Here is a 56,331-nt window from a genome sequence, read left to right as displayed (position 1 = left end):
CCGATCCCTAACACTGCCGTCTACGCCATCCTTGCAACATATCAAGATGTCGCCGACGCGAAAGCCGCCCAAGACGCACCCATCTTTCAACGCTACCGCGCGCAGGCGTCTGAAAGCTGGACCGTTTTCATGGCGGCCGATACAGCCCGCGGCGCATGGTCAGGCCAAACGCCATTCACACCATCAGCACAACTTACTACCGGCCCACTTGCCGCCCTGACCCGCGCCACGATCAAACCCAGCACATTGGCCAAGTTCTGGCGCCGCGTGCCCAACATATCCGCCGTGATTGGTCGCAACCCCAACGTCATGTTCAAAATCGGCATGGGAGAGATCCCTTGGCTCCACCAAGTTACCTTCTCGATCTGGCCAGACGCCGTGACAATGGCAAATTTCGCCCGCACTGGCCCACATGCCGAAGCCATCAAAGCCGTCCGCAACGATGGCTGGTTTAACGAAGAACTTTACGCCCGTTTCACGCTTTTGTCGGACACAGGCACATGGGGCGGCACCTCGCCCCTCCAACAATTGGACACCGCATGAAGCATCCATTCCCCTTCTCCGCCATCGTCGGTCAAGACGAGATGAAGCAAGCCATGATCCTCACCGCGATTGACCCATCAATCGGCGGTGTTCTGGTGTTTGGCGAACGTGGCACGGGCAAATCCACAGCCGTGCGTGCGCTTGCAGGTCTGCTACCACCTATCAGCGTGGTCAAAGATTGCCCCGTCAACTGCGCACAGCCCGAGGATTGCCCCGATTGGGCCGTCATCAACGAAATTTCCACCCACGATGTGCCCACCCCTGTCATCGACCTGCCTCTTGGCGCGTCAGAGGATCGCGTGACAGGCGCTTTGGACATCGAAAAAGCTCTAACAAAGGGCGAAAAGGCATTTCAGCCCGGATTATTGGCCCAAGCGAACCGCGGATATTTGTACATTGACGAGGTCAACTTGCTCGAAGATCACATCGTTGATTTGCTGCTTGATGTCGCCCAATCCGGCGAAAACGTGGTAGAGCGCGAAGGCCTGTCCATCCGCCACCCCGCCCGCTTTGTACTGGTCGGCTCAGGCAATCCTGAAGAGGGCGAGTTGCGCCCACAACTCCTTGATCGTTTTGGCCTGTCGGTCGATGTCGTCTCACCGACTCATATCGAAGACCGCGTCGACGTGATCAAACGCCGCGACTCTTATGATAACGACCACAGCGCCTTTATGCTGCGCTGGCAGGCCGAAGACGCCGCCTTGCGCGACCGCATTGTTACAGCTCGTCAAACTCTCAAAGATCTCAAAACACCCGACTCAGCGCTGCGCACCGTTGCAGAGCTTTGCATCAATCTCGGCTCTGACGGATTGCGCGGAGAGCTGACTTTGCTCAAAGCCGCGCGCGCCTTTGCCGCCTTCCGCAATGACACCGTGTTAACAACGGCCCACATCCGCGCCACAGCAGCGCTTGCCCTGCGCCACCGCTTGCGCCGCGACCCACTGGACGAAGCCGGATCCGGCGCACGCGTGGACCGCATCGTTGCCGAGACTTTGGACGCTTGACATGACCCCGTGGCAACGCGCGACTATGGCCCTCACGTTGCTTGCAATTGACCCGCAATCGCTGGGCGGTGTGGTCGTGCGTGCGCGCAGCGGCCCTGCACGCGACGCCCTCCTTGCAGGGGCCGCAAAACTGCCAATGCCTTCGGTACGCTTGCACCCACATATGACTGCCCAAGTGCTAGACGGCGACATCGACCTTTCCGCAACACTCAGCGGGGGCACACTTGTAAAGCAACGTGGCCTGCTAGATCGCTTACCATCCCTATTCATCTTGCCAATGGCCGAACGCATAGACCCCTACATGTCCGCACGCCTTGGTCAGGCATTGGATGCAGGCCACAGCCACGCCCTTCTCGCCCTCGACGAAGGATCAGAAGACGCGCAAACGGTCCCCCCTGCCCTCTCAGACCGCACCGCGTTCCACGTCACGCTTGATCACGTCGCGATGGCCGATCTTAGCGCCATTCCGCTGCCCGAAAATCTCTCGGTATTGCGCCGCTCTGCCCGCAAAGTGATTGTACCACCTGCAGTTCTGTCCGATCTTGTGACATTGGCTGTTAGCCTTGGCATTTCCAGCCTGCGCGCGCCGACATTCGCGCTCAACGCCGCACAGACCCATGCGGCTTGGCAGGACCGAGACACCCTAACTGCGGACGACGTGGCCATCGCTGTCGCTTTGGTCTACGCGCATCGCGCCACGCAAATGCCACACGACGATGCGACCGAAAATACCCCACAAGACGCAAACCAAGATAGCCAACCACAAGATCAGCCGTTTTCAATCCCCAAAGATATCCTTTTGGACGCGATCAAAGCTGTCCTGCCCCCCAATCTGCTGGCAAATCTCGACGCACAGACCTCAAAAAGGGCTGCTGGGGTGGGTTCCGGTGCAAAACGCATCAGCAACCGCCGTGGCAGACCCCTGCCCGCACGCACAGGCTCCAAAGCCAGCGCAGCCCGCGTTGATCTGATCGCCACCTTGCGCGCCGCGATCCCGTGGCAAACTTTGCGCAAAAACGCAGAGCCCGCGCGCATAGGCCCAATCTTTCGGCAATCCGACTTACGCCACAAATGCTATCAAACCCTTTCCGACCGGTTGCTGATCTTCACTGTTGACGCCTCTGGGTCCGCTGCAATGGCCCGCTTGGCCGAAGCCAAAGGCGCAGTAGAGCTGTTGTTATCCGAAGCCTACGCCCGCCGCGACCATGTCGCCTTGATTGCCTTTCGCGGCACAGACGCAGACCTGATCCTGCCGCCTACGCGCTCGTTAGTGCAAACCAAAAAGCGCCTCGCAGCCCTACCCGGTGGCGGCGGCACGCCACTTGCCGCTGGACTGACGGCAGCGCTGGCCCTTGCACAAACCACCACGCAAAAGGGCCTTACTCCGACAATCGTGCTGCTGACAGACGGTCGCGCAAACGTTGCCCTTGACGGCACCGGCAACCGCAAGCTTGCGGCAACCGACGCCCAGTTGATCGCCAAAAAAATCAACGCAGCCCGGGTCGAAGCGATCGTCATCGATACGACAATGCGCCCCGAACGCGCGCTACAAGAACTCGCGCAAACTATGGACGCCACCTACATCCCCCTGCCCCGCGCTGACGCCAAAGGGGTCTCTGCAGCTATCAGCACATCTTTGGGTAGCTAACGCGATGGAATGGGCCAAAGAAAACGCCACTTGGCCCCTTGCCCAGCACTCGCGTTTTGTTGTCTGCAAACCCCATCGTTGGCACATCCAAGACATCGGCTCCGGCCCGACCCTCCTGCTGCTCCACGGCGCAGGTGGTTCGACACATAGCTGGCGACACTTGATCCCGTACCTTAACCATTACCGCGCTGTAGCCATCGACTTGCCCGGCCAAGGTTTCACCCGCCTAGGCGCACAACGCCGTTGCAAACTTGATGCCATGGCTGAAGACATTATCGCCCTACTCAATGCCGAAAACCTGCGGCCGGCAGCCATCATTGGCCATTCCGCAGGCGCAGCAATCGCCTTGCGCGTGGCAGAACGAATGCCGGTCCCGCAGATCATCGGCATCAACGCAGCTCTCGATACCTTTCACGGGGTCGCGGGGGTCTTATTTCCGCTGTTGGCCAAAGCCATTGCAACCCTGCCGTTTGCTGCATCCGTCTTTAGCGCTACCGCATCCCAAGGCCAGACGGTTGACCGCATTATCAAGGGCACCGGCTCCACTCTCTCCACAGCAGACCGCGCCTACTACCGCCGACTGGTCGCTAGCTCTGACCACGTTCACGGCACCTTGCAGATGATGGCGCAGTGGCAGCTGGAACCACTTTTGTCCCGTTTGCCGGAACATGGCACGCAAACCATTCTGATTGCTGCTGAAAATGACAAAGCAGTGCCGCCCCAAACCACACAACATATAGCAGCACACATGCCAAATGCGCAGGCCATTATGATACCACACCTGGGCCATCTCGCCCACGAAGAAGACGCAGGCGCGATTGCCCCACATATTTTAAACGCGCTGACACCCCAGACGCAGACAAAGGCCTCGACAATATGACCGAACCTTTCGCTTCCGAAAAAGCCCAAGCCGCTGCTTGGTTCGAAACCTTGCGCGACGAAATCGTCACAGCGTTCGAAAGACTTGAAGACACCCAAACCGATGGACCCACGGCACACCTACCCGCAGGCAGGTTTGAACAAACTGCAACGACGCGCAGCAGCGATAATGGCGCCGATGCTGGCGGAGGCTTGATGTCAGTCATGCGCGGTGGCCGTGTGTTTGAAAAAGTTGGCGTAAATACCTCGACCGTTTACGGCCAACTGGGCGAGTCTGCACAAAAAGCAATGGCTGCACGCGGCGTTCCCGGTATGGCTGTCGATCCGCGCTTCTGGGCCTCTGGCATCTCACTTGTGGCCCACGTCCAAAACCCGCATGTGCCCGCAGTTCACATGAACACACGTATGTTCTGGACGCCGCACGCATGGTGGTTCGGTGGCGGGTCTGACCTGAACCCTTGTATTGAATATGACGACGACACGGCACATTTCCACGCCGTGCAAAAAAGGCACCTCGATCGCCACGACACAGCCCATTACCCCAAACTAAAGGCATGGGCAGACGAATACTTCTACATCCCCCACCGCAACCGTGCGCGCGGCGTCGGCGGTATATTCATGGATGACTATTGCACAGGCGATTGGGCCACTGACTTTGCCCTAACCCAAGACATTGGTTGCGCATTTCTACCCGCCTACGTGCCCTTGGTCGAAAACCGCCGCACACTTGGCTGGAGCGACGCCGACAAAGACACACAATTGATCCACCGTGGGCTGTATGCCGAATACAACCTCGTCTACGACCGCGGCACAAAATTCGGCCTCACCACAGGCCACGATGCCAACGCAGTCTTAATGAGCCTGCCACCCATGGCAAAGTGGACGTAGAAAGGCAAAATCCAAAAGTAAGCGATCGTATTTTCATAAGCCGTTGTGAAATAGCATTTCTATTGATGGCTTCTTTCCAATCTAAGGTATGCGAGCCCAAACCACACTCAGGAACACGTTTTCAATGTGCCTCCATTGATAAATCACCGGCTCCGCTATGTTTTGGCAAACGAACGTCACGCACCCCCATTCCCGTCGATCGCAGGAGCAAGTCAGGCGGCTTATCTCGCTATGAAACCCGCAGATTGCGCGACAAAGAAGCAGAGCTTACACAAAAATTGCAGTTGCGTGTCCAAAAAAACCGCTGAAGAGTTATCCATCGTCGTGGTCACCTATTGCGCCGCAAATATCATGTTGTATTTGATCGGTCCGCTTGGAATTGCTTTCAGCAGCACGCCGTCTCTGTCCCCACTGGTGCCATGATGATTTTCAACGATCTGCTCGCGTAAGCCAGGAACGTGGTGTTATCCAACGCACTAGACAAGCAAGACATCTGCAGCAGGGCCAGAACCGCTGTCGAAAATCACGAGAGGTGACCGAAGCAGTAACAGTCTCATTCCGTTCAGAGCTTAATGGATGCAACGAAAAGGGTAGCTGCGGTCATGGGCTTGAAATCCCAAGACCTGCTTCTGCTCGATAACTTCGGGGCAGTGACACGGTTCATGATCTGCGTAAAATGACCCAACGTTTCGCGTGAGCCTGCAAGCCTGCGTCGCTAGGTAGAGAGAAACACCCAGCGGCAAGATAGGATCAGACATGACAGATATCGCAATTTTGGGCGGAGCACGGACAGCGATTGGCGGCTTTGGCGGCAGTTTGGCTGGGACCACACCGATCGAGTTAGGCGCAACCGTCAGCCGCGTGGCAATCGAGCGTGCAGGTATCTCGCCAGAACAGATCGGACATGTCACATTTGGCCACGTGATCAATACGGAACCCCGCGATATGTATCTGTCTCGCGTCGCGGCGATGGAGGCTGGCGTGCCTGAAACCGTACCCGCGATGAACGTGAACCGGTTGTGCGGATCGGGTGTCCAAGCGATCGTATCTGGTATTCAATCGCTGATGCTAGGTGATGCCGAATATGCCTTGGCTGGCGGAGTCGAGGTCATGAGCCGGTCACCTTATATTTTGCCTGCCGCACGGTGGGGCCAAAAGATGGGTGATGCAGGTGCCCAAGACATGATGCTGGGTGCCCTGAGCTGTCCGTTTGGAACAGGCCACATGGGCGTCACGGCGGAAAACGTAGCCGCAGAACATGACGTCAGCCGTGCGGATCAGGACGCTTTTGCACTGAGCAGCCAAGAAAGAGCAGCCGCGGCAATCCAAGCAGGATATTTTGACGATCAGATCACGCCAGTATCAGTGCGCGTCAAACGCGACACAGTTGATTTCGTCAAAGACGAACACCCCAAGTCGACGACGCTTGATGCCTTGGGTGGGTTGCGCCCTGTCTTTCAAAAGGACGGGTCCGTCACTGCTGGCAATGCGTCGGGGATCAATGATGGTGCCGCTGCAATCGTCATGTCGACCATGTCTGCCGCCGAAGCCAATGGGCAAACACCAGCCTTTCGGGTGCTGGGCTATGCCCATGCTGGCGTCCGTCCCGAGGTGATGGGCATCGGACCGATCCCTGCTGTCAAGAATCTGTTCGTCAAGACGGGCCTTGGTGCCGATGATTTTGACGTGATCGAATCCAACGAAGCCTTTGCCAGCCAAGCCTTGGCGGTGACCCGTGGTCTGGGGTTAGATCCCGCCCGAGTAAATCCAAATGGCGGCGCGATTGCATTGGGGCATCCGGTTGGGGCAACAGGTGTGATCATCACGATCAAGGCGATGTATGAATTGCAGCGGACCGGCGGCAAGCGTGCCTTGATCACAATGTGCATTGGCGGTGGCCAAGGCATCGCATTGGCGATCGAGCGGCTTTAAGTCGCCGTTTACCATGGCCGGTCCATCAGGGTGCGAACCACCTAGGGCAAATTGGCCGATGGGCATTGCAGAACGCTTTACCGAAGAGCGGCGGGCACGTCTCGCCGCGCAACGGCTGCTTGAACAAAAGCAGGCCGAACTGTTTGCTGCGAACAAAAAGCTCGCCGAGTATGCCAAAGAGCTGAACGAAGAAATTCGCGAAACCCGTGAAGAGGTCGGCAGCCTGCGGGATGAAAACATGCGGGTCAAAGCGGATTTACAAACAGCGACCCGCCGGACCGAAATCGCCGAACGACGGTTGTGGGATTCGGTGGAGACCATCCGCGACGGCTTTGCCGTTTTGAATCCGGTGGCCGGATGATCGCGGCGAACACTGCGTATTTGCCAGTGTTTGATGGGCATGACGAGATCAAGTCTGGCGTCACCTATATTCGCGTCCTTCAGATTTGTACCGAAGAAGGGGTCATTGACACCGGTGATTTGTCACCGACAGCGTGGATGCTGGAACGCTGGCAATCCGACGCGCCAAAACCCTATAATTTTGAGCTGTGGAACGGACAATATATCAAGCTGATAGATCGACGTTCGCGGGACGGCGATATGGTGACCTTGGCGCTGAACATGACCGAAACAATGTCCGTTCAAACCGAGCTCGACACCGCACGGGAAAAGGCCAAGGCCGCGACACGCGGCCAAATCATCGTTCCTCGCCAATATAAGCCATGAAATTCGAACGCCAATGAACGGTGTGATGGGTATGGCCGCGCTATTGGTCAACACAACCTTGGATGATGAGCAAAAGCTGTTTGTCGACACAATCCACAGCTCTGCCGCAGGGCTGTTGGAAATCATCAATGATGTCTTGGATTACTCCAAGATTGAGGCCGAAAAACTGACGCTAAACATCGAGCCATTCGATGCGCGGACCTGCCTAACCGAGGTTGTGACGTTGTTGCGGCCTGCGGCACAAGACAGAGGAATCACCTTGAACTTTGAGTATTCCGATGCTGTGCCGGGTTATTTGCTGGGTGATCGTGGGCGCATGCGGCAGATTATGTTCAACCTATTGGGCAATGCCGTAAAGTTCACAACAGAAGGTCGCGTCAGTCTGACAGTGACCCCCGTCCCCACGGGTGGCCCAAATCGCCGCCGCATCGTCGTGACCGACAGCGGGATTGGAATTCCACCCGAGAGCCTGACAGCGATTTTTGGAGAGTTTTCACAGGTTGAGTCGGATCACACCCGCAGCTTTGAAGGCACAGGTTTAGGGCTGTCGATCACGTACAAGTTGGTGACACTGATGGGGGGCGACATTTGGGCGGAAAGCACGTTGGGCGAAGGGTCGCAGTTCTATATCGACGTTGATCTGGCCGCCCCAAAGGAAGAGCGGGAACGGCTGGTTGTTTTGTGCGCCGAGGACAACAAGACCAACCAGCTGGTGTTTCGCAAAACAGTTCAGACTGCTGACATCGACCTGAGGTTTGCGAACAACGGGCAAGAGGCGTTTGAATTATGCCAATCGCTTGAACCTGACCTCGTGTTCATGAACTTCTCAATGCCGTTTATGGACGGGCTAGAGGCAACTGCAGCCATTCGTGATTTCGAGGGCGCGGAGCGTACGCCAATTTGTGCAATCACTGCGCATGCCCTCAAAGACGATCATGACGCGTTGTTGGCCCAAGGTATGGATGCCGTTTTGAGCAAACCATTAAGGAAGGCCTTGCTCTTTGAGCAAATCCGCGCGGTCCAAGTTGCATTGGGATTTGCCCCTTTGCCCGGTGGTTACTTGGCTGTTGGCATGAAAAGAGGATTTAAGCCAAGAGGTTTGGGCGAGATCGCGCTGCGCTGTGCTGACATGGTCGGGATGGTCGCATTCTACCGCGATGTCATCGGCCTAGAGGTGTTGCAGGGTACAGCCGAAGAGCCGATCGTGTTTTTCAAAATCGGCGAAGGTGTCGCTGGCCACACGACGGTCTTGGCGTTGTTTCACCACGGCCTAGGTGCGCGTGGTCATCACTGCATCACATCGCAGTATCGCTGCCGTGGCAGGAACAAGAGGCCGTTGTCGCCCGCTATGAAGCGTTGGGGCAACCCTACCGGATCGAGACATTCGAATGGGCAAAATGGCGGGGTATTTTCACGGAAGATCCCGAAGGGAACAGCGTCGAATTGGTCGCCTATGACCCTGCGGTTGGATAGGGTCGCGAGAACACCATCCGGTCGCCTTCGGACTGATCGGGCTGAAACGCATAACCACCCAAATCAAAGTCACGCAAACCATGTTCGGATGTCACACGATTGGTCACCATAAAGCGTGCCATGGCGCCGCGCGCTCGTTTCGCGAAAAAGCTGACAGTCTTGGCCGTCCCATTTTTCTCTTCGAGAAAGACCGGCGTGATCACGCGTAGCTTCAACGATTTCGCAGCGACGGCGCCAAAATATTCTTGGGATGCACAATTGACCAACGTGTCTGCGCCCAGCGTCTCGGCATGTGTATTCAGCGCCTTGGACAGAGTGTCACCCCAATAGTCATAGAGCGACTTGCCGCGACGCGTTTTCAGACGGCTGCCCATTTCAAGGCGGTAGGGCTGGATCGCATCCTGAGGGCGCAACAGACCGTAAAGCCCCGAAATAATTCGCAGGTGGTTCTGAGCATAGGCCATTTCATCGGCGTCAAACTCACCAGCCATGAGGCCTTGATACGTGTCGCCGTTGAACGCGAGTGCGGCAGGGCGAACATGCTGGGGATCGGGCTCGGCTGCGAACGCCTTGAACCGATCACGATTGAGCCGAGCGAGGTCATCGCTGATCGACATCAGTTTTTTGAGTTCGGTCAGGGTCAGATTGCGAGAGGTTTTCGCGAGACGCACAGCGTCATCCTGATAGTCCGGCTGTGTAACATCAGCGCCAGCACTGGTTTCCCAATCAAGCGATTTGGCTGGTGAAATAACGACGAGCATAGCGTTCCCCTTGTTCTACGTTTGGACATAGTCGACTGGTGTGAAACCTCAAGCCTCGCGTAGGACTTGGAGAAAGGCATCACCAAAACGTGCGGCGCGTTTGTCACCCAAAAGGCGCGTCATTCCGCCCGTATCATTCGGTTTCACTTGGGCAACCTTTGCAATCAGAGATGCAGAGCAGCTCATCGGTTTGTCGGCCCCCATAGTGCCACGGCTGAGGGCGGTTTGAACCTCGAGCAAGCGGTCATATAGCGCGCCCTCGTCCCGACCGGCCAATTTGCGGCGCATCGGGTGAACCTCTTCGGACGCGCCATTGATCACTTCGAGAAAGGCGTCGCCATAACTGTCGAGTTTTTTGGCACCGACACCACCGATCCGCGCCATACCGTCCAGATCAGCGGGGCGTTTTTCAGCCATCTCAATCAAAGTGCGGTCGTTGAAAATGATATAGGCTGGGACACGTTGTTCTTCGGCCAAGGCGCGGCGTTTAGCCTTGAGCGCAGAGAGTAGGGGCGCATCTTCTTCGCTGACCAGCATTTTGACGGCTGGTGCGCGTCCTCGGGCGGCTTTGATCGTGTCACGCCGCAGGGTGATCGTTGCTTCGTCGCGTAGGATCGGGCGCGCGGCTTGGGTCATGGCCAAGGCGCCGTGGCGATCAGGGTTCGGACGCACCAGATCGTGCCCCATCATTTGCCGAAATATCGCCTGCCATTGCCGTTTGTCGTATTCTTTGCCCACGCCGTAGGTCGGCAACGCATCGTGACCGCGCTCGTTGATTTTATCAGTGTTGGCCCCGAGCAGGATGTCGATGAGATGACCCGCGCCAAACCATTCCTCGGTCCGCAGAATCGCGCTAAGCGCCTTGCGTACAGCTGTTGTCCCATCAAAGGTTTCCGGTGGGGTGTCGCACAAATCGCATTGGCCGCAGGTGATGTCAGTTTCACCAAAATACCCAAGCAGGTTCTGACGACGACATTCCAGCGCTTCGGCCAAACCTAAGAGCGCGTTCAGTCGACCATGATCGGCCGCACGGCGTTCTGGCGGGGCGAGGCCCTCGTCAATCTGGCTGCGGCGCAGACGAATATCATCCGGACCAAACAGCGTCAGCGTTTCGGCAGGTGCGCCGTCGCGACCTGCGCGACCGATTTCTTGGTAGTAGGCTTCGATACTCTTGGGCAGATCAGCATGGGCAACCCAACGAATGTCGGGTTTGTCGACACCCATGCCAAAGGCGACAGTCGCGACAACGATCAAACCATCCTCGCGTGCGAAACGGGTCTCGACGATGCGGCGATCTTCGGCCTCCATACCGCCGTGATAATGGCAGGCCGTATGGCCCGCATCGTTCAATGCCTTAGACAGGCCTTCGGTTTTGGCGCGGGTGCCGCAATAGACGATGCCGGATTGACCTTTGCGCGCGGCGGCAAAGTTCAAAATTTGGGCGCGCGGGCCATCTTTGGCCTCGAACCGCAGGTGGATGTTCGGCCGATCGAAGCCGCGCAGAAACGTGCTGGGTTGTTGGCCGTCAAACAGCTTTTGAACGATCTCGGCTTGGGTTTCGGCATCAGCAGTCGCTGTAAACGCGGCGAGGGGTACATCGAGCGTGCGGCGCAATTCACCAATGCGCAGATAGTCGGGGCGGAAATCATGGCCCCATTGGCTAACGCAATGCGCCTCGTCGACGGCGATCATGCTGACGCCAGCCCTGCGCAGCATTTGCAATGTGCCCGACGATCCCAGCCGTTCAGGCGCCATATACAAAAGCTTGAGCGTACCAGCCTCGAGAGCCTCCCAAACCGCATCAGTTTCTTCTGGGGTATTGCCAGAGGTCAGGGCGCCAGCCTCGACACCAACCTCGCGCAGGCCTCGAACTTGGTCACGCATCAATGCAATAAGCGGTGAGATAACGACCGTGACACCACTGCGGACCAAAGCAGGAAGTTGAAAGCACAGCGATTTACCACCGCCTGTTGGCATAATGGCGAGCGTGTTCTGGCCGTCGATGACGGCATCGACAATCTCGCCCTGGCCAAGGCGGAAATCGTCGAATCCAAAAACGTCAGAGAGAAGCGTGGCAGCGCTCATGCCTGTGGTACCTGTGTGTTTGTTTTTCTGCTCTTACAGAAACAATCCCACACTAAGAATCGGTGAACAAGCCCTTAGAACGGGATACGTGGCACGACCGAGAACCGCAGAAAGATGACCGCGATAAAGGCAACAAGCGGCGCAAGGTCTAGCGGACGAGTGTCCGGCAACACGCGCCGGATCGGAGTGTAGATCGGCTCGAGCAAGCGATTAAGACCCATCCAGATCTGTCCAACAATCGGCTGATGCAGATTGAGAACCTGAAAATTGATCAGCCAACTCATGATGATGTGGATGATCATAATGAAATAGGCGACGCCCAAGATCAGGTCGAGAAATTCCGCAAACATAAGCCGGTGTCCTTTGTTGTATGCACGCTAGGTAAGTGTTCTGAGGCCGCGCGGCAAGACATGGCTGCCCCGAGGTCAAAGTTGATGCGCACGTCAAGTGGCGGCAAGGTAGCCAAATGTATCCATTTATCCGACTGGCAAAAGAATTCTGGGTTCACCGCAAAGCGTCATCGCTTGGGGTGACTGATGTCCACGTGTCGCATCATCGCTGTTGGCCTCAAGACATCGATATTTTTATCGAGATGAACAACGGGCGCATCCTGACCATTCTGGATCTGGGACGCACGGTGCTAGCCAAACGAACCGGTCTGTTTCAAGCGCTGAAAGACAACGGCTGGGGTTTGACCATGGCCGGTTGTTCGGTTCGGTATCGTCGCCGGATCAAAACATTTGAAAAATTCCGGACCGTTAGCCGCGCAATTGGATGGGATGAACGGTTCTTTTATCTGGATCAAACGATTTGGGTGGGAGACGTCTGTGCAGCCCAAGCGCTGTATCGATCTGCAGTGACATCCAAGGACGGGATCGTGCCAACCCGTGCCATATTGGATCATCTAGGGATCATTGACGACAGTCCCGATTTGCCCGAATGGACCCGCAATTGGATCGACGCTGAGGGCACCCGCCCGTGGCCGCCCGAAGTGCGCGGCTGACGCAGCATCGCCGCCTGCCCTCTTGCCATATGCGTCGCGGACGTGCCTTAGTCCTAAGAGGGAATAAGGGGCGAAAAATGGCGACTGCACATAAGAAGAAGATTTGGGGCTGGATGGCCTTTGATTGGGCGTCACAGCCGTTCTACACATTGGGTCTGACATTTATCTTTGGCCCCTATTTCGCCGAGGTTGCCGCCCAATACTTTATGGGCCAAGGCGCTGGCGTGGACGAAGCCAAAGCACAATCCCAAAGCACATGGGCCTTTGGTCAAACAATCGCAGGATTGATTATCGCATTTTCCGCCCCCTTCCTGGGCGCCTTTGCAGATGCCGCCGGGCGAAAAATCCCGTGGCTCGCGTTGTTCTCAGTCATTTATGTCGTGGCGACATGGTCGCTGTGGCACCTGGCGCCAGACGGGTCGAACCTGATCTTGGTTCTTTTGATCTTTTACGTCGGCTTTATCGCTGCGGAATCCGCTCTCAATTTCATCAATGCGATCCTGCCATCGTTGGGAAATGACAAAGAGGTCGGACGCATTTCCGGTTCGGGCGCTGCATTCGGGTATTGGGGTGGAGTTCTATCGTTGGCCTTGATGCTGCTGTTCTTCGCCGAAAGCGCTACAACCGGAAAAACGATGATCGGTATGTCCCCGATGTTTGGCCTCGACGCCGATGCCCGAGAAGGTACCCGCGCGGTCGGCCCGTTTATCGCGATCTGGTATGCAGTCTTTATTATCCCGTTCTTTTTGTTTGTGCGGGATGATCCCGCGCTGAAATCGCCCACACCAAAAATCCGCGAGGTGTGGAACGATCTGAAACAAACGCTAAGCGCGGTGGTCAAACGCAAGAGCCTAGGATCGTTCCTATTGGGCTCGATGTTCTATCGCGATGCGCTGAATTCCCTCTATGCGTTCGGCGGCGTCTATGCCGGACTGGTTCTGGGTTGGCCCATTCAAGACGGATTTAACCCCTTCAGTGTTGGCGTATTTGGTGTGGTCAGTGCGATTGCTGCTGCGATCTTTACCTACATTGGTGGCAGATTTGATGCACGACTGGGCCCGAAGCCCGTGATCATTGGCGCTGTTTTATTCTTGATAATCGTCAGCTCGATCATCGTGGGCATGTCGCGTACCCAAGTATTTGGGGTGCCAATTGCCGCGGGATCTACAGTCCCTGACATCATCTTTTTCACCTGTGGTGTTGTCATTGGTGGTGCTGGCGGCGTGCTTTACGCGGCTTCCCGCTCACTCATGGTGCGGCACACAGAACCGGCTGCAGCAACGCAATCCTTTGGATTATTCGCACTTTCAGGCAAAGCGACCGCGTTCTTGGCCCCGTTCTTGATCGGTGTCTTTACTGCTGTGACCGGAAATGTGCAGCTGGGCTTTTTGCCAGTGATCTTGCTCTTCATTTTGGGTCTGATCATGCTAACATGGGTCAACAAAGACGGAGACCGTGCAGCATGATCCGCACCTTGTTGAGTGTATGTATCTTTCTAGCCGTTGCCGCATGTGGTGGTGACGACGAAGGACAACAAGTATCAACCCAAAGCGCCAATACTGGTGACCAGCGTGTCGCCAAAGCGTTGTTTGGTGCGGCTGGACGACCATCAGATCAACGGTCAGAACCATTTGGCGGATATGCACGTGGATGCCAGGCCGGTGCTGTTGAATTGGCTGAAACAGGCCCGACATGGCAGGCGATGCGCCTGTCTCGCAACCGCAACTGGGCCCAGCCTGAAACCGTTGATTTTGTCAAAGACCTAAGCCGGTTTGCGGCGACCCAAGTTGGATGGGAAGGGCTGTATGTCGGCGACATGTCACAGCCACGTGGTGGCCCAATGCTAACAGGCCACCGCAGCCACCAAACAGGTTTGGACGCGGATATCTGGATGCTCCCCCCCAAGCGGTTGAACTTATCCCGCACTGAGCGTGAGAACCTTTCTTCGATTTCGCTACGTCGGTCCGCTGGCGCGTATACGAACGACAACTGGTCCCAACAGCACATGAACATTTTGCGCGAAGCCGCGAGCGATCCACGGGTTGCACGTATATTTGTGTTCCCAGGTGCCAAGGTTGCGATGTGTAACACGGCAACGGGTGATCGTAGCTGGCTGCGTAAAATTCGCCCATGGTGGGGACATCACTATCATTTCCATGTGCGGCTCAACTGTCCTGCTGGCGATCGTGGGTGCGAAAACCAAGCACCACCCCCTGCCGGTGACGGATGTGCGGATGCTGACCGTTGGGTCCGCGACATCCTGAACCCGCCTGCGCCTGATCCCAATGCACCAGCACCCAAACCCCGTCGTGAACTTACGATGGCCCGTTTGCCTGCGCAGTGTTCATCGGTGCTGACCTCGAACTGATCGATGCGAATTTTTGCCAAACTTTGTGCTTTGGTGCTCGCCGCTCTGCCGAGTGGTGCGATGACCGAGGCGTCTTTCGTTGGGGCCTATCACTGGATGGGTCAAGGCACTGAGTTCGGCGGATTCTCCAGCCTCGCGATTTTAGATGATGGTCAGTCATTTTTAGCGACAACAGATCGCGGGTATTGGGCATCGGGCCGATTGCAGCGTGATGGCACCGAAATTGTTGACGTGTCAGCAAACCTTCGCAAAATGGTTTTGGCGGACGGGTCGAACCAGTTCAGCACTGACGCCGAGGGCCTCGCGATCTCGGACAACGGCCAGCTGTTCGTGTCCTTCGAGGGACAGCACCGCGTTTCATCCTTTGGGGATCAAACCCAAACTGAACAGGCCATGCCCGTCCACCGTGATTTTGAGGGACTACAAAACAATTCCTCGCTTGAGGCGTTGGCGATCGACGATTTGGGGCGTCTCTACACCATTCCGGAACGGTCGGGCCTACGCACCCGTCCCTTTCCAGTTTACCGTTTTGATGGCACAATGTGGTCGCAGCCGTTTTCGATCCCGCGTCGCAAAGGGCATTTGATTGTTGGAGCGGACATCTTTGAAGATCGTCTCTATGTTCTTGAACGTGACTTTATGGGGATTGGATTTCGAAGCCGTGTTCGGGCGTTTGATCTGAACGGCGAGAATGAAGTGACTTTGATCGATAGTCAGATTCTCACCCACGACAATCTCGAAGGGATCAGTGTCTGGCGCGATAGCCCCGAGACCCTGAGAATAACCATGCTGTCGGACAATAATTTCCGTTCGTTGCAACGCACCGAGTTTGTCGAATACCGCATAAATGATTGACCTAACAGGCTGACCATCCTAAACGCGGCGCGTCCTTGGATGATCTAGGGACCAAGTGCCGCACCCTTGCCAAAACGGATACCCAAATGACACGCACACTACTTCCTGGCGTTATTGCCATGGCCGCTCTCGTGGTCGCTTCGAACATCCTTGTTCAATTTCTTCTTCTTGATGGTCTTCTGACTTGGGGGGCGTTTACGTATCCCTTTGCCTTTTTGGTGACCGACATCATGAACCGCCTCTATGGCGCCACTGCCGCGCGCAAAGTGGTTCTGGTCGGCTTTGTCACCGGAGTTATTTGCTCGCTTATCGGTAGCCAGATCATGCTGGAATACGGGCCTGCTGTGCCGCTGCGCATTGCAATCGCATCCGGGACCGCGTTCCTGATTGCGCAGTTGGTTGATGTCGCAATCTTTGCCCGCCTACGTGACAGCAAGTGGTGGAAAGCGCCGCTGGCGTCGACATTCATTGGCTCGACCATCGACACCGCGATCTTCTTTTCCCTCGCGTTTTCGCTGTCGATCAGCTTTGGCGCCGCAGCCGACGACCAAATTGGTTGGGCATCTGAAAGCGTTCCATTCTTGCTGTCTGGCCCAATGGCCCCACTTTGGGTGTCGCTCGGCGTTGCAGATTGGGCGATCAAACTGACGATCGCGTTGATTGCGCTGGTACCGTTCCGCCTGATTATTGGGCAACGCGCCGCTCAGCCCAATTAATCGCATCCTTAGTAGAAAAAGTTTTGACATACACCAAATCTATGCCAACCTTCCTGTATCGACGTAACATTCAGAAAGGAGGTGACCATGTCAGGATTGATTTTGGAGCAGGGGAATGGAACAGCTTGGGAGGCGCGTGGCTAGGCAACCCTAACCACGCCTAATTCCAGGTGGACGATGGTCTAACCAACCCCACCTCCGTCATTCTGGAAGGGCCATGCTTCGTCGGCATGGCCCTTTTTCTATGTCCGTTTCCACGACACCCGCCTATATTGGGCCTATGCGGATCAACGACGATATCACGATTGAAGATTGGGAACTCACCGAGAGTTTTACCCGTGCCTCTGGGCCGGGCGGTCAAAACGTGAACAAGGTATCGACCGCAGTTGAGCTACGGTTCGAGGCCGAGCGATCGCCCAACATTTCATTGCCGATCAAAACACGGCTGCGGCGGCTTGCTGGCCGACGGTGGACCGCAGACGGCGCCATTGTGCTATTTGTTCAAGACACGCGATCTCAAGCCCGCAACCGCGAATTGGCCCGTGAACGTCTGGCCGAGTTGATTACCAAAGCCAGTGTCGCACCCAAACGACGCATCAAAACCAAACCGACATATGGATCGGTCAAACGGCGCCTGAAGGCCAAGAAAGAACGAGGCGAAGTCAAAGCGCTGCGCGGTAAGGTTGATGAGTAGGCGCTAAACCTCAACCTCGCTCTCGACCTGATGGCCAACATCAAACACACGTTTGTAGCGCTCGATTTCGGCCTCTGGACCCATCGCTTTGCGTGGGTTGTCAGACAGTTTCACCGTTGGCTTGCCGTTGGCTTCGACTGCTTTGCAAACCAGCGAAAAGGGTGCGAGTGCATCATTGGCGACGAGCCCTTTGAAGTCATTGGTCAGCATCGTGCCCCAACCAAATGAGACGCGGCAACGATCAGCAAATTGTTTTTGCAGCTCGATGATTTTGTCCTCGTTCAAACCATCCGAGAAAATGACTAGCTTTTTCTTGGGGTCTTCACCGTGCGATTTCCACCAATTGATTGCCATCTCGGCGCCAGTTGCGGGATCGCCGCTGTCGACACGGATACCGGTCCAGCTGGTCAACCAGTCGGGGGCACCATCTAGGAATCCTTGGGTGCCATAAGTGTCAGGCAGAATGATCCGCAGGTTGCCATCATGATCGGCGTGCCAATCGGACAGGACGTCATAAGGCGCCTGTCGTAAATCATCGTCAGATTCGGCCAAGGCGGAATAGACCATGGGCAATTCGTGGGCGTTCGTTCCGATCGCTTCTAGATCGCGGTTTTTGGCAATGAGACAGTTGGACGTGCCAACAAATCGATCGCCTAGACCCTCGTTCATGGCTTGGACACACCAGTCTTGCCATAGAAAGGAATGGCGACGGCGGGTACCAAAGTCAGCAATGCGAAGTCCATCGTGCTGCTGTAGTTTCTCGACCTTTTGCCACAGCTTGGTCATCGCAAGAGCGTAGAGGACCTGAAGTTCGAACCGGCCCATCGCACCCAAAACAGCGCGGCCTCGAAGTTCCATTAAGATCGCGAGCGCAGGAATTTCCCACAGCATAACCTCGGGCCAAGATCCCTCGAACGTCAGTTCGTATTGGCCGTCGCGTTTTTCGAGATGGTAGGGCGGCAGTCGAAGGTTTTCGAACCAGTCCATAAAGTCGGGCGTGAACATCTGTCTCTTGCCGTAAAAGGTGTTGCCTCGCATCCATGTGCTTTCGCCACGGGTTAGAGACAATGATCGCACGTGATCTAGCTGTTCACGCAATTCACCTTCGTCCACCAGATCGGCAAGACGGACGTGTTTAGATCGGTTGATCAGAGAGAACTGAACTTGGGTATCGGGCTTGTTGCGAAACACTGACTGACACATCAGCAATTTATAAAAATCGGTATCGATGAGCGACCGCACGATGGGGTCGATCTTCCATTTGTGGTTCCAAAATCGAGTTGCGATATCAACCATTATACTAGTCTTACTTTAACGTCTCGCATCGTTGTGATGGCCGCATCCAGCGTGCCGCCAAAATCAATTGCACGACAGGCGTTCATCACAACCTCAACATCATAGCCCAGGTTTGCGGCATCAAGCGCCGAAAATTGCACACAGTAATCGGTGGCGAGCCCAGCCATGGTGAGATGTGTGATGCCGCGTGTTTGGAGATATCCATGCAGGCCAGTCGGCGTCTTATGATCGTTTTCAAAGAACGCAGAGTAGCTGTCGATCGCGGGATTATATCCCTTGCGGATGATCAAATCAGCAGGATCAGTCCGGAGGTCTGGATGGAACTGCGCGCCACTGCTGCCTTGGATACAATGATCAGGCCACAGCATTTGGGGGCCATAGGGCATCTGGGTTTCAGAAAACGGATCGGCGCCCTGCGTAGAAGCAAAGGATGAGTGACCTGCTGGGTGCCAGTCTTGGGTCAGGATGCAGACTGCAAAGTCATCCATCATCGCATTGATTGCGGGCACAATTTCGTCGCCACCCGCGACAGCAAGCGCACCACCGGGACAAAAATCGGTTTGGACGTCGATCACGATCAACGCATTTGTGTTGGGTTTCATGCGATACACTCCACTTTAGTTGTCTCTAGGGCTACGGAACTGCGCGGTGGGGGTCAATGCTGGCCTTGCAGGATAGGGCTATCTCAGAGTAGATGCTGCGCCATGTACACAATCGCCGCACTCTACCATTTCACCCGTTTTGACGACCTGCCTGATTTGCAGGGCCGTATCAAAGAGGTGTGTTTGACCAACAACATCATGGGCACGCTTTTGATTGCGCCCGAAGGGATTAACGGCACGATTGCCGGTGCCGAGGGTACGCTGGATGCGACATTGGCGTACCTACAGACGTTGCCGGGCTGTGACGGTCTCGAATGGAAAAAGAGCCACGCAAGCGAAGCACCGTTCGGCCGGATGAAGGTCCGGGTGAAGCGCGAGATCGTGACGATGGGGCAACCTGACGTCGATCCAACCGCGAGCGTTGGAAACTATGTGGCGCCAGCGGAATGGAACGAATTGATCGCGTCCCCCGATGTGGCCGTTATTGATACGCGCAATGACTATGAGGTGGCTATCGGGACGTTTGATGGCGCGATTGATCCTGAGACCAAGAGCTTTGGCGAGTTTCCCGCGTGGTGGGAAGCGAACAAAGATCGGTTTCACAACAAGAAGATCGCGATGTTCTGTACTGGCGGTATCCGGTGCGAGAAATCGACGAACTATCTGTTGGGCCAAGGCGTCGAGGACGTCTTTCACTTGAAGGGCGGTATTTTAAAATATCTCGAAACTGTTCCAGAAGAAGACAGTACTTGGGACGGCGAGTGTTTTGTCTTCGACAACCGCGTGTCTGTCGGCCACGGGCTAAAGGAAGGGTCACACAGGCTGTGTCATGCATGTCGGCGACCGATCTTGCCCGAGAATGCTCGGCGCCCTGAATACGAGGCGGGCGTGTCCTGCCACCGCTGTATCAACGAGACATCCGACAAAGACAAAGCGCGGTTCAGAGATCGGCAAAAACAGATCATGTTGTCGCGCGCACGTGGCGAGACGCATATCGGACAAGTGCCAACCAAAGGCACCAAGCCGTAGGGTGCAACTGGCGACAGCGCCGCCGGTCCGCAAAATCAGAAGTCTAGGTTCTCGACGCTCAGCGCGTTTTGCTGGATGAATTCACGACGCGGTTCGACAACATCGCCCATCAGCTTGGTGAACAGATCATCTGCTTCGGCCATGTCTTCGACTTTGACCTGCAACAACGTGCGAGCATCTGGATCCAACGTTGTTTCCCACAACTGATCAGGGTTCATCTCGCCCAGACCTTTGTAGCGTTGCAGGCTCAGACCTTTTTCGCCCTCTTGTAGGATGGCATTCAACAGATCCAGAGGACCCATGATCATCTGGCTACGGTCCTTGCGGTGCAGCGTCGCGGGTTGACCGTACACTTCTTGCAGGCTTTCGGTGAATGTACCTGTGCGGCGCGCTTCACCCGACCGTAGCATCGGGCCGTCAAGCGTGCGGACCTCTTCGACACCGCGCAGGAGACGCGCGAGACGGATACCGTGATCTTGCGTAATACGCCCAGCCCAGCCACGCTCGTATTCCAGCGCGATCAGGTTCAAACGCTCGGCGACGTGATCTGCAACACCTTGCAAATCACGGTCCACGGCACCCTGTTCGAACGCACCGGCAATCGCGGCCTGCTCGATGATGTGGCGTGGGTAATGAGTTGGGAACGCTTCGAGCACACGGCGCAGCTGGCGCGCCTCGTTCACCACGCGCAACAGGTCAGCACCGGTCATCCTGGCACCAGAGGCGAGTTTGAGAACCGCACCGTCGATGCCTTGGTCAATGAGGTAGTCGTCGAGGGCGGCTTGATCCTTGAGGTAGACCTCGGATCGGCCACGGGCGACTTTGTACAGCGGAGGCTGGGCGATGTAGAGATAACCGCCTTCAATCAGCTCGGGCATTTGACGGAAGAAGAAGGTGAGCAGCAACGTCCGAATGTGAGCGCCGTCGACGTCCGCATCGGTCATAATGACAATCTTGTGGTACCGCAGCTTCTCGATTTTGAACTCGTCACGCCCAATTCCGGTGCCCAGCGCCATAACGAGGTTCCCGATTTCTTGGCTGCCGAGCATCCGGTCAAAGCGAGCACGTTCGACGTTCAGGATCTTACCTCGAAGCGGAAGCACGGCCTGTGTCCGACGATCACGGCCCGTTTGAGCCGAACCACCAGCCGAGTCACCCTCAACGAGGAAGACTTCAGTTTTGGACGGATCTTTTTCGGAGCAGTCTTTGAGCTTGCCCGCGAGAAAGTTCACATCAAGCGCTGTCTTGCGGCGGGTTAGTTCGCGCGCTTTGCGCGCTGCTTCTCTTGCGACCGCAGCCTCGATGATTTTCGAGACGATCAACCTAGCCTCGTTGGGGTTCTCTTCAAACCACTCGGACAGCTTTTCGTTCATCAAGCTTTCCACCGCAGGGCGCACCTCGGACGAAACCAGTTTATCCTTGGTCTGCGAGCTGAACTTGGGGTCCGGCACTTTGACAGAAAGAACGCAGGTCAGACCCTCGCGGGCATCGTCACCAGTAAAGCTGACCTTTTCCTTTTTCGCGATCCCGCTGGACTGGGCGTAGTTGTTGATCGTCCGCGTCAGCGCCCCACGGAAACCGGCCATGTGCGTGCCACCATCCCGTTGAGGAATGTTGTTTGTGAAAGGCAATACATTCTCGTGGTAGCTGTCATTCCACCACATCGCGACCTCGATACCGATGTCGTCTTTTTCGCCAACGATAAAGATCGGATCTTCGATCATCGCCGTTTTGGACCGGTCGAGGTATTTGACGAATTCTTTGACGCCGCCGTCGTAAAAGAGCGTCGTCTCGAGCGCCTCGGCGGGGCGTTCATCGCGCAGGATGATTTTTACGCCAGAGTTCAGGAACGCGAGTTCGCGCAGGCGACGCTCGAGTATCTCAAAGCTGTACTCAAGGTTCGAAAACGTATCTGTCGACGCGAGAAAGCGGACCTCGGTGCCCTTGCGCCCTTTGGCTTCACCCTCGACGCGCAAATGCTCGACCGTTTCGCCGTGGGAAAACTTGGCATAGTGTTCTTTGTCGTCGCGCCAGACCCGCAGTTCAAGCCAGACAGACAGCGCGTTCACAACAGAGACACCAACGCCGTGAAGACCGCCCGATACCTTGTACGAGTTGCTGTCAAACTTACCGCCTGCGTGCAGCTGGGTCATGATGACCTCGGCTGCTGAAACGCCCTCTTCTTCGTGCATGCCAACAGGAATACCGCGACCATTGTCGCTGACTGAAACACTGTGATCGGCATGAATTGTCACGGCCACATGGTCGGCGTGACCTGCCAAAGCCTCGTCAATTCCGTTATCAACGACCTCATACACCATATGGTGCAGGCCAGACCCGTCGTCAGTGTCACCGATATACATTCCAGGACGTTTGCGAACAGCCTCTAAGCCTTTGAGAACTTTGATAGAATCGGCGCCATATTCTTCGTTCGACTGCTCGTTGTCCGACATGAGGTTCGTCCCTTTGTATTTTGCCAAAATATACAAAATCTAGGGGGCAATGTCACGCAATTGGGCGAAGTTTTTCGCAGTTCTGATGGTCAGCTCAGGGCGATGACACCACCAACCGCGATCAGCATCCAGCCTGCCGTTATATTTATCCGCCGCAAGGCCTGTGGCGACTTGAGAATACCGCGGACACGGTCCACCGATACCGCAAGAACCAAGTTGCCGAGTAGCGGCACCAGAAAACTAAGAAAACATATTGCGGCGATGTCGTAGCGATTGACTTGGGTCAAATCAAAGAAGCCCGGAAGCACCCCCATGTAGAACAAAATCGCCTTTGGGTTGCCCAGAATGACGACAAGCCCCGCGATAAAACCGGCCCACATGCCGGGCCGTGTGAGGCGGCTGTCCGAGCCCAGTTGTTTGTCAGCATTGCGGATCAACATGACACCCATCACGACAAACATGAGAACCGCAACCCATTGTAAGACCTGCATGAACCCCGAGAATTCGGACACAAGCCAAGCCACCCCTAGGATCGCGAGCAACGGCCAAAGAACATCCCCCACGACCACGCCCAATGCCAACGGCCATGCCGAGCGAAATCCGCCAGACAGGGCACGTGCCAACAGCGCCACCCAAACGGGCCCCGGTGTCAGGAACAGAATAAAGAGTGCGCCCGCATAAAGCAGCAGGTCAGAGGCCGAGACTGTCACGCGATTTTGCCGTCTTCATCGAGCGGCCAAAACGGATTAAAGGCAAATTCCCAAATGTGCCCATCCGGATCCGCGACATAAGAAGAATAACCGCCCCAATCCATTGCATTTGGCTGTGCAACCGCGGTGGCCCCCGCAGCGAGAGCTGCAGCAAAGGCTGCATCGACTTCGGCGGCAGAATTATAGTTTTGCGCAATCGTGGTCGCCCCGAGACCAAGTTCGGTGACTGGACGCTTTTGCTCGACGGCGAGCACCTCTAGCGGAAAGAGACCGAATTTCATGCCGCCCATATCGTAAAATATAACATTCTCTAGCGCCTCTTCGGGGGTCCATCCAAGAGCCTCGTAATAGGCGCGCGACGCGGCAATGTTGGACACACCAAGCGTGATCAAAGACATTCGATTGGCTTTCATGGAAATGTCCTTTGCTGCGTTGAAATAGGTTAGTTGTCGCAGAGTACGCTGTATTTACAAGGTCGGTGTTGAGACCAAAGCAGCGCAATCCTCGGACACATCCAGATATTGCGCGCGGTCGCCAAGGGTGTCGAACAATTCAGGACCCGTTCCGGTCATCCACGCCTGAGCACCCAACGCAGTGATTTCATCATAGAGCGCGGCACGACGGTCCGCGTCTAGGTGGGCTGCCACCTCGTCCAGCAACAGGAGCGGCGGTGCACCAAAGGATTGAGCCAACGCACGACCATTGGCGAGAATGAGCGAGATCAACAGCGCCTTTTGCTCGCCAGTCGAGCAGTCCTTGGCTGGAATGTCTTTGGCCGCATAGGTCGCGCCCAAATCGGTCCGGTGTGGGCCAATCAATGTGCGCCCTGCATAGAGATCACGCTGGCGGTTTTCGGATAGCGCCGTGCGGTGATCATCAACTGACGCCGGCAATCCTTCATCGCCTTCTAACAATTGCAGAACCGCGGTCGGAAAGGCCGTCCGTGCGCTAGCCTGAGCCGCCATCAATTCGCTGATGGCAAAGGCGCGGTTTTGCGTGATGCGGAGGCCCGCCTCGGCCATCTGCGCCTCGATCGCGACATACCAATGGCCGTCGCGCACTTGGTCCTTGAGCAGGCGGTTCCGTTCTCGCATCGCTTTATCATAGGTCAGCACCGCCTCGGCATGGGTCGGCTCAAAGCTGAGCGTTGCACGGTCCAAAAAACGACGGCGGCCTTCGGCCCCTTCAATCCACAGACGGTCCATTGCTGGGATCAGCCACAACAAACGCCCAATACGGCCCAGCGCGACCTGCGTGCTCGCTTTGCTATCGACCTTGACCTGACGGGCGCTGCCACCCTCGCTCCAGGTTTCAATCTCGTGGAGCTGATTGAGGCTGTGCAGGACTGCGCGCACCTTCCAACCCACGGCCTCTGGGCGGCGGGTTATGTCCTCTGCGCTGGATCGGCGCAAACCCCGACCTGGTGAAAGCAGCGAGATCGCTTCGATCAAATTGGTTTTACCAACCCCGTTCGCACCATAGATCGCAACGGGTCGCGCGTCGATTTCGAGCGCGACCCGCTTATGGGATCGGAAATGAGAAATTGTGAGCTCAGACAGCCGCAGTGTGGTCATCCGGCGAATACGCCCGTCTTAGACGCGCATCGGCATGACGACGTAGACGGCAGATGTGTCATTGCCTTCGCGCATCAAGGTTGGGTCGCCAGACGAATTGAACATAAAGACCGCGTTCTCACGATCAACCTGCGACGCGATTTCGAGCAGGTACTTGGCGTTAAAGCCGATCTCGAGGCGTTCGTCATTGTAGGCGACTGCGATCTCTTCTTCGGCAGCACCGCTATCGGGTGCGTTGACCGATAGGATCAGGCGGTCTTCGTCGAGTTGCAATTTGACAGCGCGGGACCGCTCGGACGAGACGGTCGCAACGCGGTCGACAGCCTTGGCAAAATCGGCGGCATCGACTTCAAGCTTGCGCGTGTTGCCCTGCGGAATCACGCGTGTGTAGTCTGGGAACGTGCCGTCGATGACTTTGGACGTCAGTGTGATTTCTGGCGTGGCAAAGCGGACCTTGGTTTCAGACACAGATACCGCTATCTGAACGTCATCATCGTCCAAAAGTTTGCGCAATTCGCCAACAGTTTTACGCGGAACAATGACGCCAGCCATGTCCGAAGCCCCATCCGGCAGATCAGCGTCGATACGCGCAAGGCGGTGACCGTCTGTTGCCACGCAACGCAGAACCTTGCCGCCGTCACTGTCAGCGACGTGCATGTAGACACCGTTTAGGTAATAGCGGGTTTCTTCGGTCGAGATCGCAAATTTGGATTTGTCAAAGAGGCGACGCAGCACTGGTGCTGGCGCCGAGAAATTCGCGGCGTATTCGGACGATGCCATCACGGGAAAGTCTTCTTTGGGCAATGTCGCCAATGAAAAGTTCGAACGACCCGCTTCGATCGTCAGACGACCTGTCGCGCTGTCATCAGTCAATGTGACCAAGGCACCATCAGGAAGCTTGCGTACAATTTCGTTCAGGGTGACAGCAGCAACCGTTGTCGCGCCGGCCCGTTCGACCATTGCGGGCGCCTTGTCGACGACCTCAATGTCCAAGTCAGTGGCGCGGAACGTCGCAGAGTCGCCCTCTGCCTCAATCAGCACGTTTGCAAGGATTGGAATGGTATTACGCCGCTCGACGACGGATTGAGCCTGAGCCACTGCTTTGAGCAGGATGCTACGTTCGATGCTGATCTTCATGTCTTGACCCTATCTGTCACGCGCGCGCCCTAAAATAGCGCTGTCGCCAGACCCTGAAACTAACGGTTTCACGGGTTGGCTCAAGCCCTATTTGCAAGTTCGATTCCGACTGTTGCGGTTGTTTAAGCTTCGAGTGCGCGACGCAGCATTTCTAGATCATCAGAAATCTGGCTATCGATGGTCTTTAGCTCTTCAACACGCTTGACCCCATGCATGACCGTTGTGTGATCGCGACCGCCAAACCGGCGTCCAATCTCGGGCAAGCTACGGCTGGTCATCTGTTTGCAGAGCCACATCGCGATCTGGCGCGGGCGGGCATAGGCGCGAACACGTTTTGGGCCGATCATATCGGACAAGCGGATGTTGTAGTGCTCAGATACTTTGCGCTGAATTTCCTCGACGGTAATTTTGCGATCCGAAGCACGCAAGATGTCGGACAGACAATCCTGAGCCAGCTCGAGCGTGATTTCTTTGCCAACGAGCGATGCGAATGCGTAAAGGCGGGTCAAAGCGCCTTCGAGCACGCGCACGTTGGTTGAAATACGGTGGGCAAGAAATTCAAGCACGCCGTCTGCAATTACGAGACCTGCGTATTGTTCGCGGTAAGCGCGGACTTTGGATTGCAGGATACCGAGACGCAATTCGTAATCAGTAGGATGCAAATCAACAACGAGACCGGATTGCAGGCGCGATTTGATCCGCTCTTCGAGATCTTTGATCTCACCAGGCGCGCGGTCGGCGGAAATAATGATCTGCTTGTTCTGGTCGACCAGCGCATTGAAGGTGTGGAAAAACTCTTCTTGGGTCGAACCCTTGCCAGCGATGAACTGAACGTCGTCGACCATCAGGATATCGACCGAACGGAACATGTGTTTGAAATCCATCATGCTGTTTTCGCGCAATGCCGTGACAAAGCGGTACATGAATTGTTCGGCTGAGAGATAAAGAACATTCAGATCGCTGCGGCGTGCGGTCAGCTCGTGTGCGATCGCGTGCATGAGGTGGGTCTTGCCCAATCCAACGCCGCCATAGAGAAACAACGGGTTAAACGTAACCGGCCCACCTTCAGCAACACGCTTGGCTGCTGCAAAGGCAAGCTCGTTTGGCTTGCCGACAACAAAGCGGTCGAATGTGAAACGTGCATCAAGCGGCGCACCGGGGACAGCGGCAGTATTCGCAGGCGGTTGTCCGGTAGTCGTAGGTTTGGACGTTGGGCAGGCCGACTTTTGAGCTACAGCAAACTTCGCGCGGCTGACGTCGGCACCAGAGCGGTTCATCAGATAGACTATCTGCTCGGAATAGTTTTGTGCGACGTAATTGCCCATAAAATTGGTCGGCACATGAAATGTCGCAACACCATCTGTCACATCAGAAAAAGAGAGGGGTTCAATCCAATTTGAAAAAGTATTTGCGCCCAGTTGGTCCCGAAGTGTTTCCAGTACCGTGCCCCACGTCTCATCCGTCATAAGTTCCTGCCTAAACCAATCAGTTGTCCCTACAGAGGCCCATCGCCTCTGGCGTCCCAAGCGAGACATCTCCCGAAAAGATCGGGCGCAAGTGTGGCACGAGAATGAAAACCATAGGTCATCGTACATCTCGAGACGCACCTAAGTCCTAGGAATAGACATGGCCTACTAGTCAGTGATTGGTCCCCCGATCACCGTTGCAGACGCAAAGCATAAGCCAGAGCTATAAGCCCATTTTTGGCGTTACCTCACCAGAGTTGCATCATAAATGACCAGCACACTACGGTACCTTTACCATGGTCAAACCTGACGCTCACCCACCATGCCCCCCAAGGACGATGTGAATCGCAATTCCAAGCTAGCAAGGGGATGGCGCTCGCTTCAAGCGAACATCGTACTTGACTTGGACTTTGCCGAAAAAGAATCTCTCGGCTCATTTCAGATCAAGGACTTGGGCAAAAAACTTAAACCCAAAATACGAAAGAGCGCACCGGCTAGGCGCGCTCTTTCAAATCAATTGCGGCAAAAATGCCGACTTAACCGATCGCTTTGACCCGCGAAGACAGGCGCGACATTTTGCGAGCGACTGTATTCTTGTGGTAAACACCTTTGGTCACACCGCGCATCAGCTCAGGCTGAGCGGCACGAAGTGCCGACGTTGCTGCGTCTTTGTCGCCAGAAGCAATCGCTTCTTCGACCTTACGCAGGTAGGTGCGGATGCGCGAACGGCGCGCTTTGTTAACTTGGAAACGGGCTTCGTTCTGACGAGCGCGTTTTTTAGCTTGGGGCGTATTAGCCATGTGTTCGATTTCCCATCGTTCGGGTTCGTGAATTCTGAACCGCGTCTCTAGGCCCGACTCGTCCGTCTGTCAACAGGGACAAACCCTTATTTGCCGCGGAATTGCGCCTGACGTTTCTCAACAAAGGCATTCATGCCTTCGGCTTGGTCCTCAGTGGCGAAAAGCGCTTGGAAAATTCGGCGTTCAAAGTTGATTCCCTCGGCCAGCGTCGTCTCGTAGCTGCGGTTCACCGATTCTTTGACTGCCATTGTCGCAAGAGCGGATTTCTCGACGATCTTGTGGGCCGTCGCCAAAGCTTCTTCTTTCAGCTTCTTTGCGGGCACGACACGTGAGACCAGACCAGAGCGTTCGGCCTCTTCCGCGTCCATAAAGCGGCCAGTCAAATGCATATCCATGGATTTGGACTTGCCGACAAAACGGGTCAGGCGCTGGGTGCCACCGATACCGGCGACAACACCTAGATTGATTTCTGGTTGACCAAACTTGGCTGTATCGGCCGCGATTATGAAATCACACATCATGGCCAATTCGCATCCACCACCTAACGCATAACCAGCTACAGCCGCGATGATTGGCTTGCGGACAGCCATGAAATCACGGGTTTGCGCAGCAAAGAAATCCTCGGCGTACATATCGACAAAACCTTTGTTGGCCATTTCGGCCACATCGGCACCTGCCGCAAACGCCTTATCCGAGCCAGTGATCACGATGCAGCGCACTTTGTCGTTCTGGTTCGCTTCCGTCACTGCAGTCGCGAGTTCTGTCATCAGCTGAGAGTTGAGTGCATTCAGCGCATCTGGCCGGTTCAACGTGATCAATGCCACGTGGTCGGCGGTTTCTACGATAATGGTCTCAAAGGCCATGCTGGCTCCGTATTTTTACAAAACGAGGGTCCAGTGATGGACTCAACGAACGGGCGGATCAAGCTATCTTTGACAAGTCGGGCAATAGAACGATGATCGCCCAGACTGGACGATCCGCTTTATTGTCGAGCCGCAACCTACGGCACTACATGGATTTCCTTCCTGATCGTAGACCCGGAACGTGTGTTGAAAATAGCCCAATTCACCATCTGCCTGGCGGTAATCTTTGAGGCTGGATCCCCCAGCATCGATCGCTTCGGACAAAACATCGCGAATAATGGGCACCAACGATTCGATCCGTGCCTTAGATAACTTCGCCGCCTTGCGTGCGGGGTGGATGCCAGCCCTGAACAGAACTTCGCACACATAGATGTTGCCCAGTCCCGCGACGATGCGCTGGTCCAAAAGCACCGATTTGATCGGGCTATTTTTGGTCTTGAGCCGGTCGACCAGATAGGCTGCGTCGAATTGATTGCCTAACGGCTCTGGTCCGATGGGTTTGATCAACCAATGGTCCTCGAGCGTTGCAGTTTCCGCCAAATCCATCGCGCCAAAGCGGCGCGCATCGTTAAACGTGACCCGCGCGCCACCCTCCATATCAAAGACGACGTGATCGTGTTTTTCCGGCGCAGGATGTTCAGAGTGGAAGACACCCAACTGATCGCCAGAGATCAACATTCGGCCCGACATGCCCAGATGAATGATCAGTGTCTCTCCGCTTGAGAGATCTGCAAGCACATATTTCGAACGTCGCCGCAGCCTCTCGATCGTTTTGCCAGTCAGTCGGTCAGCCATATTTTTGGGGAACGGCCATCGCAAATCAGGCCTGCGCACGTCAGCACGGAAGATTCTGCGGCCTTCCATTGCGGGGATTAGCCCGCGACGAACCGTCTCGACCTCTGGTAATTCGGGCAATGCATACTTCCTCTCTAACAGGGGGCGTTGTATCGGGGCCTAAGCGGCTTATAACAAAGCCCAGAACATGAAGGCTGCAAGACCTATGACCGAGAAATTAGACAACACCACGCATTTTGGGTTCGAAACCGTCGCCGAGACGGAAAAGGCTGGCCGCGTTCAAGGTGTCTTTTCATCAGTTGCGTCGAAGTATGACATTATGAACGACGTTATGTCTGTTGGCATCCACCGCATCTGGAAAGAAGCGATGATGGATTGGTTGGCCCCGCGCCTGGGTCAAAGCCTGCTGGACGTCGCCGGTGGCACTGGAGACATTTCGTTCAAATTTTTGGGTCGTGCCGGATCCGGTCATGCCACCGTGCTCGATCTCACAGAATCGATGTTGGTGGAGGGGCGCAAGCGCGCCGAAGCCGAACAGATGTCGGCGAGCCTCGATTGGGTTACCGGCGACGCAATGAACCTGCCGTTCGAAGATAACACATTTGACGTCTATACGATTTCGTTTGGCATTCGGAATGTGACCCGCCCCCAAGAAGCCCTGAGCGAGGCGTATCGGGTGTTGCGGCCGGGTGGGCGGCTCATGGTTCTGGAATTCAGCCAATTGCCCAATGACATGATGCAAAAGGCCTATGACCTGTATTCATTCAATGTGATCCCTCGCATGGGCAAACTGATCGCCAATGACAGCGCAAGCTATCAGTACCTCGTCGAATCTATCCGCAACTTCCCCGACCAAGAAACATTCTTGGGGATGGTCCGCGACGCTGGATTTGCCAACGCCAAATATCGCAATCTCTCGCTGGGAATTGCGGCGCTTCATTCAGGTTGGAAAGTCTAAGTGCGCGGTCCGCACAATATTTGGCGACTGATCCGGACAGGAGCCACGCTGGAACGAACCGGTGCCATGAACATTGTGCTCGATGCGATGGATGCGCCGATGCCTCTTCGAGTGGTGGCCAAGGGACTGTGTTGGCCATTTCAATGGCTGGGCTTCAAGGGGGATACCTCGATGCCCCCAGCGACACGCGCGCTTACCGCACTTGGACCTGCCTACATAAAACTGGGGCAAGTTCTGTCGACACGACCTGATGTTGTTGGCGACGAACTCGCGATCCAACTGCGTGTCTTGCAGGACAAGCTTCCACCGTTTTCGCTCGGTGTTGCGCGGCAGATGGTCGAAGAAGAACTCGACATCAACGTCGACGATATCTTCTCGAGCTTTTCCGAACCAGTCGCTGCTGCCTCGATTGCACAGGTTCATCGTGCGACGCTGCACGACACGAGTGAAGAGGTCGCAGTCAAAGTCTTGCGACCCAATATCGAACGTGCCTTTCGCAAAGACATTGATGCGTTTTATTTTGCAGCCAAAATGGTCGAGGTGCTTTCTCCTGCCTCACGGCGCCTCAAGCCGCTCGATGTGATCGAACACTTTGAAGACACGGTAAAGGGCGAGCTGGATCTGCGACTAGAGAGTTCGGCGGCTTCGGAATTTGCGGCCAACACACAGGACGACCCTGGGTTTCAGCTGCCAAAGGTCAAGTGGTCCCTATCTGGCAAAACCATTATGACCCTTGGCTGGGCCGAGGGTGTCAATTCAGGCGACAATGACACAATTGATGCGGCTGGTCATGACCGGCAAGTTCTCAGTGAGCGGGTCCTCACTCTGTTTTTGCAGCATGCCCTGCGAGATGGCCTGTTTCACGCAGACATGCACCAAGGCAATCTAAAAATCGCACCCAATGGCGACATCATCGCCTATGACTTTGGCATCATGGGGCGAATCGATCCCTTCACACGACGTGTCTATGCCGAGATCCTCTTTGGCTTTATTCGTCGCGACTACCGTCGCGTTGCAGAAGTTCACTTCGAAGCGGGATACGTACCAGCTGATCGTGACATCGATGAATTTGCGCAGGCTTTGCGTGCTGTCGGTGAGCCTATTTTTGGGATGGATGCGACGCAGATTTCAATGGGCCGGTTGCTCAGCTATCTCTTTGAGGTCACCGAGCGGTTTGGAATGGAGACGCGAACCGAACTCATTTTGCTGCAACGAACGATGGTTGTTGTCGAAGGAGTTGCAAGGTCGATGAATCCACAGATCAATATTTGGTCTGTAGCACAGCCCGTCGTTCAAGATTACATCAAGGAAAGTATTGGGCCAAAAGCCCTCGTCACTGACCTGGTCAAGACCGCACGCGTCTTGGCCCGATTTGGTCCGCTATTGCCTCAAATGGCAGAGGATGCGCTGATCCAAGCAAAGACACCACAAGAGGCAGCTAAGCCCACAAAATTATATATGCCGCTCGTTTGGATGGCATTGGGTGGTGCGCTCGTATTTGGCGGTCTTGTGCTGGGTTATATGATCTAGGTATTTGGATTCTTGAGACCTGTGACCGATGCCGTTGGAACCAATGTACCACCTTCAAGGACGAGGACCGTCAAACCACCTTCGTTTCGCACTTCGGAAACTTGGCTGTAAATTTCCGGACTTTCGCTCAATACAACTTCGTCATTTGAATAGCTGGCGATTTCGAATGAATAGAGCCCAGAAGCAACCGGATAACCATCACTCATTACGCCAGCCCATTCGATCGGTTCTGCCGCATTCGGAATGCTTGAGCGGTAGACCTCGTTCCCAGCTTCATCCGACACAACTAATTCAACATTGTCAGAACCAGCAGCAGGTTTAGGCCAGATCGTAATTGGGCTTCCGTCAAAATATCCAGGCGCCACCGCGCGCGCATCCATGCCAACCCAAGCCGCCATTTCTGCCATGCCCGAGAGTTGTAATTGCCCTCCAAGCGCGCTCAAAAGATCATTGGTCTTCACCTGCTGTTCAACGGATGAGAACGTTGCCAGTTGAACAGCGTAGTCTGCTGAATCTATCGGGTCGAGCGGATCTTGATTTTCGATTTGCGCCGTCATCATTTTAAGAAAGGTCTCAAAATCCGAACTGATCTGAGGCTTGATTTGTTCGCCAGCCGGGCTGCTTAATTGTCCAGGCGACTGTAATTGTGAAATATCCATGGGGTTTCCTTAAAGGCGCAGATCTAAGCCGCTATCTGATATGTTTATCCGGTAGGTTGTCGTTGCAAGTGGGATTGGCGATTGTTCGTCGTCTGAGCCATCACCCTCGGCGGCTTCTTCGCCGTCGCTGTTATCAAAACCAGAGAAGTCAAATTCGAGATTTTCAAATCCCGCGTCACCGAGATCCTGTGCAAGCAAGTCAATGTGGCGACGCAGAGCGTCCAAAACATCAGGCCGCTCCGATTGCAGCGCCACCAACGTGCCGTTGTCCGACGGCGTCAATAGAACTCGAACCCTACCAAGCTGTTCTGGGTTGAGCGTAATTTCAATAGAGCCACCTGATGATTGGGCAATAGCTGCAGCGACTTGCTGCGTGATGTGCGATGACGTGACCGAAGGTTGAGGCGACATTGTTAAACCACGGGTCGCAGATGACTGATCGACAGACACAGAGGTCGAAAGCGCAAAAAATGATTGCTCTTTGTCGGCACTAAGTTGCCCCAAAATACCAGCATTCTCCGCAGTAAGGGAGTTTGAAGGTATCTGATTAGTTTGCGACTCTACAGGATTGGCAAATACCATTTCACTTACAGAAGGCGCCATTGCCTGCTGCGTGTTTTGCGGCAAAATGGCGGATGATTGAGCGGGCACTTTAAAATCATCCGCCGCGGGCGACTGATTAAGTGAGACAGAAGTAGAATCAATAAAAAATGACTGTGCTTTTTCAGCGCTACCCTGTCCCAAAATCTCTGGGTTCTTAGCGATCAGGATGTTTGCAGAAATTTGATTGGTTTCTGAGGATTGCTTCAATTGGCGCTGTTCGTGATTTTTGGACATTTTCGGCGCAATTAAATCGCGAACTTCGCTTGCATCTAGGACTTGAGTGTTACCGAGCACATTCTTCTGCGTTAGCACTGTATGACTAACTTCCAAATCGCTTACGTCACTCGACTTGAAAGTCGAGTTGTCGGCAGGAAAACTGCGTTCTGGTGCTAAGTGATTTTTCTTTGGCTCAGGCTCCGCTCCAGCCACAGCCACAGCCACAGCCAGTGGCTCGTCGATTAGAGTGGTCTTACCCAACTCTTTTTCCTCGGAATTCTCATCCGCCGTCAATTTCGCCAATGGGTCAGCTTCTTCGTCAGCCAACACAGGTTGCGGTTCTGCGATTTCAGCATCCTCAGACACCACTTTTAATGCGTCAACCAGCCCTGCAAAAATATCTGCCTCTTCCAAAGATGCCTCGGTCGGCGTCTCAACACCCACCCCACTTCGCGGTGACGCATTAAGAGATTGTGAAATGTATATTGGTTGCTGCATTTCTTGCCGCCCCTTTTTTGAACAATCCGACATTCCACCAAAAAAGTTACGGTATCTTTACCGTTCGAAGACAAATTTGAAAAAAATAGAAAGGACCGCTTATGGCAGAGATAGCCTCAGTGCTTGCCACCAGCACATTCCAGAACCCTACTCGTCAATCGGACGTCTCACTCAAAGCCGCTGCGATGGAACTAGAGACCAGTTTTTTGACCGAAATGCTCAAAGCTGCGGGTGCAGGTGACGCGCGAAAATCATTTGGTGGCGGCATTGGAGAGGATCAATTCACCTCTTTTCTTTTGGGGGCCCAAGCCGAAAAAATGGTCGAGGCTGGTGGAATTGGCTTGGCGGAAACATTGTTCCACGCCCTGGCAGAAAGGACCCAAAATGAATGAGACATTGATCAAAGACGTCACAGAACTGCTAAAAGTCGAACGTCTCGCCATTCTAAGTGCTGACTTTGAACGCATGGAACGGATCGCTGATGAAAAGGAGGCTGTTATCGAGCGCCTCAAGAATACCTCAGGTTTTGGGGTGGATGCACTAGATCGGCTAAAAAAGCTGCAGATCGAGAATAACGCTTTATTGAACGCCTCCCGCGAAGGGATTGTCCAAGTGAACCGCCGTCTGGGGTCTGTGCGTAAGAACGCGAGTGAGCTCGCGACTTATTCGGCAAGTGGTGAGAAAAGTACTGTTGTCACGAATTCAGCAAAATTTGAACTGAAAGCCTAAAAATTGGCCGGCGATACACTTTTATTCCAACCCCTTGTTAGCAAAGGATTAGGGTTTTTACTCGATCGTTAGGGGGCATCTCAAAAAGGTGGCGCAGCGATTCGAAGATCGCGGCACTCGTCAGAATGACGCCCATTCCGGTCACGACACCGGGCGACACTAACAGCGTAAAATGCGCTCTTTTTAAGGAAAAATCATGTCTAGTATCCTAACAAACAACGGCGCAATGGTTGCGCTTCAAACCCTCAAATCCATCAATAGCGATCTTGGAAAAACCCAATCGATGATTTCGACGGGTAAAGAGGTTGCATCTGCTAAAGATAACGCAGCGGTTTGGGCGATTTCCAAGACGATGGAAGCCGACGTGAAGGGTTTCAAAGCGATTTCCGACAGCCTTAGCCTTGGCCAATCAACCGTTGCTGTTGGCCGTAACGCGGCGGAAACCGTTACCGACCTTCTGACCGACATCAAAGGTAAGATCGTCGCTGCCCAAGAAGAAAATGTTGACCGCGGCAAGCTGCAAACCGACATTTCTGCACTGACAGAACAGATCAAATCTGTTGTTGGAGCCGCGCAGTTCAACGGCCAGAACCTTGTCGATGGTTCAAACACCGGTAGCAACGCGAACGGCAACACCGGTATTGATATCCTAGCATCGCTTGATCGCAACAGCTCTGGCGGTATTGCAGCCAGTTCCATCGGTGTGGATACGCAAAACCTATCCACGACGGCTGGTACCGACATTACAACTGGAACCGGCACCGGTTCAGCAGACATTTCAACGCTTGCGGCGAATGGCGGTGCCGATTTAGTCACCATCACTGGTTTCACGTTCCTGGATACAAGTGGTGCTGCAGCTGCGTCCGCTGCTCTTAAGGGTAGCACAGCTGGTGTGGATTTGAATGAAACAAACGGATTGGTTGTTGGTGACGCAGTCGAACTTCAAATCGGTGATATCAAAGGCACGTACCGTGTTAGTGAAGGCGATACGAACGCGTCTGTTGCAACGGGTATCAAGGATGCGATGCAAAACGCTGGCCTGTCTACGGATGACTTTGCGTTTGACCTCACAACCGCGGGTACCCTGACTATTGAGAACCTGACAAGCGAGGCCAATATCGGTGTATCGTATGAGGTCTCTCGTGGATCCGGTCGTTTGGCATCCCTCGAAGACATTAACGTGTCCACTGATCCAGCCACTGCGCTGTCTTCCATCGAAGACATGCTGACCGGTGCGATTGATGCAGCCGCATCTTTCGGTTCCGTCGAAGGGCGCCTTGAAACCCAGGCCTCTTTCATCAGCAGCCTGTCTGACAGCTTGAAGTCAGGTATTGGCGCGATGGTTGATGCCGATATGGAAGAAACATCTGCACGTCTTCAGGCTCTTCAGGTTCAGCAGCAGCTGGGCGTTCAGTCTCTGTCGATTGCCAACCAAGCACCGCAGTCCATCATGTCGCTGTTCCGTTAAACCTGAGTGGGGCGCGCTTGCGCCCCACCACCTCCGACAAATAGTGTCATCACTCCCAAAAGGATAATTCAGTGAACACACTTCAAATGGCTCAAGATGTCTATGCTTCTTCAATAAATATCACGCACTCTGACCGAAGCATCGAACATGCGGCGTTTAGCAAAATAACTGGTCGGATAGCGTCAGCTTCTGCAAATGGCAAAGCTGGCTTTCATGACCTAGTGACAGCTCTTCATGAAAATCAGAGACTATGGACGCTGATAGCGGCAGAAGTTGCCTCACCGGAAAATGAACTGCCACAGGACCTAAGAGCCCAAATTTTTTACCTAGCTGAATTTACCTCGGTGCATACACGCCAGGTTCTCAGACAAGATGCGACGGCAGATGCACTTGTTGATGTTAACACTGCCGTCATGCGTGGTCTCAATTCGCATCAGGGAGCTTCGTAATGGCCGGTCTAGTGCTTAAACTTCATCCAAAAGAGCGCGTACTCATCAACGGCGCTGTTATCGAAAACGGGGATCGACGCAGTAAGCTTTCAATCGTTACGCCAAATGCAAATATCCTGCGTTTGCGAGACGCCATCCACCCCGAAGACGCAAAGACGCCAGTAAAACGAGTCTGCTATATTGCACAGCTTGTCCTATCCGGTGACGTCGAGAACGATACTGCACGGACACAATTGCTACGTGGCATCGAACAACTGAACCAAGTGTTATTAGACACCGAATGCCAAGCAGCGCTTTCGCTCGCAAACGATGCAGTACTATCCGAGAACTACTACGCTGCACTCAAGAACCTACGTAAATTACTGCCTCGAGAACAGAAACTGCTCGCCACAGGCGCTCACTAATGTTTCAACCCGTCCTACCACTTTCCGGATATACAGGCTGGCGGTTTCTTGAGCGTACGTTAGATGTCCAACAAACAGCTTTCAATGAAGCCCCGCAAATTGAACGGGCTACCAGCTATTTCCGTGAAAATATTTCCAAAATTACAACAGCCGAGGCATTGGTAGCCGACCGGCAGTTGCTCGAGGTTGCCCTCGGTGCTTTTGGATTAGACGACGATATCAATAACACCTATTTTATCAAAACCATTCTCGAGGAAGGCACGTTGGACGACGACGCGCTCGCTAATCGCCTCGCAGATAGCCGATACAAAGAATTTGCAGAATCCTTCGGATTTGGGGATTTTTCAACCCCGCGCACAGTTCTTAGCACGTTCCCAGATGACATCATCAATCGATTTGAAGCTGGCCAATTTGAACAAGCCGTCGGCGAACAGAACCCAGACCTTCGGCTGGCTCTAAATTTTTCAAGCACGATGGAATCGATACTCGCCACTGACAGTTCAAATGATGTCCTTTGGTTTAAAATAATGGGAAACCCTCCAGCACGTAAATTATTTGAAACAGCGTTAGGATTGCCAGCCAGCTTCGCTCAAATTGACATCGATAGGCAGTTGGGGATCTTTAAGGAGCGCTCAATGTCTCGTTTCGGGACAAACAGTGTATCGGATTTTTCATCTCCCGACACTCAAGACGACATCATTCGAAACTTTTTGGTGCTAAGCGAAATGGATCAATTCGCGCAGACCTCCTCAGGTTCCATCGCATTGGCACTGCTTCAGGGCCAATAATTGTACCTCGTTATATAGAGTTGAATACCATAGCGATTTGATTACCGGAGGCTTTCGCGCATTTGTGTAATAACTTATTATCGGAAGCTCTTGGACCAAATCAGCCACTTATCGACATCAGACACAAGATACGCGGCTAAAAATTAGATAGCTCAGAAACTTCTAGTCGTTCACTGCAATTATTTAAAAAAACCGTTCTAGACTGAAAGTGGTTACTCCGCTTTATACCTCGAGAAACTTTGCGCTTTAACGAACTCGCCCTTATCTTGATCATACTTGACTAAACAAAGGTGCTCTACTTGGTATGAGAACAATCAAACCTCGAATTTATTCCCTGCCTGTTGGTCAACCGATACTAAACTAGACTTACCCATCATGGGTGATTTCTGACCTGCTCGTACTGCACGCCCTAATCTAGCAAAGTCAGCTGTAATATCTTGGCCACTCAAGGTAAGGAAATTGTCGATTTCTGGATAGGCTAAGATTGAAGCGTCGATGTCAGGATCTGAACCTGAAACATAAAGTCCAGCTTGAATCATCATTTCGCTTCGAGTGTAGGTCGCAAGAAGTTTACGCGCAGCTAGTAAAAGCTTGTTTTGTTCCGCAGTGGCCGCTTCTGGTAAGGCTCTGGATACGGACCTCTGCAAATCAATCGCAGGAAATCGACCGCGTTCGGCAATCTCTCGGTCCAAGACAATATGACCATCCAAAACGCCTCGCATCATATCTGCAATCGGTTCTTCCATATCTGATCCAGCCACCAAGACACTAAACACAGCTGTGATATCACCCTTCCCCTCAGGGCCAGGCCCTGCACGTTCGCACAGGGCCGTAATCATGTGGTTGGTCGACGCTGGAAAACCGCGGAGCGATGCATCTTCACCCCCTGCAACCGCAACCTCCCGATGCGCCTCGGCAAATCGCGTTACAGAATCAAGCAAAAGCAAGACATTCTGCCCTTGGTCGCGAAAGTACTCAGCCACGGCCATTGCAGTCCATGCGCACCGTCGACGGGTTTGAGGTGCCTGGTCTGATGTTGCAGCAACCACGACACTACGTGCTAGGCCCTCCTGTCCTAATACGTTCGTGACAAACTCCATCAACTCACGGCCTCGTTCACCAACCAATCCTATTACAATCGTGTCCGCCTGTATCCCCTGACACATCATTCCTAACAGGGTTGACTTACCAACGCCGGATCCCGCGAAGAGCCCCACGCGCTGACCCGTCACAATCGGTAAAAACGTATTAAACGCTGCAAGCCCAGTCTCGAGCCGAGGACCTAATGGTCGACGTTTGCTTGCATCAGGTGGAGCAGCTCGGACGTTGATCGGATTCACGCCACACATCAAGTGTTTCCCATCCATAGGGGCGCCAAAAGGATCGATAATTCGTCCCTTCCAATGATCACTTGGGTGGAGGCGCACTACGCCGTCGTATGCCACAGAATCATTCATTTGGATCCGGTCCGTGATGCCATCGACCATCGCGACCAAATCTTTTTTACCAATCTGGACGACTTCGGCTCGCAAGGCACTCTCCCCAAGCCCGACCGTTAAAATGTCGCCGGTCCTGGCGAACTGGCTAAGGCCAGTAATTCGGATCTTGTCCTGAAAAATTTCCGAAACGTGGCCGACGGGTCGCGCCAAAGAAACCTCTGCGATATTTCGAGTAACCTGACTGAGGTCCATTTTTAACATCTTTTGCTCCATTCTGGATCTGCAAAGACTTTATAAAGGAATCACAGTTAAGGGTTAGTTGAAGCAACCGAGGGAGAACCCCCGATGTACGAAAATTTAGCACTCTTTAAGACTGCTCATGCCGCGGCAAAACATGCAGGTGCACTGCAAGCTACCGCTGCTCAAAATATCGCAAACGCGGATACGCCTGGCTATACCGCTAAGGCCATCACCCCGTTTCAAGAACTATTTGATTCACCCCTCAAAATGCCGCAACGGGCAACGAAAGCTGGTCACTTCCATGGCGAATCTGGAGGGTCATCTTTCATCCAGACAGTTGCATCCAGTGACGGCGCCAGCAGCCCAAATGGTAATAGTGTCTCACTTGAGCAAGAAATGCTGCGCTCAGTTGACGCTCAGCGGCAGCACAATCGGGCGCTCGCAATTTACAAACATACAATGACCGTCTTGCGCTCATCTTTAGGTCGATAGGAGGTTTAAATGTCAGATTTCTCCAACAGCCTCGCGATATCCGCGAGCGGCATGGCGGCGCAAACGGATCGCTTGCGTTTTACTTCGGAAAATATCGCAAATGCGGACACCCCTGGGTATCGACGCAAAACAACCAGTTTCGAAGCTATCGTCGAGCAAGGTCAATCAACTGGAGCCGTCACGACAGGTCCCATGGTTCTAGACAAAACTGAACTAGACCGAGTCTTTGACCCGTCGCACCCGATGGCAGACGCAAGCGGCTATTACCAAGGCACCAATGTCGACCTGCTCATTGAAATCGCAGATGCCCGTGAAGCCCAGCGAAGTTACGAGGCCAACCTCAAGATGTTTGATCAATCTCGTCAGATGTCATCTTCACTCATGGAACTCTTGCGTAGGTAAAGGACCCTCCAATGGATATTAACAGTACGTTTGCCGCAAAGAATTACGCAGCAACCCGCAATGCAACCTCACCGGCAGAAAATAGTGGGGCCAGTGACGCATTTGTAAAGGTTGCGAGTGATTTTGCTGAAACCCTGCAGAACAGTGAACAAACTGCGATGAACGCGATGACAAGTGGTGCAGATCCCCATGCTCTAGTCCAAGCTTTGGCACAGACCGAGCTTGCTATCGAAACAGCTGTAACAGTGCGCAACAAAGTCGTTGAGGCTTATCAGGAAATCTTGCGGATGCCCGTCTAATGCTAAATGAACAAGTTTTCTTTGATATCTTGCGTCAGGGTCTTTGGATCGCTGTTATGATGTCTCTCCCAATCTTGGCTGTAGCGCTGGCTACGGGATTGGTCGTTGGTCTGTTTCAGGCTTTGACATCTATCCAAGAAATGACACTGACGTTCGTCCCTAAACTTGGAGCGATACTAGCCGTTTTCTGGGTCACGATGGGTTTTATGACCCAGACCTTGTCTTCGTTCTTCAAGGACAGTCTCGTACCACTAATGGCAGGAGGCTAAATTGGAAAATTCTACCTACGCCACACTCACCCGCCAATCGGGACTGATGAAAGAAATGCGTGTTATTGCGAACAATATCGCGAATGCTGCTACCTCAGGATACCGGCAAGAAGGCATCACATTTTCCGAATACGTCGCAGCGGTTGATCAAGACCATTCCTCGATTTCTATGGCAACTGCGAATGTTCGCGAAACATCTATACTGCAAGGCGGTCTCACCAAAACAGGTGGAACGTTTGATCTAGCGATTGAAGGGGAAGGGTACTTTCTGGTTCAAACTCCAGATGGCGATCGCCTTACAAGAGCTGGCGCTTTCACCCCCAACAGCAATGGCGATCTTGTTACTGCCGACGGGTATCCCGTTCTGGATAGTGGAGGAGCACCTGTGTTTATCCCAACAGGCGCAGATTCAATCGGGATTGCTGCAGATGGCACAATCAGTGCGGGTGGAACCCCAATCGGTCAGGTGGGAATCGTTCAACCCAATGACCCCAAAGAATTACTCCGACAGGATGGGGTGATGTTCAATGCACCATCGGGCTTTGACGCTGCACCGGACGCACGGCTGGTTCAAGGGTTTCTCGAGGACTCTAACGTTGATCCAATTCTACAAATCTCGCGAATGATCGAGGTGCAACGCGCATATGAGCTCGGGCAATCCTTCTTGGACAAAGAAGATGAACGAATTCGCAACGTCCTGCAATCCATGAGCCGATAGAGAGAGGAGCACCATGAGAGCCCTACAAATCGCAGCAACCGGAATGGCCGCACAACAAATGCGCGTCGAGGTAATTTCAAACAACTTGGCCAATATGAACACAACTGGCTACAATGCCAGACGTGCCGAATTTGCGGACCTACACTACCAACAGATCGCGCGACCCGGAACAATCAACGCCGCAGATGGCACAGTATTGCCAACGGGTGTTCAGCTAGGTCTTGGAGTGCGGCCAACAGCCGTTTCAATGATCCTTTCGCAGGGTGCATTGAGTGCGACCGGAGGAGACCTAGACGTCGCGATTGAGGGCGAGGGTTATCTTGAAGTAACTTTGCCTAATGGCAATGCAGCCTACACCCGCGATGGTGGGCTCAAGCGGACTGGCGACGGTTTAATCGTCACCTCGGACGGCTTCCCTGTCGTGCCCGACATCACAATCCCCCGCGATGCGCGATCAATTTCGATCAACGCCGAGGGCGAAATTTATGGCTATTTCACCGACAGGGTAGAACCCGAATTGTTGGGGCAATTTACGCTGTCAGGTTTTACGAATCCGCGCGGGCTTGAAGCCATTGGAAACAATCTATTTTTAGAAACATCAGCTTCCGGACCATCAATCGTGACCGAGCCAGGCCAAGATGGGCTGGGCGTGCTTCGGCAGGGTTACTTGGAGGACAGCTCGGTTGATCCTGTAAAGGAAGTAACCGATTTGATCGAAGCGCAACGCGGATATGAACTCAATTCTAAAGTCATCACTGCAGCAGACCAAATGCTGAGTTCCATGGTGCAAATCAGATGAAGTGGCTAATTTCATTACTCTTTTTGGCAGCGCCCGTCTCGGCTGAGACAGTACTCGCGTCTCGAACGATCCGACCACAGACAATCATCGCACCAAGCGACATTGTCCTCCATTCTGCTAATACAGAATGGGCAGCAGATCATCCAGATCTTGTCGTCGGGATGGAAGCCAAAGTTGCGCTTTATGCGGGACGTCCAATTCGCGTTGAAGATGTTGGGCCACCCGCAACGGTAGAGCGTAACCAGATCATTCTCATCACATTCTCCAATGGCGGTTTAACCATGAAAACTGAAGCCCGCTCTCTATCCCGAGGCGGGCCTGGGGACCGGATTCGCGTTATGAATCTGGCGTCCCGCGCAACAATCTCAGCGCGAATTTTGACGGATGGGACCGTCTCGGTCTCGCAATGAGAGGGTTAGCTATGAACTCCAAATTTATTTTGCCAATTTTTCTGATTATGTCCGGCTGCGCGAGAATGGAGTCAGTAGGGCAAGAACCTGAAATTACGCCAGTCCGCTCAACCATTGAACATACTGCAATGATGACTCCCAGCCTTCCACAAACGTTAGTCCAAACACCACCCGTCGCCAATGCATCACTCTGGAGTGGCGGGCGTGAGTCATTGTTCGGGGATAAACGAGCAGCCACGCGGGGCGATATCTTGACAGTCGTGATTGAGATTGACGACAAGGCTGAGATTTCGAATTCATCGAACCGAGCAAGAAGCGGTTCTGAAAACCTGTCTGTGCCATCTCTGTTTGGCATTCCACAACGTGTTGACCAATCCTTACCGGAAGGGGCAACTCTAAGTGAAGCGGTCTCTTTAAACTCGTCGAGCGCATCTTCTGGAAATGGCTCGGTCAGTCGTAATGAAAAGCTAACCCTCCGAGTGGCTGCGACTGTCGTCGACGTCCTTCCAAACGGGGTTTTGTCGATACAGGGGACCCAAGAGGTCCGCGTCAATTTCGAGCTCAGAGAGCTGCTTGTCTCTGGATTTGTTCGACCCAAGGACATAACGCGGCAAAATGAAATCACCTATGACAAGATTGCCTCGGCAAGAGTCTCATATGGTGGACGCGGCCAAATCAGCGACATGCAGCAACCGCGTTACGGGCAACAAATCGCGGATATCATCCTTCCATTTTGAGGTTTTTCTATGAAGAAAATTCTTCCCATCTTGATCGCCCTCATTGGTACTGGAACTGGTGTCGGTGCTGGCTTTTTTAATAAATCAAATCAGGTTTCGAACGAAGCCACAGAATACGCCTGTGGCCCTAGCAGTGATGGTGATCTTGTCATGGAAGAACCTGATAGTGTCGATTCTTCTGATTTTGAATATGCGAAACTAAACAATCAATTTGTTGTCCCAGTCGTGACAGACGGTCGCGTACAGAACCTCGTCATTCTGACATTAAGTATCGAAGTTGCGCCTGGAGAAAAAGAGACGGTCTATCAGCGCGAACCTAAATTGCGGGATGCCTTTATCCAAACCCTATTTAACCACGCCAACATTGGTGGATTCGCTGGCGAATTCACCAACAGCAACACAATGGATATCCTTAGACACGAATTACTGGTTTCCGCCAAAGATGTCTTTGGGAACCTGGCCAAAGATGTCTTAATCATCGAAATAATGCGGCAGGATGTCTAGTTTCCCGCGATCTGCTTCGCGACTTGGTTTCTTCCGAATTTGAAAGCCACACGTCGAGTTTGTTCATGTGACTCGACTCGGATCGTCGCAAGTTCGAAGTTTATTTCTCTCTTTTGTATCTCGATCCATTTCTGCCATTGAATATCAACGCCTGCCAAACAGGCAAGGTCAACATCTCCCAAAAGCTGTTGGGTTCTTTCTTTGAGTTGATCTTGCAAGTTATCCAACATGTTTTTTAGCTCATCTTCTCTTTTTTTGAGCGCCGCAAGGCGAGAGCGTTCAATTTGAAAGTCTAAATCAGTCAGATCAGCCAAAGCGGCAAGCCGGTTCTCGTTCATCTACTTTTCCCTGACATGCGAGCGCGTATCGAGTCAGAGAAGCGAATTGCTGCGGCTACTGCTTTGTAGTGGTCTGGCCTGATTTCTTGCCCAATTTCGACGGTGGCATAAAGGGCTCGGGCGGTGGGTGGATCACTGTGAATAGGTATGGCTTCCTCAGCGGCACGTTCTCTAATTCTCGCCGCGATTTCATCCACACCCTTTGCCAAGCATTTAGGCACCGACCCTCGGCTTCTGTCCCATTTCAGCGCTACAGCAAAATGTGTTGGGTTGACGATCACAACATCTGCTTCTTCCACAGCACCAAGCATCTGGTTCATCGCAATGTCATATCCTCTCTGTCGACGTTCCTGCTTCATTCCAGGATCACCCTCATTGTTTTTGTGCTCGTCCTTGATTTCTTGATCCGACATCATGTTCTTTCTTAAATGTTCCGCATGCTGCCAAAGGTAATCCACTCCTCCAATTATTATGGACACAACCAATACCAAACTGAGAAGTTCAACGATCAGCGTAGCCAATTGCGCGGAAATGAGCCTCGGTTGGGTTGTCATCGACGATAAAATAATTGGCAGCTTGATTGAAAGAAAAACACTGAGAATGATCGAGTAGATCGTGAGCTTTGAAAAGCTTTTTAGAAACTCGAATAATCCTGAACGTCCAAATTTATTTTTGGCATTGGAAAGTAATGAAATTCTTGAGATTTTAGGCGCCAGTTTGGTCGGCGCAAAAACAATCGCGCGCTGTGTAACTAGCGCAACTAGCGCACATAAAGCAGGGACCGTAAACCATGGTGCTAATTGTGTTGCCAATCCAAGGATGACCCATTTAGCCTGCGCCCCTCCTGGCGCCAAAAAAGCGACATGTGCCAGTGCCACTGGTTCAGAGATAAGCTGGACCATTAACGCGCCAAATCGTTCAATCGAAAACGAACCAAAAACGGCCATAACAATAAGCATTCCAGCGTAACTTGCCGAAGTCGTCAGATCCACTGACTTAGGAAACTCACCCTTTTTTCGCGCATCTTCTAACTTTTTCGCAGTGGCTTCGTGTGGTTTCTCGGTGTCGTCCTCAGCCATTTGGTCCCCTAGAAGGTGCACCCATAAAATCGTGGAACGCATCGATCCACAAACCCAAGAGAGTGGGCGCGGAAAGCGCAAGTAAAACAAGTCCACCAGCTGTGATCACCGGAGCACCAACGAATGAAACCATCAATTGAGGCATAGCACGGTTAATTACGCCAAGGGTTACGTTGTAGATCAACGAGGCAATAAAAAACGGTGCTGCTAAAGTAAATGCAAAGGCGAAGGATGCAGCAACTCGACTGACGCCAAAGTCTGCAACAAAAGTAGCAGACAACGGTACTCCAGTCGGAAAGCTGCCATAGGACATAACTATGAATTCAACGACCCGTAGATGAAGTTCTGTAATCATTGCGATCGTGAGCCCCCCCGTAACAAGAACGTGACCAATCGCAGGCTGCGCTTCAGCACCAGCTGATCCACCAAAAATCTGTGACAACGATGTTGATTGGGCGGCAATCGCGCCTGCGGTGCTTAGCGTAAATACAAACAACCGGAGTGACATGCCAAGTAAGAGCCCAATGGAGGCCTCGATCAGCAAAAGACCCACCAAATTTGAAACCTCTTCTGGCTCTGGTAAATCAGGCGCGATCAAGGGAGTGACCAAAACTGTCAAAGCGATCGCTAGGCCTAGCCTTACTCTTGCGGGTACAGACCTTTCTCCCAGGCCCGGCAATACTGCCATCATGGCACCAACGCGCAGAAAGATAACGGCTGCACCAAAAAGCCAAGGATAACCACTCGATGTAAGATCTGACAAGTCTAGCGTCACGCGGCTACCATTCCAACGAGCGATGGCTTCGCATCAGTTCCAATTTCTTCAAAGGAGAGAACTGGGTTTTGAAGACCTTTGGCTGCCATGACAGTTCTCACAAATCGCCGACGCCTCATCGACGTCACCAATGCCGGATAAATCCCACTTTCACTCGCCGCGGTGATCCGGTCCACGATCGCCTCAGCCAATCGATTGAATTGATCAGGTGGTAGCGCAATTTCGCCAGATCCCCGATCGCCATCAAGCTGAAACGCGCTGAAAGTCTCTTCCCATTCTGGAGCCAATTGGACGAGGGGGATCGTTCCATCGATCCGCCTTAATCCAGCGATCAACTGAAACCCAAGCCGTTGTCGGACATGCTCAGTGATACCTTCAACTGTCTGATAGCTTTGCCGTCCTTCGGCCGTCGCTTCAAGAATAAGGGGCAGATTTCGAACGGACACGCGTTCGTCCAAAAGCAGACGCATTACCGCAAGCAACACTTCTACAGGAACCTTGTCGGGAACTAACTCATTTATCAGATTGGTATTCGCTTCTGAACGCGCGGGATCACTTAAATTACTCATCTCAGCCAATGAACGACGAAGTGTTTTCAGAGTAAGCAATCGCGAAAAGTTCTGTTTAATGATCTCGAGCAAATGGGTGGCAAGAACCTCACTTGGTGCAACAGTGGTCAATCCCGCAAGTATAGCTTTTTCCTGTTCAGCCAGCGAAATCCATCGCGCAGGGGCTCCATAAACCGGCTCCTTCACAGCGTCTCCACTGATCCCTATGTCTCCCTCCGTGGAAAGGAGTGCCAGAATATGGTCAGGCATCAATTCATCGGCAGCTTGGGCGACGCCGTGAATTTTTATGACGTATTCGCCATTTTTCAAGGTTACATCATCGGTGAGCCTAATTTCGGGAAGCAATAAACCAAATTCAGTGGCTACGTGTTTCCGCATATTTGCTATGCGAGCCTCTAGCCCGGTCGCCGGGTCCAACACCATACTGACAAGATCTGGCGCAAACTGAACATGGATATCGTCGAGATCAAGGACGTCACCCATCGACGGCTCTTTTGGCTCAGGCAGAGCGGGGTTCGTGTCAGCACGGGAAGCTTTTGAACTGTCCGCGTGGCGCTTGGAAAGCCACGCACAGCCCCCCAATAGTAATGCGCCAATCACAAACGGGACAAAAGGCAATCCTGGGACAAATGCAAACAGCAGCATCAAGACAGCAACAGTCGCAAGAGCGGAGGCGTGCTTGCCGAGTTGTGATATAATCGCAATGTCGGTACTACCCGTCGCTCCTCCTCTTGCCAGCAACAATGCAGATGCAATCGAGATAATTACTGCTGGAATTTGAGAAACAAGGCCGTCACCGACAGTCAAAATTGCATAGGTCTCGAAAGCGACACCAAATGGCATTCCGTGTAGAGACACTCCGATCACAAGACCCATTACAAGGTTGAGCAATGTAATTAACAGTCCCGCGATTGCATCACCTTTAACAAATTTTGATGCGCCATCGAGGGATCCAAAAAACGTTGTTTCCGCTTGTTCCCTGTCTCTGCGTTCCTTGGCTTCAAGGTGATCGATTGCCCCGGCAGCCATATCGCTATCAATCGCAAGTTGCTTACCTGGCATTCCATCCAGCGCGAAGCGAGCACCAACTTCAGCCATGCGAGTAGCGCCTTTATTGATCACCATGAAGTTGACGATCAACAGCACTCCAAAAACGACCAGTCCCAAGAAGACGTTTCCGTTCATTACAAAGTTTGCAAAACCTTCAATGACATGACCGGCGGCTTGAGTGCCAGTATGGCCCTCTCCAATTATCAATTTTGTTGAGGAAACATTGAGAGAAAGCCGCAACATAAGCGATGCGAGCAAAACAGTTGGGAAAGCCGAAAAGTCCAGTGGCCGTTCTATAAAAAGAGTTACCGTAAAGATCAAAATCGCAAGCGAAAAAGATGCTGCAAGCCCCAAATCCAGCACCCATGCTGGCATTGGCAGAATCATCATGACAATGACTGCCATCAATGCCATGGCCAGCAAAATTGTTGGATTGAAAAATTCGCGGATAGAGAAAGGTGTCACAGCACGGCCCCCTTCAATAATTGAATAAGAAAACCAGGTGTCAGTAAATTCTGAGTAGATGTTGGCCAAATATACAAGTTTGCAAGTCGCGTGGGCTCACTGCGAGCTAAAGCTGTGAGTGGCGCTCCTTCCTTGACGCATGAATATATTTTTAAAACTCGATCTTTGTAGCGCTTCGCAAAGCTGATTGTTCGCAAACGATAGGCCACGACCGCTGTAGGCCAGAGTCCAAACTCATTGAGAAATTGCAGCAGAAAACGTGCTGTGTACCTAGCATTTTGAACAGGATTAATCATCTCATCAACTGATGAAAAGTAGTGACCATACCATCTGCAGATCAGCCGGAGGCAGCCAGCGGCAGAGCTCTGTGCTTTTTGTGCAGACTTTTTCTGAGCATCCCGAGGTAAAACGGCCCCAGTAGCAAACCACTGCCCCGCACCCTCCATATTGACAGCCCTTGGCCGAAGCCTGGTCTGCCCGTCAATGGATCGCTCCGTAGCAATAAGCGAAACTGCTCGCATAAAAGCGCACGGCACAACCTGCTCCCGAGCTGTGAAACGCGTAGTATCGCAACAGCCATCGATATGGTCTAAAGATTTTTCTGTCGTCGGCTTTGTGCAAATGTGACCCATGTCAGCTATGACGAAACCAAATATTTTACAGTGCTTATCCATCAAGAGCTTTCTGCTTCTTCGATAAACACCTTATAATCAAATCCTTTCCAAAACGTGTTCAATTGGGGAAAAATCAAGGCTAAGGCGAGTCAAAGCGCTGAAACATCTGAGCAATCAAATCACGTGTTTTTTCTGATTGCACGATAACAGCGCGTCGATCGGCCAGTGTTTCCGATTGCGTTTCAGCCGGCCTGTCAGAGAATATCAGCTGTTCTCCCAAACTCGCCAATAAGGGATCAGAATCTTGTGCGGAGAGGGCCGCCCATTGACGTGTTCTCCAAGAGAGATCTGCGTCAAAGTCTAAGTTTGCGGCACGCGCAGTTTCCAGTACGTTTTCGATATCTGATTGGGGGGCAGCAAGGATCTCTTTCAAGATAGATTGTGATCTATCATCTGTCATCCCCGTCAGAATCACACTTGCTTCAAAAAACTGATTACGCTTTGCCTTGTTATTTGCCCGCGCAAACCGACGTCCTCTAGCCGCATCACCGGTGGCATCTGCTTCAATAAGCGTCTCTGAGTATTCCAAAAATCCGAGTTCTGTGAGCCGTTCAGCAGCCATGTTTTGAACATTTCGATCAAGGAGCTCATAAGGCGCGGCGTAAGCTGTTCTTAAGAATGCACCGTCATCATCGACCTCAACCGCTGCTTTGACAATTGCATTCAAGATTTCTAAATCGTTTGGCAATTCACGATTTGCGAAAGATAACGCTGCGACAGGTTCGTTTCTTGCAAGAAACGCTTCGACTATTGCAGCCGCGAGCAAAGATCTTTCAGTATCGGGCGAAGCTTCGAAGAGCATTGCTTCAGCCAATTCCAAGAGCGCATCATCAACAAAACCATCCAGCTCAATTTCCAACTCAATCAAACTAGCCACACTTTTAATTTCAGCCCGTGGGTTTTCAAAAACTAGTGATCTCAATGAGCTCCGCGCCTGCTCGACTTCGTCCGATGCAACCTCGAGTGCAGACTGCGTTTGAAGGACCTCAACAGGTACCCGACCAGCATTTCTAGATGACATCGCCAGAAGCCGCGTCGCCGCTTCAGCTTCATTTCGAATGACAAGCTTTTGAGCTATAATGGGTCCAAGGTGACGCTGTAAATGCGGTGGCCAATTAGAAAAGGCCAATTGGATGTCATTTACATCCGTTTCTGCTGTTGACGCCGCATCTGTCAGCAATCTCCAGATCGGTGATTCAGGAGTGCAATGATCCTGATTTTGCACTTTCCCAAATTCCATAATCTCTGCGATCAGGACAAGCGCCCTGACTTCGTCGGAAACGTCTTGGCTATCAAGATGAACTAGCGCTTCTGCCCCAAAGCCAAAATGCAGATAGGTTTTCACAAGATCGATAGCTGCTTCTGCTTTCAAACGGTCAACCGCAGAAAACAGCAACGCACGCTTGGAACCAATTTGAGCGCCAAAAGATTGGCCATCACTCCAGTCTTGAACAGCAAATAGATCTGCTGAACTGCATAGATTCATGTTTGTGCTAAGGTTTTGCTCTGCGCTATCAGCTGAGTCGAATGACTCTATAGCTGTGAGCGATCGTACTTGCGCAGGGTCCATGATAACCACGTTCAATGGGTGTTTAGAGGTTGGCTCAAGCTCCTGGTCCTGAAGATTTTCGCGTATGCTAATCAAACCCTCCGCAGACGCACGTGAAAAAGTTTCCAATATTGTACGCTGTATCTCTTGAACGCCTTCGTCTACCGGACTTTCCAGCTTCATGGGCAGCAAAGTGTCATCCATGTTTTTGCGATCATTAAGAATGAGAGGCAAATCCACAGCAGCAGCTCTTGTTTCATAAGTGGATTCATTCACTACAGCCTCTTTTGGATCGGGCCCATCGTTTATGTCGATCACAAACTGGTTTTCGCCAAACTCAAAATTTGTTGCGTGGCAATCACATGCCATGTCAATTGCCAGTCCTTCTTCCAAATTTCTGACCATCTCAATTCGATCACGTCGAATCCGCGCGAAGACGTCTTGGGTAAGAAATTCGGAAACGCCATCTACGGAAAAAAAGTATGTTTGCTCGTCTCGTTCAAGCGACCAATCTCCCTCTTCGGGCAAAGAAAACACCAGGCGCGTAAAAGTTTCATGCTCTCCTGATCGAACGTTAACGGATTGCGCCGCAGCGGGCGAATTCCAAAGAAGCAACAAAAAAAATAAGGTTCTCATGCTGCAACCTTTTTGGTTTCTTTCAATGCATCTTCAAGTTCAGAGTAACTTGGGCGGACATGGTTCGGCGTGTTTTGCCTTCCAACTTCAATACAAATATTAGTGGCGTGTTTGTGCAGATTTGCGATCAAGACTTCACGAATGAGCTGGTAGAAATGCGCATCTTCTTCAATGACAGCTTTTACTTTAGTCGCAAATGGACCGACGAAACCATATGCCAAAAAAACACCCAAGAATGTTCCAACGAGTGCACCGCCAATCATCTTGCCTAGAACTTCCGGAGGTTGATCGATCGATGCCATCGTTTTGATGACACCTAGAACGGCGGCGACAATCCCCAATGCTGGTAGACCGTCAGCGATCGTTTGAAGCGCATGTGTAGAGTGCATCTTACGACTGAGACTCTCCTCAATTCTATTGTCGAGTACTTCTTCGACCTGGTGAGGATCATCATAGTTCATTGACCCAGTACGAAGCGTATCACAGATCAATGAAACCGCCTCTTGATCTTGAAGGATGTTCTCGTATTTTGCAAAAATTTTGGACTTTTCCGGTGCTTCAATATGGACTTCAAGTGCTATAGCGTCAGCGCGTGCAATGCGTATCAACTCGAACAACAAACAGAGCAAATCTCGATAGTCATCCGGCTTCCACTTTGGCCCTTTAAAAACCTTCTGAAGATCTTTGAGCGTATGTTTGATCGATGCCTTATCATTGCTAAGGACGAACGCACCGGCAGCCGCACCGCCAATCATGATCATTTCAAAAGGTAGGGATTTAAGAATGATCCCCATCTTTCCACCCGCTAAAATATAGCCACCAAAAACCATTACAAAAATGATAACTATTCCAACTAGGCCGATCATCAGCTGTCCCGTCTTTCTTGATTTCAATGTCTAGAATCTTCATGTCAGAAGAAGGTTAAAAAGCTGTCTTCTTTGACTACTCGCGCGGAACATTCGCGTTTCGGCCAGCAATCAAGACGCTCACAGCGTATGCAGTTTCCGGATCGAGGCCCGACAATATGTTAGCCGCCATCTCTGGTCGCATCTGGGCAAGAAAACCTGCTGCAAATTCCGGTGCCATTTCAGAAAATACAGCCGCTGCGTCTTTAGGTTTCATACTCTCATAAACGGTTGTCAGGCTAGCGATGTCCGTATCCAAAGCTGATTCGGCAACAGCAAGCGTCGCCTTCAAAGATTCTTCGGCAGCGACGAGTTCCTCCAAGCGCTTATCGATTTCGCCGTTTGCAATATCAAGCGCTTGCATCCGATCCGCAAATTTGAGTTCTCGCTCTTCAACAGCCGCTTCCCTAGCCCGAATGTCACTTATTAGCCGGTCAAGTGCTTCTGGAGGCATCACTGCAGGTTCAATTCTTGCACTAATCGTCTGCGATTCCGCACTGATTTCCTTGGCAAACGCAGGACCCGCAACGCTTCCTAAGCGAAACATAACCGATAACATTAGAAACGCTGCAATCGTGATAAGAACACCATGGCCATTTTTATAAGCAACTTTGCTCATGCTGCGGCCTCATTGGCCGGTTTGCGCGCAAAAACCGGCTCATCGACCGGTTCCTCTGGCACGTCTGAATTAGCCTCTGTTGCTAATGGTAAGTCGTGCATCGAGGCCACAAGCAATTCGAGACGCTGCGCAACCTTTTCAGCATTTGACGTTAATTTCTCAAGTTTGTCTGTTGACGTCGATGCCGCAGTTTGTGCAGCCCCTAGCATCGTCTTCAAATCGTCCACTTGAGCGGACAGAACAGCAACAGCTCCACCAATACCCTTCTCAAGGTCATTAAACCGCGTCAGGCGGCGAGATAAAACGATGCAATAAAACGCGGCACTCAAAGCGCCTGCCGTCATCAAAATATCTGCAATAAGTGCCATAGTTTCCTCTAGTTTAATATAAATTCCATGATGAGCAGATCACGTACTTGCTCAGGTCCAGTCACAACCTGAATACGACGCAACATTTGCGCGCGTAGGCGCGTCAATGCACTAAGGTCTTCTAAATCAGCCACGTCCACGGCACGAAGATAGCCATTCAAAACATCCACGATTCGAGGTTTAATAGCCTCAACTTGAGCCTGGTAATCGGGAACAACTTCGAGCTGCGCAGAGAACCGTAAGTGTTGTCGTCGCGTCGGGTGAGGTAGCGAAATCACGAGAGGTTCGAGAACAACGAACGCGACTTCAGGCAGGACAGTTCTTGCTTGGTCACTCGAATATCCGTCAGCCACAACCTGCTGTTCGCTATTCAAGATAAAGCCGTTATCAACCGCGAGAAAGCCGCCAACTCCCCCAGCGATCGCCAAAACGAGCCCAATGATCATGGGTAGCTTGCCGGATTTCTTCGATGCGCTTTCGCTGGTGGCATCTAACGATACGTTCGCGTCGCTCATACTGGGTACTCCAATTTCGATCTAACCCTCGATACCGAAACAAAACTAACCAATTATTAATACTGATCGTGGAAGTCTTTTTGTCTGCGAGCAGAATGTTCGAATGATGGAGATCAGCAGGTGCAAAATATAATTTCAGTTTGGAAATCTTTAGGTGCGCGCAACCAAATCATTTCAGGCCTAGCAAGCGTGGCGGTATTCCTTGCTGTATTGTTTATGACACGTGTCGCCTCCACGCCAACCTACGCGCTCCTCTATTCGGGATTGGAATCCAGCGCCTCTGGTGAGGTCATTGCATCTCTTGAAGCACAAAGCGCAGCCTACGAAATTCGTGGTGATAGTATTTTTGTCGATAGCGCAAAGCGGGATCAATTGCGCATGACCCTCGCCAGTGCAGGACTACCCAAGCCCACCGTCCAAGGATACGAGTTGTTAGATACACTTACCGGTTTCGGAACAACGTCACAAATGTTTGACGCAGCCTATTGGCGGGCTAAGGAGGGTGAACTAGCACGCACAATAGTTGCAACTCCTGCCATTCGAACAGCGAGGGTCCATATCTCAAATGGTACGAGTCGTCCCTTTCAGAGAAACCAAGCGACAACCGCATCGGTGACCGTGAACACAGGAGTCGCGGGACTAACAACACAGCAGATAAAAGCACTTCAATACCTTGTAGCTTCAGCAGTAGCACAGATGTCACCTGAAGATGTCGCCATAATCGATGATCAAAGGGGATTAGTGTCAGGCGCTGGACTAGCCTCCGACCCAACAACACGTACATCAGAAACAGAAAACATCAAACGCAACATTGAACGCCTATTGGAGGCCAGGGTGGGGTTCGGAAATGCGGTCGTGGAACTAAACGTTCAACGGACGACTGACATCGAAACAATTCTTGAACGGCGAGTCGATCCCAACAGTCGTGTTGCCATTAGTACCGAGACAGAAGAACGCTCAACATCATCGACGGATCAGAACGGAGGAAGTGTGACCGTCGCGTCTAACTTGCCAGACGGCGATGCTGCAGCAGATAGCGGCACTTCTAACAGTCAAAATTCGGAATCCCGCGAACGAGTAAATTTCGAGATGTCCGAAACACAGCGTGAAGTCACACGTGGCCCAGGACAAGTTCAACGCATCACAGTTGCCGTCCTCGTGGATGGTGTAAACGGCTTGGACTCTGATGGTAACACAACTATCGAACCGAGGTCTGAAGAGGAGCTGGCCGACCTACGTGAACTCGTGGCGTCAGCGATTGGTTTTGACGAAAACCGCGGGGATAAAATTACAATCCGCTCACTCGCCTTCGAACCTTTACCCGTCGAAGGAACAGTCGCCGGAAGCAGCAAAAACCTTTTTGACTCACTAAACCTAATGTCCCTCATCCAAATCGCAGTCGCAGCCTCAGTAGCAATTGTGCTCGGGCTCTTTGTAGTGCGCCCAGTTTTGATGTCAGGCAGAGCATATCGACCAGCACTTATAGACGATTCTGGTCCCTTATTGGACGGTGAAATCGACACGTCACTAGGACTAAGCGCAACTGAAATCGGTGAAATGAAAAATGTAGACGGTGCTGTTCAAGTTGCAGATCCGTCCATGCCAAACGATCCCGTGGTTCGGCTCAGAGCGCTTATTGAGGAGCGGCAAGAGGAAACCGTTGATATCTTACGGGATTGGATTGCGGCACCAAGTAAGAACGAGAAAACCACATGATTCACCCCCCGTGTTTGGAAGACTTCAGCTCCCTTCTTCAGGTCGGCGAGCCTGAAGAAGCCACCGCTGATCTGGCAGAAGAGCAACGCCTTGAGGAATACGAAAAAGGGTACCGAGCTGGCTGGGATGCCTGTACAGAAACTGACAGCCACCAACTAAGCA

General features: G+C 52.9%; 60 protein-coding genes and 1 pseudogene (2 of these 61 only partly in view). 35 read left to right on the top strand and 26 right to left on the bottom strand.

From position 1 onward, the window contains the following. From crtA to TR2A62_RS19165, 9 genes and pseudogenes are all read left to right on the top strand, one after another. Positions 1–543, top strand: the 3' portion of a protein-coding gene (gene crtA / locus TR2A62_RS12820) for a spheroidene monooxygenase (protein WP_009160595.1). It extends 159 nt beyond the left edge of the window; the window shows 543 of its 702 coding nt (coding positions 160–702); the start codon falls outside the window, past its left edge; the stop codon is at positions 541–543. Beyond that, positions 540–1,547: a magnesium chelatase ATPase subunit I gene (bchI, locus tag TR2A62_RS12815; protein ID WP_009158567.1), complete on the top strand. Its 1,008-nt coding sequence runs from the start codon at positions 540–542 to the stop codon at positions 1,545–1,547. Before crtA ends, bchI begins: the two co-directional genes overlap by 4 nt. A gap of 1 nt (position 1,548) precedes the next feature. After that, on the top strand, positions 1,549–3,195 hold the full coding sequence (locus TR2A62_RS12810) for a magnesium chelatase subunit D (RefSeq protein WP_009157941.1): 1,647 nt from the start codon (positions 1,549–1,551) through the stop codon (positions 3,193–3,195). Positions 3,196–3,199: 4 nt separating this feature from the next. Next, positions 3,200–4,075: an alpha/beta fold hydrolase BchO gene (bchO, locus tag TR2A62_RS12805; RefSeq protein WP_009157534.1), complete on the top strand. Its 876-nt coding sequence runs from the start codon at positions 3,200–3,202 to the stop codon at positions 4,073–4,075. After that, complete coding sequence (gene hemF / locus TR2A62_RS12800) at positions 4,072–4,962, top strand: oxygen-dependent coproporphyrinogen oxidase (RefSeq protein WP_009159189.1); 891 nt, start codon at positions 4,072–4,074, stop codon at positions 4,960–4,962. The genes bchO and hemF overlap by 4 nt, the downstream gene beginning before the upstream one ends. A 756-nt stretch (positions 4,963–5,718) precedes the next feature. Then, positions 5,719–6,894: an acetyl-CoA C-acyltransferase family protein gene (locus tag TR2A62_RS12790; protein WP_009158088.1), complete on the top strand. Its 1,176-nt coding sequence runs from the start codon at positions 5,719–5,721 to the stop codon at positions 6,892–6,894. Positions 6,895–6,952: 58 nt separating this feature from the next. Continuing rightward, positions 6,953–7,255, top strand: a complete 303-nt coding sequence (locus TR2A62_RS19175; protein ID WP_009160833.1) for a hypothetical protein — start codon at positions 6,953–6,955, stop codon at positions 7,253–7,255. Further along, positions 7,252–7,620, top strand: coding sequence for a hypothetical protein (locus TR2A62_RS19170; protein ID WP_009159778.1), 369 nt, complete (start codon positions 7,252–7,254; stop codon positions 7,618–7,620). The genes TR2A62_RS19175 and TR2A62_RS19170 overlap by 4 nt, the downstream gene beginning before the upstream one ends. 13 nt (positions 7,621–7,633) lie before the next feature. Then, positions 7,634–8,620 (top strand): annotated as a pseudogene (locus TR2A62_RS19165) (ATP-binding protein); the annotation flags it as partial. A 451-nt stretch (positions 8,621–9,071) separates the two neighbouring features. Here the strand turns inward: TR2A62_RS19165 and yaaA are convergent. The 3 genes from yaaA to TR2A62_RS12770 all read right to left on the bottom strand — a co-directional run bounded on the left by yaaA (position 9,072) and on the right by TR2A62_RS12770 (position 12,289). Continuing rightward, complete coding sequence (gene yaaA / locus TR2A62_RS18200; protein ID WP_040820730.1) at positions 9,072–9,854, bottom strand: peroxide stress protein YaaA; 783 nt, start codon at positions 9,852–9,854, stop codon at positions 9,072–9,074. Between the two features lie 48 nt (positions 9,855–9,902). Then, positions 9,903–11,939: a DNA helicase RecQ gene (gene recQ / locus TR2A62_RS12775; RefSeq protein WP_009157476.1), complete on the bottom strand. Its 2,037-nt coding sequence runs from the start codon at positions 11,937–11,939 to the stop codon at positions 9,903–9,905. 74 nt (positions 11,940–12,013) lie between these two features. After that, the gene (locus tag TR2A62_RS12770) at positions 12,014–12,289 is read right to left on the bottom strand and encodes a YggT family protein (protein WP_009158517.1); all 276 of its coding nucleotides are present in this window, start codon (positions 12,287–12,289) and stop codon (positions 12,014–12,016) included. 116 nt (positions 12,290–12,405) lie between these two features. Here TR2A62_RS12770 and TR2A62_RS12765 point away from each other — a divergent pair, with 116 nt between their 5' ends. The 6 genes from TR2A62_RS12765 to arfB all read left to right on the top strand — a co-directional run bounded on the left by TR2A62_RS12765 (position 12,406) and on the right by arfB (position 17,575). After that, positions 12,406–12,942 (top strand): acyl-CoA thioesterase, encoded by a 537-nt coding sequence (locus TR2A62_RS12765; protein ID WP_009160509.1) that lies wholly within the window; start codon positions 12,406–12,408, stop codon positions 12,940–12,942. Positions 12,943–13,019: 77 nt separating this feature from the next. Further along, a complete protein-coding gene (locus tag TR2A62_RS12760; RefSeq protein WP_009157748.1) occupies positions 13,020–14,408 on the top strand; it encodes an MFS transporter in 1,389 nt (462 codons plus the stop codon). After that, complete coding sequence (gene mepA / locus TR2A62_RS12755; protein WP_009157725.1) at positions 14,405–15,310, top strand: penicillin-insensitive murein endopeptidase; 906 nt, start codon at positions 14,405–14,407, stop codon at positions 15,308–15,310. Before TR2A62_RS12760 ends, mepA begins: the two co-directional genes overlap by 4 nt. Positions 15,311–15,313: 3 nt before the next feature. Next, positions 15,314–16,165, top strand: coding sequence for an esterase-like activity of phytase family protein (locus TR2A62_RS12750; protein ID WP_009158349.1), 852 nt, complete (start codon positions 15,314–15,316; stop codon positions 16,163–16,165). A gap of 86 nt (positions 16,166–16,251) precedes the next feature. Further along, on the top strand, positions 16,252–16,881 hold the full coding sequence (locus TR2A62_RS12745; RefSeq protein WP_040820728.1) for a queuosine precursor transporter: 630 nt from the start codon (positions 16,252–16,254) through the stop codon (positions 16,879–16,881). A 280-nt stretch (positions 16,882–17,161) separates the two neighbouring features. Continuing rightward, positions 17,162–17,575 carry an alternative ribosome rescue aminoacyl-tRNA hydrolase ArfB gene (gene arfB, locus TR2A62_RS12740; protein WP_009158052.1) on the top strand — a complete coding sequence of 138 codons (414 nt, stop codon included), beginning with the start codon at positions 17,162–17,164 and terminating at the stop codon, positions 17,573–17,575. A gap of 3 nt (positions 17,576–17,578) precedes the next feature. Here the strand turns inward: arfB and pncB are convergent, their stop codons facing one another. Both pncB and pncA read right to left on the bottom strand, forming a co-directional pair. After that, positions 17,579–18,871 carry a nicotinate phosphoribosyltransferase gene (gene pncB / locus TR2A62_RS12735; RefSeq protein WP_009159093.1) on the bottom strand — a complete coding sequence of 431 codons (1,293 nt, stop codon included), beginning with the start codon at positions 18,869–18,871 and terminating at the stop codon, positions 17,579–17,581. Further along, complete coding sequence (gene pncA, locus TR2A62_RS12730; protein WP_009159651.1) at positions 18,871–19,473, bottom strand: bifunctional nicotinamidase/pyrazinamidase; 603 nt, start codon at positions 19,471–19,473, stop codon at positions 18,871–18,873. The genes pncB and pncA overlap by 1 nt, the downstream gene beginning before the upstream one ends. Positions 19,474–19,575: 102 nt before the next feature. On the opposite strand from pncA, the gene TR2A62_RS12725 reads away from it, so the two are divergent. Beyond that, positions 19,576–20,502 (top strand): rhodanese-related sulfurtransferase, encoded by a 927-nt coding sequence (locus TR2A62_RS12725; RefSeq protein ID WP_009160734.1) that lies wholly within the window; start codon positions 19,576–19,578, stop codon positions 20,500–20,502. A gap of 35 nt (positions 20,503–20,537) precedes the next feature. Here TR2A62_RS12725 and gyrB read toward each other — a convergent pair whose 3' ends face one another. The 9 genes from gyrB to mutM form a co-directional block, all read right to left on the bottom strand. Further along, a complete protein-coding gene (gyrB, locus tag TR2A62_RS12720) occupies positions 20,538–22,955 on the bottom strand; it encodes a DNA topoisomerase (ATP-hydrolyzing) subunit B (RefSeq protein WP_009157535.1) in 2,418 nt (805 codons plus the stop codon). An 89-nt stretch (positions 22,956–23,044) separates the two neighbouring features. After that, on the bottom strand, positions 23,045–23,665 hold the full coding sequence (locus TR2A62_RS12715; protein WP_009158577.1) for a LysE family translocator: 621 nt from the start codon (positions 23,663–23,665) through the stop codon (positions 23,045–23,047). After that, on the bottom strand, positions 23,662–24,078 hold the full coding sequence (locus tag TR2A62_RS12710; protein ID WP_009160385.1) for a VOC family protein: 417 nt from the start codon (positions 24,076–24,078) through the stop codon (positions 23,662–23,664). The genes TR2A62_RS12715 and TR2A62_RS12710 overlap by 4 nt, the downstream gene beginning before the upstream one ends. Before the next feature lie 54 nt (positions 24,079–24,132). Then, complete coding sequence (gene recF, locus TR2A62_RS12705; RefSeq protein ID WP_009158748.1) at positions 24,133–25,239, bottom strand: DNA replication/repair protein RecF; 1,107 nt, start codon at positions 25,237–25,239, stop codon at positions 24,133–24,135. Between the two features lie 18 nt (positions 25,240–25,257). Next, a complete protein-coding gene (gene dnaN / locus TR2A62_RS12700; protein ID WP_009157884.1) occupies positions 25,258–26,376 on the bottom strand; it encodes a DNA polymerase III subunit beta in 1,119 nt (372 codons plus the stop codon). A 122-nt stretch (positions 26,377–26,498) separates the two neighbouring features. Next, positions 26,499–27,842, bottom strand: a complete 1,344-nt coding sequence (gene dnaA, locus TR2A62_RS12695) for a chromosomal replication initiator protein DnaA (protein WP_009160329.1) — start codon at positions 27,840–27,842, stop codon at positions 26,499–26,501. 536 nt (positions 27,843–28,378) lie between these two features. After that, on the bottom strand, positions 28,379–28,642 hold the full coding sequence (gene rpsT / locus TR2A62_RS12690; RefSeq protein WP_009159201.1) for a 30S ribosomal protein S20: 264 nt from the start codon (positions 28,640–28,642) through the stop codon (positions 28,379–28,381). 86 nt (positions 28,643–28,728) lie between these two features. Next, positions 28,729–29,505, bottom strand: a complete 777-nt coding sequence (locus TR2A62_RS12685; RefSeq protein ID WP_009160795.1) for an enoyl-CoA hydratase — start codon at positions 29,503–29,505, stop codon at positions 28,729–28,731. Positions 29,506–29,568: 63 nt separating this feature from the next. After that, positions 29,569–30,420: a bifunctional DNA-formamidopyrimidine glycosylase/DNA-(apurinic or apyrimidinic site) lyase gene (mutM, locus tag TR2A62_RS12680; RefSeq protein WP_009159973.1), complete on the bottom strand. Its 852-nt coding sequence runs from the start codon at positions 30,418–30,420 to the stop codon at positions 29,569–29,571. Positions 30,421–30,505: 85 nt separating this feature from the next. Between mutM and ubiE the strand changes: the two genes are divergently transcribed. Continuing rightward, positions 30,506–31,258, top strand: a complete 753-nt coding sequence (gene ubiE, locus TR2A62_RS12675; RefSeq protein WP_009158674.1) for a bifunctional demethylmenaquinone methyltransferase/2-methoxy-6-polyprenyl-1,4-benzoquinol methylase UbiE — start codon at positions 30,506–30,508, stop codon at positions 31,256–31,258. Then, positions 31,259–32,788: a 2-polyprenylphenol 6-hydroxylase gene (gene ubiB, locus TR2A62_RS12670; protein ID WP_009157614.1), complete on the top strand. Its 1,530-nt coding sequence runs from the start codon at positions 31,259–31,261 to the stop codon at positions 32,786–32,788. It abuts the gene before it with no gap. Here the strand turns inward: ubiB and TR2A62_RS12665 are convergent. Continuing rightward, the gene (locus TR2A62_RS12665; RefSeq protein ID WP_009157863.1) at positions 32,785–33,447 is read right to left on the bottom strand and encodes a flagellar hook capping FlgD N-terminal domain-containing protein; all 663 of its coding nucleotides are present in this window, start codon (positions 33,445–33,447) and stop codon (positions 32,785–32,787) included. The genes ubiB and TR2A62_RS12665 overlap by 4 nt on opposite strands. 9 nt (positions 33,448–33,456) lie before the next feature. Continuing rightward, a complete protein-coding gene (locus tag TR2A62_RS12660) occupies positions 33,457–34,764 on the bottom strand; it encodes a flagellar hook-length control protein FliK (RefSeq protein ID WP_009159958.1) in 1,308 nt (435 codons plus the stop codon). 101 nt (positions 34,765–34,865) lie between these two features. On the opposite strand from TR2A62_RS12660, the gene TR2A62_RS12655 reads away from it, so the two are divergent. The 6 genes from TR2A62_RS12655 to TR2A62_RS12630 all read left to right on the top strand — a co-directional run bounded on the left by TR2A62_RS12655 (position 34,866) and on the right by TR2A62_RS12630 (position 38,602). Continuing rightward, positions 34,866–35,156: a rod-binding protein gene (locus TR2A62_RS12655; protein ID WP_009160135.1), complete on the top strand. Its 291-nt coding sequence runs from the start codon at positions 34,866–34,868 to the stop codon at positions 35,154–35,156. Next, positions 35,149–35,493 carry a hypothetical protein gene (locus TR2A62_RS12650; protein WP_009159279.1) on the top strand — a complete coding sequence of 115 codons (345 nt, stop codon included), beginning with the start codon at positions 35,149–35,151 and terminating at the stop codon, positions 35,491–35,493. Before TR2A62_RS12655 ends, TR2A62_RS12650 begins: the two co-directional genes overlap by 8 nt. A gap of 196 nt (positions 35,494–35,689) precedes the next feature. Next, positions 35,690–36,961, top strand: coding sequence for a flagellin (locus TR2A62_RS12645; protein WP_009158105.1), 1,272 nt, complete (start codon positions 35,690–35,692; stop codon positions 36,959–36,961). A 71-nt stretch (positions 36,962–37,032) separates the two neighbouring features. Continuing rightward, on the top strand, positions 37,033–37,410 hold the full coding sequence (gene flaF / locus TR2A62_RS12640) for a flagellar biosynthesis regulator FlaF (RefSeq protein WP_040820723.1): 378 nt from the start codon (positions 37,033–37,035) through the stop codon (positions 37,408–37,410). Continuing rightward, complete coding sequence (gene flbT / locus TR2A62_RS12635; RefSeq protein ID WP_009160521.1) at positions 37,410–37,814, top strand: flagellar biosynthesis repressor FlbT; 405 nt, start codon at positions 37,410–37,412, stop codon at positions 37,812–37,814. The genes flaF and flbT overlap by 1 nt, the downstream gene beginning before the upstream one ends. Then, positions 37,814–38,602: a DUF1217 domain-containing protein gene (locus tag TR2A62_RS12630; RefSeq protein ID WP_009159763.1), complete on the top strand. Its 789-nt coding sequence runs from the start codon at positions 37,814–37,816 to the stop codon at positions 38,600–38,602. The genes flbT and TR2A62_RS12630 overlap by 1 nt, the downstream gene beginning before the upstream one ends. A 314-nt stretch (positions 38,603–38,916) precedes the next feature. Here the strand turns inward: TR2A62_RS12630 and TR2A62_RS12625 are convergent, their stop codons facing one another. Continuing rightward, positions 38,917–40,302: a FliI/YscN family ATPase gene (locus TR2A62_RS12625; protein ID WP_009157561.1), complete on the bottom strand. Its 1,386-nt coding sequence runs from the start codon at positions 40,300–40,302 to the stop codon at positions 38,917–38,919. Between the two features lie 84 nt (positions 40,303–40,386). Here TR2A62_RS12625 and TR2A62_RS12620 point away from each other — a divergent pair, with 84 nt between their 5' ends. Genes TR2A62_RS12620 through TR2A62_RS12580 form a run of 9 tightly spaced genes read left to right on the top strand, consistent with a single transcriptional unit; the run spans position 40,387 to position 44,911 of the window. Further along, a complete protein-coding gene (locus TR2A62_RS12620; protein ID WP_040820721.1) occupies positions 40,387–40,773 on the top strand; it encodes a FlgB family protein in 387 nt (128 codons plus the stop codon). A 9-nt stretch (positions 40,774–40,782) separates the two neighbouring features. After that, a complete protein-coding gene (gene flgC / locus TR2A62_RS12615) occupies positions 40,783–41,175 on the top strand; it encodes a flagellar basal body rod protein FlgC (protein WP_009160443.1) in 393 nt (130 codons plus the stop codon). An 11-nt stretch (positions 41,176–41,186) separates the two neighbouring features. Then, entirely contained in the window at positions 41,187–41,474 is a 288-nt protein-coding gene (gene fliE / locus TR2A62_RS12610; protein ID WP_009157331.1) for a flagellar hook-basal body complex protein FliE, read from the top strand. Further along, complete coding sequence (locus TR2A62_RS12605) at positions 41,474–41,743, top strand: flagellar biosynthetic protein FliQ (RefSeq protein WP_009160242.1); 270 nt, start codon at positions 41,474–41,476, stop codon at positions 41,741–41,743. The genes fliE and TR2A62_RS12605 overlap by 1 nt, the downstream gene beginning before the upstream one ends. Before the next feature lies 1 nt (position 41,744). Further along, the gene (locus tag TR2A62_RS12600) at positions 41,745–42,461 is read left to right on the top strand and encodes a flagellar hook-basal body complex protein (RefSeq protein ID WP_009158544.1); all 717 of its coding nucleotides are present in this window, start codon (positions 41,745–41,747) and stop codon (positions 42,459–42,461) included. 13 nt (positions 42,462–42,474) lie between these two features. Then, entirely contained in the window at positions 42,475–43,260 is a 786-nt protein-coding gene (gene flgG / locus TR2A62_RS12595) for a flagellar basal-body rod protein FlgG (protein ID WP_009157636.1), read from the top strand. Beyond that, positions 43,257–43,670 (top strand): flagellar basal body P-ring formation chaperone FlgA, encoded by a 414-nt coding sequence (gene flgA / locus TR2A62_RS12590; RefSeq protein WP_009160153.1) that lies wholly within the window; start codon positions 43,257–43,259, stop codon positions 43,668–43,670. Before flgG ends, flgA begins: the two co-directional genes overlap by 4 nt. Positions 43,671–43,681: 11 nt before the next feature. Continuing rightward, positions 43,682–44,407 (top strand): flagellar basal body L-ring protein FlgH, encoded by a 726-nt coding sequence (gene flgH, locus TR2A62_RS12585; RefSeq protein ID WP_040820719.1) that lies wholly within the window; start codon positions 43,682–43,684, stop codon positions 44,405–44,407. Positions 44,408–44,416: 9 nt separating this feature from the next. Continuing rightward, entirely contained in the window at positions 44,417–44,911 is a 495-nt protein-coding gene (locus tag TR2A62_RS12580) for a flagellar basal body-associated FliL family protein (protein ID WP_009158164.1), read from the top strand. Here TR2A62_RS12580 and TR2A62_RS12575 read toward each other — a convergent pair. The 9 genes from TR2A62_RS12575 to fliL form a co-directional block, all read right to left on the bottom strand. Beyond that, a complete protein-coding gene (locus tag TR2A62_RS12575) occupies positions 44,908–45,249 on the bottom strand; it encodes a hypothetical protein (RefSeq protein ID WP_009158947.1) in 342 nt (113 codons plus the stop codon). The two genes, TR2A62_RS12580 and TR2A62_RS12575, sit on opposite strands and share 4 nt — an antisense overlap. Next, positions 45,246–46,328, bottom strand: a complete 1,083-nt coding sequence (flhB, locus tag TR2A62_RS12570; RefSeq protein WP_040820717.1) for a flagellar type III secretion system protein FlhB — start codon at positions 46,326–46,328, stop codon at positions 45,246–45,248. The genes TR2A62_RS12575 and flhB overlap by 4 nt, the downstream gene beginning before the upstream one ends. Then, the gene (locus TR2A62_RS12565; protein WP_223296114.1) at positions 46,321–47,091 is read right to left on the bottom strand and encodes a flagellar biosynthetic protein FliR; all 771 of its coding nucleotides are present in this window, start codon (positions 47,089–47,091) and stop codon (positions 46,321–46,323) included. The genes flhB and TR2A62_RS12565 overlap by 8 nt, the downstream gene beginning before the upstream one ends. Positions 47,092–47,099: 8 nt before the next feature. Further along, entirely contained in the window at positions 47,100–49,127 is a 2,028-nt protein-coding gene (flhA, locus tag TR2A62_RS12560; RefSeq protein WP_369699519.1) for a flagellar biosynthesis protein FlhA, read from the bottom strand. A gap of 813 nt (positions 49,128–49,940) precedes the next feature. Beyond that, positions 49,941–52,046 carry a hypothetical protein gene (locus TR2A62_RS12550; RefSeq protein WP_009158206.1) on the bottom strand — a complete coding sequence of 702 codons (2,106 nt, stop codon included), beginning with the start codon at positions 52,044–52,046 and terminating at the stop codon, positions 49,941–49,943. Beyond that, the gene (gene motA, locus TR2A62_RS12545) at positions 52,043–52,912 is read right to left on the bottom strand and encodes a flagellar motor stator protein MotA (RefSeq protein ID WP_009157858.1); all 870 of its coding nucleotides are present in this window, start codon (positions 52,910–52,912) and stop codon (positions 52,043–52,045) included. Before motA ends, TR2A62_RS12550 begins: the two co-directional genes overlap by 4 nt. 76 nt (positions 52,913–52,988) lie before the next feature. Continuing rightward, entirely contained in the window at positions 52,989–53,570 is a 582-nt protein-coding gene (locus TR2A62_RS12540; RefSeq protein WP_009160768.1) for a MotE family protein, read from the bottom strand. Continuing rightward, positions 53,567–53,938: a hypothetical protein gene (locus tag TR2A62_RS12535; protein ID WP_009158541.1), complete on the bottom strand. Its 372-nt coding sequence runs from the start codon at positions 53,936–53,938 to the stop codon at positions 53,567–53,569. The genes TR2A62_RS12540 and TR2A62_RS12535 overlap by 4 nt, the downstream gene beginning before the upstream one ends. A gap of 8 nt (positions 53,939–53,946) precedes the next feature. Then, positions 53,947–54,453, bottom strand: coding sequence for a flagellar basal body-associated protein FliL (gene fliL / locus TR2A62_RS12530; protein ID WP_009157729.1), 507 nt, complete (start codon positions 54,451–54,453; stop codon positions 53,947–53,949). Positions 54,454–54,573: 120 nt separating this feature from the next. Here fliL and fliF point away from each other — a divergent pair, with 120 nt between their 5' ends. Together fliF and TR2A62_RS17685 are read left to right on the top strand one after the other, a co-directional pair. Beyond that, positions 54,574–56,169: a flagellar basal-body MS-ring/collar protein FliF gene (gene fliF / locus TR2A62_RS12525; RefSeq protein WP_009160166.1), complete on the top strand. Its 1,596-nt coding sequence runs from the start codon at positions 54,574–54,576 to the stop codon at positions 56,167–56,169. Positions 56,170–56,183: 14 nt separating this feature from the next. Continuing rightward, on the top strand, positions 56,184–56,331 hold the start of the coding sequence (locus TR2A62_RS17685) for a hypothetical protein (RefSeq protein WP_223296113.1). It continues 431 nt past the right edge of the window; 148 of the gene's 579 nt are visible here — the first part of the coding sequence; the start codon lies at positions 56,184–56,186; its stop codon lies off the right edge, out of view.

The sequence above is a fragment of the Thalassobium sp. R2A62 genome (assembly GCF_000161835.1).
In the GTDB taxonomy this organism is placed as follows: domain Bacteria; phylum Pseudomonadota; class Alphaproteobacteria; order Rhodobacterales; family Rhodobacteraceae; genus Thalassobium.
The sequence above is the reverse complement of the archived record's forward strand: the minus strand, read 5'-3'. Positions and strand labels throughout refer to the sequence as shown.

What these genes read in the sequence shown, in the direction of transcription:
- TR2A62_RS12685 (WP_009160795.1), bottom strand. Translation starts at nt 29,505, where the DNA reads ATGGCCTTTGAGACCATTATCGTAGAAACCGCCGACCACGTGGCATTG.
- hemF (WP_009159189.1), top strand. Translation starts at nt 4,072, where the DNA reads ATGACCGAACCTTTCGCTTCCGAAAAAGCCCAAGCCGCTGCTTGGTTC.
- TR2A62_RS12725 (WP_009160734.1), top strand. Translation starts at nt 19,576, where the DNA reads ATGTACACAATCGCCGCACTCTACCATTTCACCCGTTTTGACGACCTG.
- recQ (WP_009157476.1), bottom strand. Translation starts at nt 11,939, where the DNA reads ATGAGCGCTGCCACGCTTCTCTCTGACGTTTTTGGATTCGACGATTTC.
- TR2A62_RS19175 (WP_009160833.1), top strand. Translation starts at nt 6,953, where the DNA reads ATGGGCATTGCAGAACGCTTTACCGAAGAGCGGCGGGCACGTCTCGCC.
- dnaA (WP_009160329.1), bottom strand. Translation starts at nt 27,842, where the DNA reads ATGACGGATGAGACGTGGGGCACGGTACTGGAAACACTTCGGGACCAA.
- flgH (WP_040820719.1), top strand. Translation starts at nt 43,682, where the DNA reads ATGAACTCCAAATTTATTTTGCCAATTTTTCTGATTATGTCCGGCTGC.
- recF (WP_009158748.1), bottom strand. Translation starts at nt 25,239, where the DNA reads ATGACCACACTGCGGCTGTCTGAGCTCACAATTTCTCATTTCCGATCC.
- TR2A62_RS12770 (WP_009158517.1), bottom strand. Translation starts at nt 12,289, where the DNA reads ATGTTTGCGGAATTTCTCGACCTGATCTTGGGCGTCGCCTATTTCATT.
- yaaA (WP_040820730.1), bottom strand. Translation starts at nt 9,854, where the DNA reads ATGCTCGTCGTTATTTCACCAGCCAAATCGCTTGATTGGGAAACCAGT.
- TR2A62_RS12750 (WP_009158349.1), top strand. Translation starts at nt 15,314, where the DNA reads ATGCGAATTTTTGCCAAACTTTGTGCTTTGGTGCTCGCCGCTCTGCCG.
- TR2A62_RS12665 (WP_009157863.1), bottom strand. Translation starts at nt 33,447, where the DNA reads ATGGATATTTCACAATTACAGTCGCCTGGACAATTAAGCAGCCCGGCT.
- flgG (WP_009157636.1), top strand. Translation starts at nt 42,475, where the DNA reads ATGAGAGCCCTACAAATCGCAGCAACCGGAATGGCCGCACAACAAATG.
- TR2A62_RS12575 (WP_009158947.1), bottom strand. Translation starts at nt 45,249, where the DNA reads ATGAACGAGAACCGGCTTGCCGCTTTGGCTGATCTGACTGATTTAGAC.
- TR2A62_RS12650 (WP_009159279.1), top strand. Translation starts at nt 35,149, where the DNA reads ATGAATGAGACATTGATCAAAGACGTCACAGAACTGCTAAAAGTCGAA.
- flhA (WP_369699519.1), bottom strand. Translation starts at nt 49,127, where the DNA reads ATGGCAGTCATTGTCATGATGATTCTGCCAATGCCAGCATGGGTGCTG.
- TR2A62_RS12535 (WP_009158541.1), bottom strand. Translation starts at nt 53,938, where the DNA reads ATGGCACTTATTGCAGATATTTTGATGACGGCAGGCGCTTTGAGTGCC.
- flbT (WP_009160521.1), top strand. Translation starts at nt 37,410, where the DNA reads ATGGCCGGTCTAGTGCTTAAACTTCATCCAAAAGAGCGCGTACTCATC.
- TR2A62_RS12630 (WP_009159763.1), top strand. Translation starts at nt 37,814, where the DNA reads ATGTTTCAACCCGTCCTACCACTTTCCGGATATACAGGCTGGCGGTTT.
- TR2A62_RS12655 (WP_009160135.1), top strand. Translation starts at nt 34,866, where the DNA reads ATGGCAGAGATAGCCTCAGTGCTTGCCACCAGCACATTCCAGAACCCT.
- gyrB (WP_009157535.1), bottom strand. Translation starts at nt 22,955, where the DNA reads ATGTCGGACAACGAGCAGTCGAACGAAGAATATGGCGCCGATTCTATC.
- TR2A62_RS12790 (WP_009158088.1), top strand. Translation starts at nt 5,719, where the DNA reads ATGACAGATATCGCAATTTTGGGCGGAGCACGGACAGCGATTGGCGGC.
- TR2A62_RS12745 (WP_040820728.1), top strand. Translation starts at nt 16,252, where the DNA reads ATGACACGCACACTACTTCCTGGCGTTATTGCCATGGCCGCTCTCGTG.
- rpsT (WP_009159201.1), bottom strand. Translation starts at nt 28,642, where the DNA reads ATGGCTAATACGCCCCAAGCTAAAAAACGCGCTCGTCAGAACGAAGCC.
- bchI (WP_009158567.1), top strand. Translation starts at nt 540, where the DNA reads ATGAAGCATCCATTCCCCTTCTCCGCCATCGTCGGTCAAGACGAGATG.
- TR2A62_RS12540 (WP_009160768.1), bottom strand. Translation starts at nt 53,570, where the DNA reads ATGAGCAAAGTTGCTTATAAAAATGGCCATGGTGTTCTTATCACGATT.
- TR2A62_RS12760 (WP_009157748.1), top strand. Translation starts at nt 13,020, where the DNA reads ATGGCGACTGCACATAAGAAGAAGATTTGGGGCTGGATGGCCTTTGAT.
- TR2A62_RS12765 (WP_009160509.1), top strand. Translation starts at nt 12,406, where the DNA reads ATGTATCCATTTATCCGACTGGCAAAAGAATTCTGGGTTCACCGCAAA.
- flgC (WP_009160443.1), top strand. Translation starts at nt 40,783, where the DNA reads ATGTCAGATTTCTCCAACAGCCTCGCGATATCCGCGAGCGGCATGGCG.
- TR2A62_RS19170 (WP_009159778.1), top strand. Translation starts at nt 7,252, where the DNA reads ATGATCGCGGCGAACACTGCGTATTTGCCAGTGTTTGATGGGCATGAC.
- ubiE (WP_009158674.1), top strand. Translation starts at nt 30,506, where the DNA reads ATGACCGAGAAATTAGACAACACCACGCATTTTGGGTTCGAAACCGTC.
- TR2A62_RS12620 (WP_040820721.1), top strand. Translation starts at nt 40,387, where the DNA reads ATGTACGAAAATTTAGCACTCTTTAAGACTGCTCATGCCGCGGCAAAA.
- motA (WP_009157858.1), bottom strand. Translation starts at nt 52,912, where the DNA reads ATGATCGGCCTAGTTGGAATAGTTATCATTTTTGTAATGGTTTTTGGT.
- TR2A62_RS12660 (WP_009159958.1), bottom strand. Translation starts at nt 34,764, where the DNA reads ATGCAGCAACCAATATACATTTCACAATCTCTTAATGCGTCACCGCGA.
- TR2A62_RS12645 (WP_009158105.1), top strand. Translation starts at nt 35,690, where the DNA reads ATGTCTAGTATCCTAACAAACAACGGCGCAATGGTTGCGCTTCAAACC.
- flhB (WP_040820717.1), bottom strand. Translation starts at nt 46,328, where the DNA reads ATGGCTGAGGACGACACCGAGAAACCACACGAAGCCACTGCGAAAAAG.
- TR2A62_RS12710 (WP_009160385.1), bottom strand. Translation starts at nt 24,078, where the DNA reads ATGAAAGCCAATCGAATGTCTTTGATCACGCTTGGTGTGTCCAACATT.
- TR2A62_RS12605 (WP_009160242.1), top strand. Translation starts at nt 41,474, where the DNA reads ATGCTAAATGAACAAGTTTTCTTTGATATCTTGCGTCAGGGTCTTTGG.
- dnaN (WP_009157884.1), bottom strand. Translation starts at nt 26,376, where the DNA reads ATGAAGATCAGCATCGAACGTAGCATCCTGCTCAAAGCAGTGGCTCAG.
- fliL (WP_009157729.1), bottom strand. Translation starts at nt 54,453, where the DNA reads ATGAGCGACGCGAACGTATCGTTAGATGCCACCAGCGAAAGCGCATCG.
- TR2A62_RS12625 (WP_009157561.1), bottom strand. Translation starts at nt 40,302, where the DNA reads ATGTTAAAAATGGACCTCAGTCAGGTTACTCGAAATATCGCAGAGGTT.
- bchO (WP_009157534.1), top strand. Translation starts at nt 3,200, where the DNA reads ATGGAATGGGCCAAAGAAAACGCCACTTGGCCCCTTGCCCAGCACTCG.
- fliE (WP_009157331.1), top strand. Translation starts at nt 41,187, where the DNA reads ATGGATATTAACAGTACGTTTGCCGCAAAGAATTACGCAGCAACCCGC.
- pncB (WP_009159093.1), bottom strand. Translation starts at nt 18,871, where the DNA reads ATGGTTGATATCGCAACTCGATTTTGGAACCACAAATGGAAGATCGAC.
- TR2A62_RS12810 (WP_009157941.1), top strand. Translation starts at nt 1,549, where the DNA reads ATGACCCCGTGGCAACGCGCGACTATGGCCCTCACGTTGCTTGCAATT.
- pncA (WP_009159651.1), bottom strand. Translation starts at nt 19,473, where the DNA reads ATGAAACCCAACACAAATGCGTTGATCGTGATCGACGTCCAAACCGAT.
- mepA (WP_009157725.1), top strand. Translation starts at nt 14,405, where the DNA reads ATGATCCGCACCTTGTTGAGTGTATGTATCTTTCTAGCCGTTGCCGCA.
- flgA (WP_009160153.1), top strand. Translation starts at nt 43,257, where the DNA reads ATGAAGTGGCTAATTTCATTACTCTTTTTGGCAGCGCCCGTCTCGGCT.
- arfB (WP_009158052.1), top strand. Translation starts at nt 17,162, where the DNA reads ATGCGGATCAACGACGATATCACGATTGAAGATTGGGAACTCACCGAG.
- TR2A62_RS12580 (WP_009158164.1), top strand. Translation starts at nt 44,417, where the DNA reads ATGAAGAAAATTCTTCCCATCTTGATCGCCCTCATTGGTACTGGAACT.
- TR2A62_RS12550 (WP_009158206.1), bottom strand. Translation starts at nt 52,046, where the DNA reads ATGAGAACCTTATTTTTTTTGTTGCTTCTTTGGAATTCGCCCGCTGCG.